Here is a 52370-nt window from a genome sequence, read left to right as displayed (position 1 = left end):
GATCTTGTCTGTTACGGTCGGCGCCGTCGCCAGCCTTGGGGCGTCTTATTAGTCCTCGTTGTGGCGGTCGGTGGTGCCCGCCGCCACCCCTCCACTCACGAGGCTCGAGCAGGACGAACGGCGCCCTCGTTCACAAGGGGTGAGCGAGGGCGCCGTTCGTGCGCGGGTCAGCCGACGAGGCGGCGGGTGAGCAGGTCGAGGTCGTCCGGGTCGGTGCCGTGGGCCAGCAGGTGCCCGCGCAGGCCGGACGGGTGCGCCTCCATCTCGTCGAGCACCGCCTCGAGGGCCGCGCGGTCGACGCCCAGCAGGCCCCGGACGTCGGCCGGCAGGGGAGCGCCGGCCGCCTCGAGCCGCGCCCACAGGCGGTCGAGGTTCTCGTTGGTGCGCAGGTAGTCCGCCACGACGTGCTCGCGCGGCACCCCGACCACGCCGAGCACCACGGCCGTGACGATCCCGGTGCGGTCCTTGCCCGCGGCGCAGTGCACCAGCACCGGCCCGCGGGAGCGCGCGACGATCCGCACGATCCGCGCTATCTCGGCCGCCGCCTCCGTGACGAGCAGCCGGTAGGCCCAGGCGAGGTCGCGCTCGTCGGCGGGGGTTGCGGCCACGACGCCCGGCGCGAGCGAGGCCCCGAGCGGCACGGCGTGCACGTCCGCGACCCCGGTCAGCGGGTGCGCGAGGCCGCGCGTCTCGGCGGTCGAGCGCAGGTCGACGACGGTGCCGGGGACGACGGTCGTGAGGTCGCCGGGCTGCGGGGCGTCGCTGCGCAGGTACTCGCCGGCGCGCACGCGGCGCCCGTCGGCGGTCGGCAGGCCGCCGACGTCGCGGAGGTTGGCCGGGACGCGCAGGTCGGTGGTCGGGGCGGGCGTCGAGAGGCTCACCCGTCCGAGGTTCCCTACGGCGGGTGAACGCCGGGTGGAATGGTGACCGGATCCACGTCCGCTCCGCACGGGATCACACTCGACACGCGATCACGGCGTTGAACAGGGCGGGAACGGACGGGAACAGACCGGCCCCGAGGGCTGTTGATCCCCGTGGAGGCGGGCAGGACCCCGGCCCGCCGCGATCTCCCGCGACCCACGTGTGACAATGGGTGCCGTCGGCTGTCAGCGATGACGTCAGCCGAGAGCCCCATGGTCCTTCTCAGGCGGTACCGAGCCGCTCCGGGCCCGCGGGCTTCCCCGCGGGTGCGTCGTCCGTCCGGATGTCGGTCGCCCACCCCGCTGCGACGAGGACTTGAGTGAGCACTCTGCTGGACCTGCCCGAGAACGACTTCGACGACTTCGAGAACGACCTCGCCTCCGAGCGTGAGGACGGGGACGACACCGACACCGAGACCGGCAGCGGTTTCGCCGAGCTGGGCCTCGCGCCCGGCATCCTCGGCGTGCTCGCCGAGCTCGGTTACGAGAGCCCCAGCCCGATCCAGGCCGAGGCGATCCCCTCCCTGATCGACGGCCGCGACCTGCTGGGCCAGGCCGCCACCGGCACCGGCAAGACCGCCGCGTTCGCGCTGCCCATGCTGCAGCGCCTGAGCGAGACCGACCGCGGGGGCGAGCGCCGCCCGTTCGGCCTGGTCCTCGCGCCCACCCGCGAGCTGGCCATGCAGGTCAACGACGCGATCACCCGCTACGGCTCCGAGATCGGCGCGCGCGTGCTCGCCGTGTACGGCGGCGCCCCGATCGGCCCGCAGCTCGGCGCCCTCAAGCGCGGCGTCGACGTCGTCGTGGCCACCCCGGGCCGCGCGATCGACCTGATGAACCGCGGCGCGCTGTCCCTCGACGCGCTCGAGACCGTCGTCCTCGACGAGGCCGACGAGATGCTCGACATGGGCTTCGCCGAGGACATCGAGACGATCCTGCAGGCCACCCCCGACGAGCGGCAGGCGGTGCTGTTCTCCGCCACCATGCCGCGGCGCATCGAGTCGCTGGCCCGCGAGTACCTGCGCAACCCGGTCACCGTGCGGATCGCGCGCGAGGAGGTGCCGGCCGGCGAGGCGCCGCGCGTGCGGCAGACCGCCTACATGGTGCCGCGCACCCACACCACCACTGCGCTCGGCCGGATCCTGGAGCTCGAGCGGCCCACCGCCGCGATCGTGTTCTGCCGGACCCGCGCGGACGTCGACGCCGTCACCGAGACCCTCACCGCCCGCGGCCTGCGGGCCGAGGCGCTGCACGGCGGCATGGACCAGGAGCACCGCACCCGCGTCGTCGAGCGGCTGCGCAACGGCCGCACCGACCTGCTGGTCGCCACGGACGTCGCGGCCCGCGGGCTCGACATCGAGCAGCTCTCGCACGTCGTGAACCACGACGTGCCGAAGTCGCCCGAGGCCTACGTGCACCGCATCGGTCGGGTCGGCCGCGCGGGGCGCGAGGGCGTCGCGATCACGCTCGTCCCGAACGGCGCGATCCGGCACCTGCGCAACATCGAGCGGCTGATCGGCAAGAGCGTGCCGGTCGCCCCGGTGCCCACGGTCGCGGACCTCAAGCAGGCCCGGCTGGACCGCACCCGCGCGCAGCTGCAGGAGCAGATCGTCGCCGACCTGCGGCAGGACGCGGACTCGGACCCCGACGGCGTCCTCGCCATGATCGAGTCCCTGGCCGACGAGTTCGACCCGGCGGACGTGGCGGCCGCGGCCGTGCGGCTGGTCCGGGCGGGCACGACCACCCCGGACGACGAGATCGACATCCCGACCATGTCCGCGCCCCGCGAGGGCCGGGGTCCCCGCGACCGCGGTGACCGTGGCGGCCCGCGCGAGGGCGGCCGCTTCGGCAGCCGTGGCCAGGGCGCCCGTCCGCCGAAGGAGGGCGCGACGCGCCTGTTCGTCTCCGCCGGCCGGGCCGCGGGCATCCGCCCGCAGGACATCGTGGGCGCGCTGGCCAACGAGTCGCGGCTGTCCGGCCGGGACATCGGGGCCATCCAGATCCACGAGCGGCACACGCTGGTCGAGATCCCCGAGCACGCGGCGGACGACGTGCTGCGCTCCCTGCGCGGCGTCACCACCCTGAAGGGTCGGCGGGCCAACGTCCGCCGGGACCGCGCCACGAGCTGACCCGCGCACGGCCGAAGGGCCCCGCACCTCCTCCGAGGTGCGGGGCCCTTCGTCGTGTCCGCTAGTGGATCTCCACCTCGTCGCCGACCTCCAGGTCGTCGTACCAGGCGACGGCGTCGTCGTGGCCCAGGTGCACGCAGCCCGCGGACGGGTTCTGCGGGTTGCCCTCGTGGAAGGCGATGCCGCCGTCGGCGAAGAACACCGAGTAGGGCATCGGGGCGTCGTCGAACTCCGCGGACCTGTGGTCCTTGTCCTTCCACTGGACCTCGAAGTCCCCGGTCGGGGTCTCCTTGCCCTGCCCGCCGTGCGAGATGCCGACCGGGCCGCGGGTGATCTTCCCGTCGTGGATCAGCCACGCCTGGTTGCCGGCGAGGTCGACGCACGCCCGGGCCTGCTTCGAGCAGGGCGTGCCGTCGGTGTGGTTCCAGTGCCCGTCGTCGGCGAACGCCGCGCCGGTGAGGGCCGCGCCGCCGAGCAGCGCGGTGAGCGCGCCGGCCGCGGCGAGCCCCGTGATACGTCGCCGGCCGCCCTCGGCGCGCCAGGCGTGTCGTGCCATCTTCTCGTCGTCCCTTCGCCCGTTCCCGAAGCCGCAACGACGGCGCGCGATACAGGTGACGGGCCGTGACCGCAAGTCGACCGGACGTGCCCGGAGTCCGGATCGTCCCTCGTCGATCTTGTGGCTCCGAGGGGCTGCCGAGGCGGCCGTGAGGGAGCACGATGGCCCTGAGCCCACCACGCAGCTGCGATCGACGAGGAGCGCCTCCCATGCCCGATCTGAAGCCCCGGTCCCGCCAGGTCACCGACGGCATCGAGCGCACGGCCGCCCGCGGCATGCTCCGGGCCGTCGGGATGCGCGACGCGGACTTCGCCAAACCGCAGATCGGCATCGCGTCGAGCTGGAACGAGATCACGCCGTGCAACCTCTCGCTGCAGCGCCTGGCGCAGGCGGCGAAGGAGGGCGTGCACCGCGCCGGCGGCTACCCGATGGAGTTCGGCACGATCTCGGTGTCCGACGGCATCTCCATGGGCCACGTCGGGATGCACTACTCGCTGGTCAGCCGCGAGATCATCGCAGACTCGGTGGAGACGGTCGTGGAGGCCGAGCGGCTCGACGGCACCGTCCTGCTCGCCGGCTGCGACAAGTCCCTGCCCGGGATGCTGATGGCCGCGGCCCGGCTCGACCTGGCCGGGGTGTTCGTCTACGCCGGGTCGATCCTGCCCGGCCACGTCGACGGCCGCGAGGTCAACATCGCCGACGCGTTCGAGGCCGTCGGGGCGTGCGTGCGCGGGCTGATCAGCCGCGAGGAGCTGGTCGAGATCGAGCGGGCGATCTGCCCCGGCGAGGGCGCGTGCGGCGGGATGTACACGGCGAACACGATGGCCAGCGCGGCCGAGGCGCTGGGCATGGCGCTGCCGGGCTCGGCCAGCCCGCCCGCGGTCGACCGGCGGCGCGACGGCATCGCCCGCGAGTCCGGCGAGGCCGTGGTCGGGCTGCTGGAGAAGGGGATCACCGCCCGGCAGATCATGACCCGGGAGGCGTTCGAGAACGCGATCGCGGTCGTCCTGGCGTTCGGCGGGTCGACCAACGCCGTGCTCCACCTGCTCGCGATCGCCGCCGAGGCAGGGGTCCCGCTGGAGCTCGACGACTTCAACCGGATCGGCGACCGCGTCCCGCACCTGGCCGACGTCAAGCCCTTCGGCGCCCACGTGATGAGCACGGTCGACCAGGTCGGCGGCGTGCCCGTGGTGATGAAGGCCCTGCTCGAGGCCGGCCTCCTGCACGGCGACGCCCTCACCGTCACCGGGCGCACCGTCGCCGAGAACCTCGCCGAGATCGACCCGCCGGGCCTCGACGGCACGGTGATCCGCACGCTGACCGACCCCATCCACCCCACGGGCGGGATCACCATCCTGCGCGGCTCGCTCGCGCCCGACGGCGCCGTCGTGAAGAGCGCCGGGTTCGACGCCGCCGAGTTCCGCGGGCGCGCGCGGGTGTTCGACGGCGAGCAGGGCGCCCTCGACGCCGTCTCCGACGGCACGGTCGTCCCCGGCGACGTCGTGGTGATCCGGTACGAGGGCCCGCGCGGCGGCCCGGGGATGCGGGAGATGCTCGCCGTCACCGGGATGATCAAGGGCGCCGGGCTGGGCAAGGAGGTCCTGCTGGTCACCGACGGCCGGTTCTCCGGGGCGACCACGGGCCTGTGCATCGGGCACGTCGCGCCCGAGGCGACCGACGGCGGCCCGGTCGCGCTGGTGCAGGACGGCGACCCGATCGTGCTGAACATGGCCACCCGGACCCTCGACCTCGACATCCCCGAGGAGGAGCTGGAGAAGCGGCGGGCGGACTGGACGCCGCGCGACCCGGGGCGGCGTCGGGGCGTGCTGGCGAAGTACGCGAGACTCGTGGGGTCGGCGGCGCAGGGGGCGGTCTGCTCCCAGGACTGAGCGCCGGAACGCGCACGAGGAGCGGTGTGGGGAAGAAGCAGCAGTCGCGGGGCCAGAAGCGGGCGGCGAAGGTCGCGGCGCGGCGGAAGAAGGTCGGGCGGCCGCACGAGCCGCTGCGTCCGGTCACGACCCTGCCCGGCCTCGACACCTGGGACGACGGGCTCGACCCGGCCCAGGTCGAGGAGCTGCAGCCCGTCGACGAGATGCGCTACGCCGTCGCGGAGATCCGCACGGCGCGCGCGGTCGGCCCGTACGACGGCAACCCGGAGTGGCTGGAGGTGCTCGAGGCCAGCGTCGCGGCGCTCGCCGAGGCCGGGGAGGACGACCTGGTCGTCGAGATCATCGACGACCGGGTGCGGCGGGCCGTCGCGGACACCCTCGCCTCGTCGTCGCCCGAGCCGGCCCGGGAGGAGGTCCGGTGCCTGGTGGCGTCGGACGGCGAGACCGCGCCGGCCGACCTGGCGCCGGACGAGCCCGGCGGCGCGCCCGCGCAGGCCCTCGCCTTCGCCGTCCTGCTCGGGTGGCTCGCCAACAACGGCCCGCGCCCGATCCCGGCGACCGCCCGCACGCGCGTCCCGGAGTGGGTCCGCTCGACCCTCGGCGACGGGCCGGCCGCAGCCGTCGACCGCGTGATCGGGATCCTCGGCTCGGACGCCGACCGTGCTGAGGCGATCGGCCCGGTCGCCGAGGAGCTGGGCGACGACTACCTCGCCGCCCTCATGTGGATCTCCGCCGGCCTCGTCGCCCTCTACGGCGACGGCGCCGTCGACGACTTCCTGCCCCTGCCCGCCTGAGGGTACGCACATCCGCGTATGGCCCGACCCGCCGCGCCGGCGGGACCATCCCGGCATGGCGACGGAGCCGATCGGGGTCGCGGTGATCCCCGGCGCGGGCTGGCGGGCGGCGGACGTGCGGGAGGTCGCGCGTGCCGCCGAGGACGCGGGTTTCGCGGCGGTGCTGAGCGCCGAGGTGAACAGCGACACGCTCACCACGGCCCAGGTCATGGGCGGCGCGACGAGCCGGATCCGGGTCGGGACCTGGGTGGCCGACATCTACCTGCGCCACTCGTACGTGCTCGCGAAGGGCGCCGAGCTGATCGCCGACGACACGGGCGGCCGGTTCGTGCTCGGGCTCGGCGTGAGCCACCAGCCGGTCAACACCGCGCTCGGCATCGCGATGGACGATCCGGGCGGTGACCTGCTGCGCTACACCGCGGAGCTGCGCGACTGGTTCGCCGGCAAGGGCCCGACCACTCACCTGCCGCAGCAGCCCGCGCCGGTCGCCGTGCCGATCCACCACGCGACGCTCGGGATGCGCGCCGTCGAGCGGGCCGCCGAGGTCGCCGACGGGATCATGCCGACGATGTGGTCGCCGGAGCGGGTGGAGCGCAGCCGCGAGGTGATCGCCCGGGGCCGGCAGCGGGCGCCGCAGCTCGGCCCGCTCGAGGTGACGCTCGGGCTCCCGACCTTCGTCGGCGACGACTCGCCCGCCCTGCGCGACCTCGCACGGCAGAACCTCGCGCTCTACACGACCTTCCCGTTCTTCCGCCGGATGTGGCGGTCGGAAGGGTTCGTCGAGGAGACCGACCGGATGGCGCGGGGCGAGGGCGGGGCCGCCCTGAGCGACCGCCTCCTCGACTCCTTCTGCCTGCTGGGCCCGGAGTCGCGCTGCCGGGAGCGGCTGGCGCGCTACCGCGAGGCCGGGGTGGAGCTGCCGATCCTGGTGCCGCCGATCGGCCCGGGCGCCGCACTGGCGGTCCTGGCCGCCCTCGTCCCTGCCTGAGAACCGCTGTTCGACACGCACGGAACAGGTGATCTCGCGAAGGAGGACGTATGACCACACCAGAGACCGTGACCGAGGGCGCCGCCGTCCGGGCGGTGCGCACGATGTACGAGGCCTTCGCCCGCGGCGACCTGCCCGCGGTGCTGGCCCTGCTCGACCCGGAGATCACCTGGATCGAACCCGACGGCCTCGCGGTGGCCGGGACGTACACCGGCCGGGACGCCGTCGTCGAGGAGGTGTTCTCGTACAGCGCGCAGAACTGGGACCCGTTCCGGGTGGTGCCGGACGAGTTCCTGGCGGTCGGCGACGACGTCGTCGTGGCGCTCGGGTGGTACGACGCGACGCACCGGAGCACGGGGAAGTCGTTCTCCGCACGGTTCGCGCACGTCATCCGCCTGCGCGACGGCGTGGTCACGTCCATGGAGGCGATCGCCGACACGCACCCCTGGCGCGAGGCGGAGACCTGACCGCTCACGCAGAGCGGGTCCGACCCTCCTCCCGCGCCTTCTCCAGCAGCTGGAGGAGGGCGTCGGCGGGTTGCGCGCCGGAGGCGCCGTAGGTCGCGTCGACCACGAAGAACGGGACGCCGGTGATGCCGTAGCGGCGGGCCTTCCCCTCGTCGGCGCGGACGGCGTCGAGGTACTCGTCGGAAGCCAGGACGCGGTCGACGGCCGCCCCCGGCAGCCCCGCGTCGAGCGCGAGGTGGCGGAGGGCGTCGGGCTCGCCGATCGGCTCGCCCTCGGCGAAGTAGCCGTGCTGCAGGCGCTCCTTCAGCGTCTCCTGCAGCGCCGCGCCGCCCTCGTCCCAGGCCAGGTGCAGGAGCCGGTGGGCGTCGACCGTCGACCCGTCCTGCGCCTTCTCGAACCGGAACGCGACGCCCTCCGCGGCACCCAGGTCCGTCATCCGGTCGTGCATCGCGCGGACCTGGGCGCGGTCGCTGCCGAACTTCGCGGCGAGCCGCTCCTCGCGGTCGCCCTCGTGCCGCCGCGGCGCCCCCGGATCGAGCTCGAAGCTGCGGTAGCGCACCTCGACCTCGTCGGCGTGCGGGAAGCGGGCCAGCGCCGCGGCGAACCGGCGCCGGCCCAGCGCGCACCACGGGCAGACGACGTCGGACCAGATCTCGACCTTCACCCCTCGCCCAACCCCGGACCCGTCAACCCGATTCCGCCGTCCGGCTCACAGGCTCCTCTCAGCCCCGTCCTACCGCTCGGAGAGCGCTTCGGGCCATGGTCGGGGGGTGCTGAGGGGGAGACGGGAGACAGGGGAGCGCGCGAGACGGCCGGAGGGACCGGACCGGGAGACGGTGGCGCGGGCGTCGGCGGGGGATCCGACGGCCGTCGCGGAGGTCCTGCGGATCGTGCGGCCGTTCGCGTTGCGCTACTGCCGCGCGCGGATGGGGACCGTCCTGCCGGGCCTGACGGCCGAGGACCTGGCCCAGCAGGTATGCATCGGCGTGCTCGGGGCGCTGCCCCGCTACGAGGACCGCGGCCGGCCGTTCCTGGCGCTGGTGCACCGGATCGCCGTGCACGAGGTGGGCGACGCCTACCGCGCCGCCGCGCGCAGCCCGGAGCTGGCCGACCTGGTCCCGGACCGCCCGGACCGCTCGGCCGGACCCGAGGAGCGGGCGCTGGTGCACGACGACGTTGCGCGGCTGCGGCCGGCCCTCGACCGGCTGAGCGCGGCCGCCCGCGAGGTCCTCGTGCTGCGGGTGGCGCTGGGCCTGTCCGCCGACGAGACGGCGGCGGTCGTCGGCAGCACGCCGGGCGCGGTCCGGGCGATGCAGCACCGTGCGCTGACCACCCTGCGCCGGCACGCGGAGGCCGAGGGGATCTCGCCGCCGGCGACCGCGGGGATCACATCCCGCTGAGCTGCGGCTCGCCGGGATGTCCGGCCCCCTTACCTCCCGGCAACACGCCGGATCCGGTGCCGACACACGGGAGATCCACCGTGGCGGTATGCAGGAGAGCGTCGGGGGCCCCGTGGGTGGCCGTGAGCACGGCGTGGAGGCACTGGCCGCGCCCGGCCCATCGCCGACCTCCGGGGTCGGCGTGATCGTGCCGTTCGACTTCGCGCTGGACCGTGAGCTCTGGCGCTGGGTGCCCGACGACGCCGCTCTGCACGTCACGCGCACGCCGTTCGTGCCGTCGCCGGTCACCGCCGAGATGGCACGGGCGATCTCCGACCCGGATCCGGTGCGCCGCGCCACCCGGGACGTGCTCGTCCCCGAGCCCGGGGTCGTCGCCTACGCCTGCACGTCCGGCAGCTTCGTCGACGGCGCGGCGGGCGAGATCGCGCTGACCGGGGTGATCCGCGAGGCGGGCGCGCCGCACGCGCTCACCACGGCCGGGGCGCTCGTCGAGGGCCTGCGTTCCCTCGACGTCCACCGGGTCGCCGTCGTCACGCCGTACGTGGACGACCTGACCCGCCGGCTCGAGGAGTTCCTCGCCGCGCACGGGATCGACACGGTCGCGAGCGTCGGGCTGGGGCTGCTCGGCCAGATCTGGCGGGTGTCCTACGACGAGGTCGTGCGCGCGGTCCGCGGCGCCGACCGGCCCGAGGCCGAGGCCGTGTTCATCAGCTGCACCAACCTGTCCACCTACGACGTGATCGCCCCGCTGGAGCGCCTGCTCGGCAAGCCGGTGATCACGGCGAACCAGGTGACGATGTGGGCCGCGCTGCGGGCGATCGGGCACCGCGCCGTGGGGCCCGGCCAGTCGCTGATCCACGGCACCGCCGGGTCACCGCCGCCACCGCACCTGCGTGTGGTGCCGGACCAGCCGGCCCACCACGACGAGGAGCCCGGCGGCCGGGGTGGGGGCCCCGGCGACCCGCAGGTGCTGCACAAGGTCCGCGTCCGGCTGCCGGACGAGTCCGGCGCGCTCGCCCGGCTCACCGAGGCGGTCGCGCGCGCCGAGGGCAACATCCTCGGGCTCGCGGTGCACGGGCAGGACTCGCGCTCGGTCGTCGACGAGATGTTCGTCGGGTCCTCGCGGGGCGCCGACGAGCTGGCCCGCGCCATCCGCGAGGGGCTCGGCACCCAGGACCCCGGCGCCGTCCTCGTCACCCCCGCCGACCCGCACGACCTGGTCGACGCGCCCACCCGGGCCCTCGACCTCGCGGTGCAGGCGGTCGGCGGCGCGGCCGCGGGGGACGACTCCGCGCTGGCCCGCGGCCTGGGTGCGCTCGTCCACGCCGACGACGTCCGGCTCCGGCCCACCGAGCCCCCGCACCACCCGCACGTCCTGTCCGTGCCGGCGCCCAACGGCGGCTGGCTGGTCGCGCTGCGCGACTGGGCGCCGTTCACGGTCACCGAACGGGCCCGCGCGGTGGCGTTCCTGCGCGCGGCGGACCTCGAGCCGGTCCGGTCGCGGTGGGAGATCGTGCTGCTCTCCGGCGACGAGCTGGTCGCCGAGCCCGCCACCGGCGACGAGGTGGGCGCCGTCGAGGACCTGCTCTGCGCCTGCCTCGCCGCCCTGGGGCCGGCGGAGAGCTACACCGCCAGCTGGACCGACCGCGAGCTGCGCGACCTGCTCGTCACGCCCCGGGGGCCTGCCCTCGTGGTGCGCGACGAGGCGGGCGCGCTCGTCGGGCTCGGTGCCGTGCTGGAGGGGTCGGCACCGGGTGCGGACGGGGAGCTGGTCCTGCTCGTGCACCCGGACTACCGCGGGATGCGGCTCGGGCGGTGGCTGCGCAAACGCCTCGCCGCGCGCGCCGTCGTGTGAGCGCGTCCTAGGCTGGGGGTGTGCCGCTCCCCGAGAACTGGTCGCAGTGGAAGGACACGGTCGAGGTCGGCCGTTACGACGCGCGCTGGGACGCCCTCGCCGCCGCCGGGAGGAACATCCACGGCGAGGCCGACCTCGTCGCCGCGTACTCCCCGGCCTCGGTGCTCGACGGCGGCTGCGGCACCGGGCGCGTCGGCATCGAGCTGGCCCGCCGCGGGATCGCCGTGGTCGGCGTCGACCCCGACCCGGACATGATCGCCGCCGCGACGGCCAAGGCGCCGCAGCTGCGCTGGATCCGCAGCGGCCTGGAGGACCTGGACATCACCGACAGGTTCGACGTCGTGGTGCTGGCCGGGAACGTGATCCCCTACGCGCGGGAGCGGGCCGGGGTCGTCGCCGGCAGCGCCCGGCACCTCGCGCCGGGCGGCCGGCTGATCGCCGGGTTCAGCCTGCAGGTGGGCTGGCCCGGCCTCGACGAGTACGACGCCTGGTGCACCGCCGCCGGGCTCGCCGCCGAGGACCGCTTCGCGACCTGGGACCGCGAGCCCTACACCGGCGGCGGCTACGCGGTCTCGGTCAGCCGGAAGCCCTCGTAACCCCTGGCGGCGACGTCGTCGCAGATCTGCCGGTAGGGGCCCACCCCGCCGACGTACGGCAGCAGGACCCTGGGCTTGCCCGGCACGTTCGCGCCCAGGTACCACGAGTTCGCGTGGTGCATCAGGGTCTGCGCGCCGGCCTCGGCGACGTGGGCGGTCCACCGTTCCTGCGCCTGCTCGTCCGCCTCGATGGTGCGGCCGGCCAGCGTGGCGAGGCAGTCGGTGATCCAGTCGACGTGCTGCTCGATCGACACGAGCATGTTGGACAACACCGACGGGCTCCCCGGCCCGGTGATGGTGAACAGGTTCGGGAACCCGGCGATGCCCAGGCCCAGGTAGGTGCTCGGGCCCTCGGCCCACGCGTCGCGCAGCCGCACGCCGTCCCGGCCGCGGACGTCGACGGCCAGCAGCGCGCCCGTCATCGCGTCGAACCCGGTGGCGAGGACCAGGTCGTCGACCTCGACGAACTCGTCGGTGGTCCGCACGCCGGTCGGCTCGACCGCGACGATCGGCGTCTTCCGCAGGTCGACGAGCCGGACGTGCGGGAGGTTGTAGGTCTCGAAGTAGCCGGTGTCGAGGCAGGGGCGCTTGGTGCCGAAGGGGTGGTCCTTCGGGCCGAGCGCGTCGGCCGTCTCCGGGTCCGCGACGATCCCGCGGATCCGGCCGCGGATGTACTCGGCGACGGTGTCGTTGGCCTCCAGGGTGAGGCCGAGGTCGCCGAAGGACTGCCGGAACGACCCGAGCCCGCCCCGCTCCCAGGCCTCGTCGAACGCCGCGGTGCGCTCCTCGGGCGTCACGGACAGGGCCGAGACCTCGGACGGCGTGCCGAGCAGGCCGGCGAGCGACTCGCGGGCCAGCTTCCGGTAGGTGGGGTACTCCGCCTTGCGGGCGTCCTGGGCGGCGGTGTCGAGCGGGGCGTTGCGCGCGGGGACGACGTAGTTCGCGGTGCGCTGGTAGACGGTCAGCTCGGCGGCCTGCGCGGCGATGACGGGGATGGACTGCACGCCGGAGGACCCGGTGCCGATCACCGCGACCCGCCGGCCGGTGAAGTCGACGTCCTCGTGCGGCCAGCGCGAGGTGAAGTACGTCGGGCCGGCGAAGCTCTCGACGCCGGGCAGGTCGGGCTCCTTGGGCACGGACAGGCAGCCCGTGGCGAAGACGCAGTAGGTGGCGGTCAGCTCCTCGCCGCCGTCCGTCCGGATCTCCCAACGGTCGTCGCGCCAGGTGGCGTGCGTGACCCGGGTGTCGAAGGTGATGTCGCGGCGCAGGTCGAAGCGGTCGGCGACGTGCTCGGCGTACCGCAGGATCTCCGGCTGGGCGGGGTAGCGCTCGGTCCACTCCCATTCCTGCTCCAGATCGGAGGAGAAGGAGAACGAGTACTCGAGGCTCTCGACGTCGCAGCGCGCGCCGGGATACCGGTTCCAGTACCAGGTGCCGCCGACGCCGCTGCCGGCCTCGAACACCCGCGCGCGCAGGCCCAGCCCGCGCACCCGGTGCAGCTGGTACAGACCGGCGAACCCGGCCCCCACGACGACGACGTCGATGTCGGCCATCAGCACTCCCTCGTGTCGGCGGTCACCCCAGCATGCAGGATTCCGCCGCGAAAGGCTGAGCGTTCGTTCAGGAGGAATCGCCGAACGGTCGTTCAGGCGCGCGCCAGGATCTCGCCGTGGGGGACGAGGAACCAGCCGTCCGCGCTCGCGGCCCAGGCCCGCCAGCCCGTGGCCATGTCCTCCAGGTCGGTGCGGGTGGCGAGGCCGCGCTCGACCGCCTGGGTGGCGATCGACGACGACACGATCCGCTCCGCCCACAGCCCGCCCCACCAGGCGCGGGTCTCCGGCGTGGCGTAGCACCACACCGAGGCGGACGGGGTGATGTCGGTGAACCCGGCGGCGCGGGCCCAGGCGAGGAGGCGGCGGCCGGCGTCGGGCTCGGCGCCGTTGCCGTGCGCGACGGCGCGGTAGAGGGCGAGCCAGGCCGCGAGCCGCTCGTCGTGCGGGAACCACGTGAAGGCCGCGTAGTCCGCGTCCCGGGCGGCGACGACCCCGCCGGGCCGGGCGACCCGGCGCATCTCGCGCAGCGCGGCGACCGGGTCGGAGAGGTGCTGCAGGACCTGGTGGGCGTGGACGACGTCGTAGGAGTCGTCGGGATCGGCGAGGCCGTAGACGTCGTCGACGGCGAACTCGACGGTGTCGCCGAGCGCGCGGGCCTCGACCAGCGGCTCCTCGACGACGTCGATCCCACGGACCCGGCCCGGCGCGACGCGCGCCGCCAGGTCGTGGGTGATGGTGCCGGGCCCGCAGCCGACGTCGAGCACGTCCAGACCGGGCCGGAGCAGCGGCGCGAGGTACGCGGCCGAGTTCTCGACGGTCCGGTTGCGGTGCGAGCGCAGGACCGAGTCATGGTGGCCGTGGGTGTAGGTGTCGCTCACTCAGTGGACCCTACGGATCCGGATCGGTCCGCGGGCCGTGTCCGGGTCGACGACCTCGCCCTTCTGCGTGATCTCCACCTGCCCGGCCGCGACGAGGCGGCGGGCCGCGGCGCGGGCCGGTTCCATCAGGTCGCGCCAGTCCGTGGGGGAGACCCGGCGGGCGGCGTCGGACGGGCAGATGGTGCCGGACCGGGCGGCGAGCAGCTCCTCGATCGCCGCCTCGAGCTCGCTGTCGACGCTCATCGACCCACCTCCCGGGGCGCGTCATGGATCCATACTGCGCTCAGGAGCGGGCCAACACCGCCTCGTCGAGCGCGGTCCGCATCGCCTCCACCGGGCCCGGGCGGCCGGTCATCAGCTCGACCTGCGCGACCGCCTGGTGCAGCAGCATGTCCAGCCCGCTCGCGACCCGACAGCCCGCGGCCGCCGCACCGGCGCCGAGGGCCGTCGGCCAGGGGGCGTAGATCACGTCGAGCACCACGGTGGCGGGATTCCAGCGCAGTCCGCCGAACTCGTCGGCGGCCCCGGCGGGCAGGGTCGAGACGACGACGTCCGCCTCGGTCAGCAGCCCCGACGCGGCGGCGAGGTCGGCGGTCGACCCGCTCAGCAGGGCCCGGATCTCGGGCTGGACCTCGAGGCGTTCGGCGGCGGCGGTCAGCTCGCCGGCGCGGCCGGCCTCCCGGACCAGGACGACCGGGTCCTTCGTGCCCAGTTCGCGCAGCGCTGCGAGCGCGGCCTGGGCCGTGCCGCCCGCGCCCAGCACGACGGCCCGCTCGACCACGCCGACGCCCGCCGCCTGCAGCGCGCGGACGATCCCGGCCACGTCCGTGTTGTCCGCCAGCCGTCCCTCGGGGCGCAGGACCAGGGTGTTCGCGGCGCCGGTGGCGGCGGCCAGCGGGCTGACCCGGTTCGCGACCTCCAGGGCGACACGCTTGAGCGGCATCGTCAGGGAGAGCCCGGCCCAGGTGTCGTCGAGCCCGTCGACGAACGCCGGGAGCCCGGCCTCGTCGACCTCGTGCGCGGTGTAGGACCAGCCGGCGAGGCCGAGCGCGTCGTAGGCCGCGCGGTGCAGCACCGGGGACAGCGAGTGGCGGATGGGGGAGCCGAGCACCGCGGCCCGTCGTTCGCCGGTCACCGGGTCAGTATGGTCCAGCGCCCGCCTGGCGCCGGAACGCCTCCAGCGTGACGTGCTCGTCGGCGGCGAACCGGGCCGCGGCCTGCTCGATGCCCGCCATGGTCGCGACGGACTGGGCGCAGCCGAAGCCGTACTTCTGCCGGACGCGCTGGTCGGCGATCCGCATGCAGGTCCGGCTGGTGTCGACGAAGTCGCCCACCGGATACGTGTGACCTGCGCGGAAGTACTCCTCGACGATCAGCGACGGGGAGTAGAAGGACTGCGTGGAGCCGTCCGGCCAGCGGACGTCGAAGAGCACCTCGGGCACGGCCCGACGGTAGGTGGGCCGTGTTTCGCAGGTGTTGCGCCGCGCTGTGTACCTCATCGTGATGAAACGGCTGCGTTGGTGCTCATGGCCCAACCGCGGGCGCGATGGGCAGGGTGTTCCGGCACTGCTCCCGAAGGGACCCCGATGACCACCACCCAGCCCGAGCGCCAGGCCTGCGGGGCCGGCGTCCTGCCCGACGAGGTCGTGCGCGGCGAGGTGGCCGAGGACCCGACGATCGCGATCCCCGTGGTGCCGCGGCAGTACGTGCCGGTCCCGCCGCCGCATCCGCGGCCGATCGCCGACCCGTACGGCCCGCCCGCCGGCCTCGACGACGGCTACTACGGCTACGGCGGCTTCAGCTCCGGCTCGGTCTGCAGCGGCGACGGCGGCTACTCCGACATCCACGCCGGCACCGGCGTGACCATCGCGAACGCCGCGGGCGCCGTGATCGCCACCGGCTCGCTGTCGTCCGGCCGCGCGAGCAGCTCGACCACCTGCGACTTCACCTTCACCGTGCCCGACGTCCCGGCCGGCGAGGACTTCTACCAGGTCGAGGTCTCGCACCGCGGCACGCTGACCTACACCGCCGACGAGCTGCGCGCGGGACTCGGCCTCTCCCTCGGCGACTGACCGCCCCTGCGAGACTCCCGCCCATGACCGGGACGCTGCTGGTGCTGGGTGGGCGGAGCGAGATCGGGGTCGCGGTGGCGCGGCGGCTGGCGGGGCGCGAGGCGTCGACCGTGGTCCTCGCCGCCCGCCGCAGCGACGATCTCGACGCCGAGGAGAAGGCGGTCCGGGAGCACGGGGCGGAGGTCGAGCGCGTCGAGTTCGACGCCGACGACCTCGCCACCCACCGCCCCCTGCTCGACGACGTGGCCGCGCGGCACGGGGGGATCGACCTCGCCGTCGTCGCCTTCGGGCTGCTCGGCGACCAGGCGCGCGCCGAGGCCGACCCGGCGCACGCGGTGCAGGTCGTGCACACCGACTACGTGGCGCACGTGCAGGTCCTCACCGAGCTCGCGCAGGTCATGCGAGCGCGGGGGCGCGGCACGATCGTCGTGTTCTCGTCCGTCGCGGGGGCGCGCGTCCGCCGCGCGAACTACGTCTACGGCAGCGCGAAGGCCGGGCTCGACGGGTTCGCCTCCGGCCTCGCCGACGCGTTGCACGGGTCGGGGGTCCGCCTCGTCCTGGTGCGGCCGGGGTTCGTGATCGGCCGGATGACCGAGGGCATGCGGCCGGCGCCGTTCTCCAGCACACCGGACCAGGTCGCCGAGGCCACGGTCGCCGCGCTCCGGGCCGGGCGGGACGAGGTGTGGGTGCCCCGGGTGCTGCAGCCGATCTTCGCCCTGCTCCGGCACGCGCCGCGCGCACTCTGGCGCCGCATGCCCCGCTGAGGGCGGGCCCGGGCAGCTCCGTTTCGCCCCCGACCTCGGCGGCAGGGCGTGGTGATCGCCCGGCCGCAACCAGAAGGGCATCCAGGAGGGCGACCACGTCGTCTTCTCGTTCCTGCCCTCGTGCGGGCACTGCCGTTACTTCGCCAACGGCATGCAGAACCTCTGCGACCTCGGTGCCGGCAACCTCGCCGGGCCGCGCTGGACGGATACCTCCAGTTACGTCCTGCAGATGCCCGACGGCACGCCGGTCGGGCAGATGGCGGGCATCTCGACCTTCGTCGAGCTGACCACGGTGTCCGTCGACTCCGCGGTCAAGATCGACGACGACATCCCGCTGGACAAGGCCTGCCTCACGGGGTGCGGGGTGGGCACGGGCTGGGGCTCGGCCGTCAACGCCGCGAACGTTCCTCACTCGCGTGACGCCGGACCACCCGGCCCTTCCCCTTTGGTGACCCCGGTCATAGGGTCGGGTGCGCATCTCCCCATGTGACGACGGTGTCCCAGGAGGAACACGAAGTGCAGACCCGCGGAGCAGTGATTCGGCAGGCGCCGGGCAAGTACGAGGTCGTGGACCTCGAGCTCGACGACCCCCAGAACGGCGAGATCCAGGTCCAGATGGTGGCGTCCGGCATGTGCCACTCCGACGACCACGTGGCCACCGGCGACATCCCGGTCGGCGTGTACCCGTTCGCCGGCGGGCACGAGGGCGCCGGCATCGTGACCAAGGTCGGCCCGGGCACGCGGGGCTACAAGGAGGGCGACCACGTCGTCTTCTCGTTCCTGCCCGGCTGCGGCCGCTGCCGCTGGTGCGCGACCGGCCAGCAGAACCTGTGCGACCTCGGGTCGACCCTGCTGCAGGGGTCGCGCTGGGACGACCCGGAGAGCTTCCGGCTCCACCTCGAAGGCCAGCCCGTCGGCCAGATGTGCGGCATCTCGACCTTCTGCGAGACCACCACGGTCGCGATCGACTCGGCCGTCGTGGTGCCGGACGACATCCCGCTCGACAAGGCCTGCCTCGTCGGCTGCGGCGTCGGCACCGGGTGGGGTTCGGCGGTCAACTCGGCCGAGGTCAAGCCGGGCGACACCGTGATCGTGATGGGCATCGGCGGCATCGGCATCAACGCCGTGCAGGGCGCCCGGCACGCCGGCGCGTCGAACATCATCGCGGTGGACCCGGTGGCCTTCAAGCGCGAGAAGGCGCAGGAGCTGGGCGCCACGCACGCGGTCGACTCGATGGAGGAGGCCAGCGAGCTCGCCAAGCAGTTCACCAACGGCCAGGGCGCCGACTCGGCGATCGTGACCGTCGGCGTGACCAAGCCCGAGCACGTCGCGCAGGCCTTCGCCTCGATCCGCAAGGCCGGCACCGCGGTCGTGACCGGCCTCGGCGACATCTCGGAGGTCGGGCTGCCGATCGCGATCTCCGAGCTGACCCTGTTCCAGAAGCGCCTGCAGGGCGCGCTGTTCGGTGCCTCGGCGCCGAGCTTCGGCATCCTGCGCCAGCTGGAGATGTACCAGCAGGGGCACCTCAAGCTCGACGAGCTGATCACGAAGACCTACTCGCTCGACCAGATCCAGCAGGGCTACCAGGACATGCACGACGGCAAGAACATCCGCGGCGTCATCGTCTACTAGGACGGCCTAGCCGCTGCGGGCCTCCAGCCGTTCCCGCACCTCCCCGGGCAGCAGCTCGCGCAGCTGCTCGGGGAGGAGAGGGAGGTCCAGCAGGCTCAGCTTGACCCGGCTGCGCTGGGCGTGGACGTCCGGATCCAGCCGGACGACCCGCCCGGCCGCGGCCTGCACGGCGATCTCCACCCGGTCCCCGGGCCCGAGCTCGCCGTGCCCGATCCCGTCCGCCTCCAGGGCGAGCGCCCCGCACCGCGGGTTGAGCTCGAGCCGCAAGGTGTCCGCCTCGGACAGCACCAGCGGCCGGGAGATCCCCGACATCGGCGCCGAGGGCGTGACCACGATCCCGCCCACCGACGGCGACACCAGCGGCCCGCCGGCCGCGTAGCTGTACGCCGAGGAGCCGGCCGCCGTGGCGACGACCAGGGCGTCGCAGCGGTAGTAGCCGTACCGCAGGCCGCTCACGGCGAGGGTGGCGTCGACCGTGCCGCGCCCGGGGTACCGGGCGAGGGCCAGGTCGTTGAACGCCACCGCCCGCCGCTCGCCCGCGGTGATCCGCAGGGCGCTGTGCGGCTCCTCCACGAAGTCCCCGTCGAGCAGCCGGGTGAGCGCCGGGTCGAGCTCCGAGGGGTGCACCTCGACGAGGAAGCCCAGGTTGCCGAGGTGCACGCCGAGCACCGGGACCGGCTTGTCGGCGACCAGACGCAGGGCGCCGAGCATGGTGCCGTCGCCGCCGAGGCTCACCACGCCGTCGGCCTCCGCGGCCAGCTCGTCCGAGCCGACCGGGATCGCTCCGGGGACCCTGCCGGCGTCGAGTGCACGCACCAGCACCTCGACGCCCTGGGCGTTCGCGAGCCCGACGACGCGTTCGGCGACCTCCGTGACGTCGTTGCGCGGGTGCAGGACCAGGGCCACGCGGGCCACGCGGGGGGAGCCGTCCACGTGGCCCAGTCTGCCGGTCCGCGATCACCGGTGCACACTGCTCCGCTGTGCACGCCACCGACCTGCTCTCCGGTACCCCGCTGATCGACGGCCACAACGACCTGCCCTGGGCGCTGCGCACGCTCGGCGAGCCGGAGCCCGACCTGGCCCGCGGCGAGCCGCGGCTGCACACCGACCTGCCGCGGTTGCGCGCGGGGAAGGTGGGCGGGCAGTTCTGGTCGGTCTACGTGCCGTGCTCCTTCACCGGCGACACCGCCGTCCGCGCGGTCGTCGAGCAGGTGCACCGGCTCGCCGACACCTACCCGGCCGACCTGCGCGTGGTCACGACGGCCGACGAGGTCGAGGCCGCCTTCGCCGACGGCTGGATCGCCTCGCTGCTCGGCGCCGAGGGCGGGCACAGCATCGGCGGGTCGCTGCAGGTCCTGCGGGCGTTGCGCCGCTCCGGGGTCCGCTACCTGACCCTGACGCACAACCTGAACACCGAGTGGGCGGACGCCGCGACGGACGAGCCGGTGCACGGCGGGCTGTCGGCCTTCGGCCGCACCGTCGTCGCCGAGATGAACCGGATCGGGATGATCGTGGACCTCTCACACGTCGCCGCGACGACCATGCGCGCGGCCCTCGCGACCACCACCGCGCCCGTGCTGTTCACGCACTCGTCGGCCCGCGCGGTCACCGACCACCCCCGCAACGTGCCCGACGACGTACTGGAGTCGTTGCCGGACAACGGCGGCGTCTGCATGGTGACCTTCGTCCCGCGGTTCGTCTCGCGCGCCGTCGCGGACTGGGACGCCCGGCTCGCCGACGCGATGGCCGCGGCCGGGCAGGACCACCGCGACCTGCGGGCGCGGGAGGCGTTCGCCGCGGCGTGGGACGGGCCGCCGCCGCCCGGGGCCACGCTCGACGACGTCGTGGCCCACCTCGAGCACGTGCGCGAGGTCGCCGGGATCGACCACATCGGGATCGGCGGCGACTACGACGGCGTCGCCGAGCTGCCCGCCGGGCTGGAGGACGTGAGCGCCTACCCGCGACTGTTCGACGCACTGCTCGATCGCGGCTGGAGCGCCGCGGACTGCGGGAAGCTGGCCGGCCGCAACGCGTTGCGGGTGCTCCGGGCGGTCGACGAGGTGGCCGACTGACCAGCCCCGGATCAACCACGCAGCGGGGGACGCAGGTCCTCGGGGGTCAGGTCGTCCGTGCTGCCCGCCCGCTCGATCCGGGCGGCGAGAGCGAAGCCGTGGTCCTGCAGGCCACGCAGGTCGAGGCCCGCGGGCGGGTCGCCGACCCACCGGGCGATCCCGTCCGACGCCCGCTCGAGCAGCGAGACGGCTCCGCGGGCGTTGCCGCGCTGGGCGTGCGTGAGGCCGGCGCCGTACTGGGCGAGCGCCCGCCACAGGTCGCGGGTCTCGGGCCCGGACGACTTCCACGCCGCCTCCAGGACCTCGTGCGCCTGGAAGGGCAGCCCCTCGTCGAGCAGCCGCTGGGCCTCGGTGACCGTCTCCTCGGGGGTCAGGTCGAGATCGTCGGGCACCTGCGGGACGCCCGGGGTGCCGTAGGGGAGGGGCCGCCCGGCGGCGTCCCGGGGGCGGGCGTTGCGGGCGCGGCCCCCCTCGTCTCGATCACGGACCCGACGCACGCTCACGCGTCCGACCCTGCCACACCGGCCGCGCGCCCTCACGTCCCGGAGTTGCTGCCTCGGCGTTCATGTCTCGAGGGTGCGCAGCTCCTGGTCGAACGCGTCGAGGAAGCCCTGCCACGAGGCGACCGGCGTGGCCGGGCGCACGACGAACTTGGTCAGCCCGGCGTCGACGTACTCGCGGATCCGGTCACGCGCCTCGGCCCAGCCGTGCGCCACGATCTTCTGCGGGTCCACGTCCGGACGCCGGTCCAGCGACGCCGCGAGCGCCGCGTCGACCTGGGCGGCAGTCGCCTCGGGCGGGACGACGGCCAGGTTGGTCCCGTAGTGGTCCTCCTCGATCTCCCGGCCCGCGGCCGCGGCGGCGCGCTCGATCGTCTCCCGGCACTCGGCGGCCTCGGCGGGGGTGACGAAGCTCCCCAGCCAGCCGTCGGCGAGCCGGCCGATCCGTTCGAGCCCGACCGGCGCGCGCCCGCCGAGCCAGAGGTCGAGGCGACCGGGCGGGCGGGGGCCGATCGTCGCGTCGTCCAGGTCGAAGAACTCGCCGTGGTGCGTGACGCGCTCCTCGGCCAGCAGCCGCCGGACCACGACGAGCGCCTCCTCGAACACCGCGGCGCGCTTCCCGTCGGGCACCGGGTAGAGCTGCCGCTCCCGCGGCCGGGCGGGGCGCACGCCGAACGCGGGCAGGATCCGCTTGGGGGCCAACGCCGCCAGGGACGCGAGCTGCGCCGCGACGAGCGCGGGGTTGCGGCCGGGCAGCACCAGCACGCCCGTGCCGACCTTGAGCGAGCGCGTGCGGCCGACCGCGAAGGCCATGCCCGTCAGGGCGTCGACGGAGTCGGTGCCGACCAGGTCGGGCAGCCAGAGCGAGTCGATCCCGCGGGCCTCCAGCTCGTCGACCAGCTCCGCGAAGCCACCGTCCCCGGTTGCGGGCGTGGGCAGCGACCCGATCCCGATCCTGACCTTCACCCGGACGACGCTAGGTCGCGCCCGGGGCGGTGTCGACCGACCGTTGGGCGGGTTCTTCTCACGTCACGGTCGGGCGGGTCGCCTCCGGGGCGGGGGTTTCCCGGGTCTCCGCGACGGGCTCGGCCGGCGCGGGCGCCGGGTCCTCCGCGCGCAGCTCGGCCTTGAGGATGCGGGCCGACCGGCCCAGGCTGCGCGCGGCGTCGGGCAGCTTGCGGGCCCCGAACAGCAGCACGAACACCCCGATGACGACCAGCCAGTGCCAGACGCTCAGTTCACCCATCGCCGTCCCTCCGCCTCGTGCGACCCCCCCAGTGTGCGCCTTCGGGGAATCGCACTCCACAGCCGGGTGCGCAATTCCTCCGGCGTTCGCGGGAATTGCGTACGAATTGCCGATGATCGTCCGGAAGGGGCGTTTCGGGATGATCGTGGGCTCACCGGCGGTTCACGGTCCCTGCTGGTAGACAGTGCACCCGTGGGTCTCGCGTGGGGTGTGCGGCGGCTGGCGGTGCTGGTCGTCGTGGCCGGTGTCCTGGTCGCCGGAATGCTGTTCCCGATCGCCGGCGGAATCGGGCTCCTGGCGGGCGCGGTGAGCGATTCCGCGGTGGGCACGAACGCGGATCTGAAGGCGGGCGTGCTGCCCGCGGTGACCACGGTCGAGGACGCCACGGGCCGGCCCGTCGCGTCGCTCTACGACCAGTACCGCGTCCCGGTCGAGAGCGACCGCATCTCGCAGGCGATGAAGGCGTCGATCGTCGCGATCGAGGACCGCCGCTTCTACGAGCACGGCGGGTTCGACCCGATCGGCGCAGCCCGCGCGTTGGTCAACAACTCGAACGGCGGTGCCACCCAGGGCGCGTCGACGCTCACCGAGCAGTACGTGAAGAACTACGACCTCTACGTCGCCGCGCAGACGGACGCCGAGCGGCGGGCCGCGGTCGCGCCGAGCTACGCGCGCAAGCTCAAGGAGGCCGAGCTCGCGGTCAGCCTCGACCACGAGCTGTCGAAGGACGAGATCCTCACCCGCTACCTCAACCTCGTGTACTTCGGGCACGGCGCGTACGGGGTGCAGGCCGCGGCGCAGGCGTACTTCGGGGTCGACGCCTCGGCGCTCACCGTCCCGCAGGCCGCGCTGCTGGCGGGCATGGTGCAGAGCCCGGCCGAGTACGACCCCGTCGCGCACCCGGACGGCGCCACCGGCCGGCGCAACGTCGTAATCGAGGCGCTGCGCCAGCAGGGGTCGATCAGCCAGGAGCAGGCCTCGGAGGCCGCGACCGCGCCGCTCGGGGTGGTGCCGGAACCGTCGATCCCGGCCGAGGGCTGCATCGGCGCGGGCGACGCCGGCTACTTCTGCGACTACGTGCTCGCCTACCTCAAGCAGTCCGGCTTCCCCACGGACGACCTCTCGGGCGGCGGGTACACCATCCGGACCAGCCTCGATCCGGACGCGCTGGCCAAGACCAAGGCGGCGGTCGACGGGCAGGTGCCGCCCACCCAGCCGCACGTCGCCGACGTCATGGCCGTGGTCCGGCCCGGTGCCGACGCGCACCAGGTCGTCGCGATGGCGGCCAACCGCACCTTCGGCAACAGGCAGGGCGAGTCGAGCTACGGGCTGCCCTACGAGCCGGAGAACATGGGCGCCGGGTCGGTCTACAAGATCTTCACGGCGGCGACGGCCATGGAGCAGCACCTGATCGGCATCGACACCGTGATCCCGGTGCCGCCCAGCGGGTACACGTCGCCGATCTACAGGAACGGGGCCGGGCGGCCGATCCCGGTGGGCAACGCCGGCAACTACCGCACGGCGCTGACCCTGCAGGACGCGCTCGCCGAGTCGCCCAACACGGCGTTCGTGAAGCTGGAGGAGAGCACCGGGATCCCGCCGGTGGTGGACATGGCGGTCCGGCTGGGGCTCACGTCGCTGGCCGAGACGCCGTACAGCGGGAAGCCGGGGACGGCCTCGATCGCCGACGTCATGAAGCAGCAGAACCAGGCGTCGTTCACCCTGGGCGTCACCCCGACCAGCGCGCTGGAGCTGGCCAACGTGCAGGCCACGCTGGCCAGCCACGGCACCTGGTGCCCGCCCTCGCCGCTGCAGTCGATCACGGACCGCACCGGTGCGTCCGTCTCGGTCACGCAGGCGGCCTGCCGCCAGGCGCTCGACCCGGCGATCGCCGACACCCTGATGACGGGGCTGTCGAAGGACGACGCCGCAGGCGGCACCTCGGCCGCCGCCGCCGGGCAGATGGGGTGGAACCGGCCGCTCGCGGCGAAGACCGGGACCACGCAGGAGTACAAGTCGGCGGCGTTCGTGGGCGCGACACCGCAGCTCGCGGGCGCGGCGATCGTGTTCGACGACTCCAACTCGCCCAAGCCGATCTGCGACGGCAGCCCGCCGCGCACCTGCTCGGGCGGCAACATCTACGGCGGCAAGGCCCCCGCGCGCACCTTCTACCGCGCCTTCGGCGACATCCTCGCCGGTCAGCCGGTGGTCCCGCTCCCGCCCGCCGACCCCCGCTACCTCACCGGCACCATCCCGTCGGTCCAGGTCGCCGCCCCGCCGGCCCCCGACCAGAGCCAGGGCGAGAACGCCCCCACCGACCGCCCCGCCGACAACCGCAACCGCGGCGGCGACAACGGCGGGGACAGAGGCGGCGACAACGGCGGAAGAGGGAACGGGGGCGACAACGGCGGCGACAACGGGGGCGACAACGGCGACTGACCCGCGAGGGTGTCAGCGGGGGCCGAGGGTCTCGGTCAGGGCCCGGTCGAGGTCGGCCACCAGGTCCCGCGGGTCCTCGAGCCCCACCGAGAAGCGCAGGTGGCCCCAGCGCCGGAACTCCTCGGGGTAGGCGCCGGCGCGCTCGTCGTCGCCCGAGACGTGCACGATCAGCGACTCGTCGTGCCCGAGCGACACCGCCGACGTGATCACCCGCAGGTTCGCGACGAACCGGTTCTGCGCGTCCGCGTCGCCGCGCACCGCGAAGGCGAGCATCCCGCCGAAGCCGGTCATCGTGCGGGCGGCGAGGTCGTGCTGCGGGTGGTCGGGCAGCCCGGGGTAGGCGACGTAGGCCACCCGCGGGTCCGCGTGCAGGAACTCCGCGACGGCCTGCGCGCTCCGGCAGTGCTGGCGCATCCGCAACGGCAGGGTCACCGATCCGCGCATGATCAGCCAGGCGTTGAACGGGCTGATCGCGCCGCCGACGTTGACCATCGCGTCGGCGCGGATCCGGTCGGTGAGCGCACGGTCGCCGATCACCGCGCCGCCCATCGCGTCGCCGTGGCCGTTGAGGTACTTGGTCAGCGAGTGGACGACGAGATCGGCGCCGAGCGCCAGCGGGCGCTGCAGGACGGGGGTGGCGAAGGTCGCGTCGACGCTGAGCAGGGCGCCCGCCTCGTGCGCGATCCGCGCGACGGCCTCGACGTCCGTGATCCGCGTCGTCGGGTTGGCCGGGGTCTCGACGTGCACGAGCCGGGTCTCGGGGCGGATCGCGGCCCGCACGGCCTCCGGGTCGGACGAGTCGACGAGCGTGGCGGTGATCCCGTACTTCTCCGGCAGCAGCTCGGTGAGCAGCCGGTACACGGCCACGTACGTGACGTCCGACGACACCACGTGGTCCCCGCTGCGCAGGAACGTGAAGAACACCGCGTGCAGGGCCGCGACCCCGCTGGCCAGGGCGACGGCGTCGACGGCACCGCGCTCGCCGGCGGTCTCGAGCAGGGCGAGCTTCTCCTCGAGCCAGCCCTGGTTGGCCCCGCCGTTGCGGGTGTAGAGGGGCGTGCCGAAGTCCGACCAGCTCAGCGCGGAGGGGTCGTCCGGCAGCGCGTACGAGTTCGCCATGACGACCGGGCGGCGGATCGCGCCGGTGCCGGGGTCCACGTCGTTGCCCGCGTGGACGCTGAGGGTCTGCAGATGGGGCCGTTCCACGGCGGCATTCTCGCCGCCGCGCACGCCGCTACCCGTTGGGGGACCAGCGCGGGTCGCGGCCGGCGTAGCCCAGCACCCGGTGGAAGACCGGGGCGCCCTCGCCGACGGCCACGGCCGGGCCGAACAGGCCCTCGACAGCCTCACCCTGGGCGAACGACGAGCAGAACTCCAGGCAGGCGGCCGCGCTCGCGGCGTCGACCGAGAAGCGCTGGCGCGTGGCGCGGGCAAGGTCCCAGCCGTGCACCACGATCTCGTTGAGCGCCACCACGCCGTGCACCTGCGCCGGCAGCACGACGCCGCCCGCCTCGGTCTCGCCCTCCCACGCGGCGGGCTCGCGCCAGGCCGTGACCAGCGCGGCCAGCCGGTCCGGGAGCTCGGTGCGCCAGTCGGGATCGAGGTGCGCGGCCGACGGGACGGGCGCCCCGCCGCCCGCCGGGGTCTTGTGCGCGGCGTCGGTGAAGGCCGTCGTGAGCCCCATGAGGTGGTCGAGCAGGGTGGCCACGGTGAAGTCCGGGCACGGCGTCGGGTCGGCGAGCTGCTCGGCCCGGATCGCCGGGAGCAGCGCGGCGAGCCGGCGCGCGGCGGGGTCCAGGTCGAGCGTCGGGACGGAGCTGGCGGTCGCGGCGGTCACGGGTCCTCCTCGGTGGTCGGTCTGCTCCTACGACCGCGGTCGCGCCCGGAACTCATCGCCGGACGTGGAGTTCGACACCCGGTAGAAGTTGCCGGCGTTCCATGGGGCACCATGGACGGTGAAGCGTCGATCCGGACGAACCAGACTGGGAGTGCGATGAGCACGAGCACCGACACCGCCGCCACGGGCACCGCCGTCACCGGTATCGGCCGGCTCTTCCGCGCGGTCGCCATCGCCGAGGCCTGCTCCTGGGTGGGCCTGCTGATCGGCATGTTCTTCAAGTACGTGGTGGTGCAGGACGAGATCGGCGTGCAGATCTTCGGTCCGATCCACGGTGCCCTGTTCGTGCTCTACGTGGTCGTGACGCTGCTCGCCGCACGCCGCCTCCGCTGGAGCGCCGGCACCCTGGTGCTCGCCCTGATCTCCAGCATCCCGCCGCTCATGACGGTGTGGTTCGAGCGCCGCGCCGCCCGCCAGGGCAAGCTCCAGGCCTCCTGACCGCCGGATGTGGAGCGGATTCCGCGCTCACCGCGGGTTCCGTTCCACACCCGGTGATCATGCCGCCCGCCGGAGGGCGGCACGGAGCAGTGCGACGACGGCGTCGGGTCGGTTCACGAGGTCGTGCCAGGTGAACCGGAGCGGGGCCCACCCGTCGAGCACCAGTGCGTTCTGCTTCCGCCGGTCGGCGCGGAAACGGTCGACGTCGACGTGCCAGGCCCAGCCGTCCACCTCGACGGCGACGCGGACCAGGGGGAATGTGACGTCGACCTCGCCGGCGGGGGTCGCCAGGCCGAGCACCCACCCGGGGAAACCGCCCCCGCGGAGGAGGGCGAGGAACCGCCGCTCGGCCTCCGACTCCGCCCGGTCCGCCGCGGCGGGCTTCCACGATCTCGGCGTCGGCGGCGTCGAGATCGCGGCGTCGCAGCGAGATGCCCGGCGTCGGCCGGCGTCGGAGCCGTGCGGGCACCGTGACCTCCGCCGTCGCGGGCACCGGGCGAGCATCCCGTGCAGGTGCGCGGCGGCGGCCCCGGAGAGCGCGCCCGCCGGACCGGCCCACAAGGAAGCCTCCCGGATGCGCGCCTCGTCGCCGCGGCGATGTCCGGCGACGAGGAAGACACGTGGGCGCGGACTTCGCTCCGGGCGCGACGATCATGCGCCTCACCCCGCCCCCTCGATGACGGGGGAGAGGGGGCCGTGTACCCTGCGGAATGCGACCACCCCGTCGCGCGTTGCACCGCGCGTCAGGGCGATCAAGTGGAGCCCCGCTCCCACCCGCTCACCGCATGCAAGGTGTCCGGGTCCCGGTCGGCGGTCCGCGTCAGCGCGGGCTGCTCTGATCGACGGGTCTTTGCTTGTCGTCGCGAGACATGACGGCACAACGAGGAGACCCCATCAGCACAGAGACACGCATCAACGACCGCATCCGCGTTCCCGAGGTCCGACTCGTCGGCCCGAACGGCGAGCAGGTCGGCATCGTGCGTATCGAGGACGCCCTGCGGCTGGCGCAGGAGGCCGAGCTCGACCTCGTCGAGGTCGCGGCCCAGGCCCGCCCGCCCGTCTGCAAGCTCATGGACTACGGCAAGTTCAAGTACGAGAGCGCGCAGAAGGCCCGGGAGTCCCGGCGGAACCAGCAGCTCACGGTGATCAAGGAGCAGAAGCTCCGGCCGAAGATCGACACCCACGACTACGAGACCAAGAAGCGCAACGTCGTGCGCTTCCTCGAGGGTGGGAACAAGGTCAAGGTCACCATCATGTTCCGCGGTCGTGAGCAGAGCCGGCCCGAGCTGGGCTACCGGCTGCTGCAGCGGCTCGCCGAGGACGTGCAGGAGCTCGGGACCGTCGAGGCCGCCCCGAAGCAGGACGGCCGCAACATGACGATGGTGCTCGCTCCGACCAAGAAGCCGGCCAAGCGCCCGGCGGCCCAGCAGGCCCCGGCCGAGGCCGAGCCCCAGGCCTGAGTCTGAAGCAAGCGGCACGAACCTCCCGGCCCCGTGCGGGAGGTCCCCCACGGTGCGCCCCGCGAGGGGCGCACCGCGACACCGAACGGATCAGTCATGCCCAAGAACAAGACGCACAAGGGAACGGCCAAGCGGGTCAAGGTGACCGGCAGCGGCAAGCTCCTGCGCCAGCAGACCGGCCTGCGCCACCGCCTCGAGGTCAAGTCGAGCAAGGAGACCCGGGACCTCTCCGGCGTCGTCCCGGTGAACAAGGCCGACGTCAAGCGCGTCAAGAAGCTGCTCGGCCGCTGAGCGGAGCTCGCGTGGCGAACACCTGCGCGAGCCTCGCCGCACCCACCCGCTGAACCGGCCTGCCCAGCCCCCCCGGGCCGGCCACCCGAGAGACAGGACAGACCCATGGCACGCGTGAAGCGCGCGGTGAACGCCCAGAAGAAGCGCCGGACGATCCTCGAGGCGTCCGCCGGCTACCGCGGTCAGCGGTCGCGGCTCTACCGCAAGGCCAAGGAGCAGCAGCTCCACTCGCTGACCTACGCCTACCGGGACCGTCGCGCCAAGAAGGGCGACTTCCGGCAGCTGTGGATCACCCGCATCAACGCCGCGGCCCGCGCCAACGGCATGACCTACAACCGCTTCGTCCAGGGCCTCAAGGCCGCGGGCGTCGAGGTCGACCGCAAGAACCTGTCGGAGCTCGCGATCAGCGACCCGACCGCGTTCGCCGCCCTGGTCGAGGTCGCCAAGGCCAACGTCCCGGCCCAGGCGCCGCAGAACGAGAGCGCCGCCTGACCGAGCACATGCTCGGGACGGAACGCACGCCGCGCGTCGTGGCAGCCCGCAAGCTGCTGCGGCGCGCGGGCCGTGAGAAGGCCGGGCGCTTCCTCGTCGAGGGTGCCCAGGCCGTGCGTGAGGCCGTCACCGGCGAGGTCCGGGTGCACGAGCTGTTCGCGACCCCGCTCGCCGTGGAGCGCAACGCCGACATCGTCGGCATCGCCGAGGGCCAGGGCATCCCGGTGACCGTGGTGAGCGACCGGGTCGCCGAGGTCCTCTCCGAGACGGTCACCCCGCAGGGCCTCGTGGCCGTCTGCGACCTGATCGACGTCCCCGTCGCTACGGCGCTCGACGGCTCCCCGCACCTCGTCGCGGTCCTCGCCGGTGTGTCCGAGCCCGGCAACGCCGGCACCGTCCTGCGCGCCGCCGACGCGGCGGGCGCCGACGCGGTGCTGCTGGCCGGGGACAGCGTGGACCCGCACAACGGCAAGGCCGTGCGCGCGTCCACCGGCAGCGTCTTCCACCTGCCCGTCGCCCGGGACCGGGACACCCCCCGCGTGCTCGACGCGTGCCGCGCCGCCGGGCTGACCCTGCTCGCGGCCGACGGGCACGGCGAGCTGGATCTGCACGCCCCGGAGGCCGGGGAGGTCCTCGGCGGCCGGGTGGCATGGATATTCGGTGGCGAGGCACACGGCGTCCCGGAGACCGTGCTGGCGGCGGCCGACCACCGCGTCCGGGTCCCGCTCTACGGCCGCGCCGAGAGCCTCAACCTGGCCGCCGCCGCAGCGGTCTGCCTGTACGCGAGCGCCGCGCACCGGCGTTCTAGGATCACCGACCGTGCATGAGGGAACCCGATGACCGAGAACCTGCTCGACGCCGCGTCGCTCGACGCCGCCGTCAAGGCCGCGGTCGAGGCGTTCGACGCCGCCGGTGACCTCGACGCCCTGGCCGCGGCCAAGCCCGCGCACCTCGGCGACAGGGCCCCGGTGCTGCTGGCCCGGCGCTCCCTCGGCAGCCTGCCCGGCCCCGAGCGGGCCGACGCCGGCAAGCGCGTCAACGCCGCCCGCCAGGAGGTCCAGGCCGCGTTCGACGCCCGCCGCAAGGTCCTCCTCGCCGAGCGGGACGCCCGCGTGCTGGCCGAGGAGTCCGTCGACGTCACCCTGCCCTGGGACCGGCGGCCCCGCGGCGCCCGGCACCCGATCACGCAGATCGCCGAACGGATCGCGGACGTGTTCGTCGCGATGGGCTACGAGGTCGCGGAGGGTCCCGAGGTGGAGTCCTCCTGGCTGAACTTCGACGCGCTGAACTTCGGCAAGGACCACCCGGCGCGCACCATGCAGGACACGTTCTACCTCGGCGAGGGACAGGACTCCGGCACGGTGCTGCGCACGCACACGTCGCCGGTGCAGGTCCGGGCCCTGCTGGAGCGCGAGCTGCCGGTGTACGTGGTCTGTCCCGGGCGGACCTTCCGCACGGACGAGCTCGACGCCACCCACACGCCCGTCTTCCACCAGGTCGAGGGCCTGGCGGTGGACAAGGGCATCACGATGGCGCACCTCAAGGGCACGCTCGACGCCTTTGCCCGCGCCATGTTCGGGGCGGAGTCGACCACTCGCCTGCGGCCGAGCTTCTTCCCCTTCACCGAGCCGTCGGCCGAGGTCGACGTCTGGTTCCCGGAGAAGAAGGGCGGCGCCGGCTGGGTCGAGTGGGGCGGCTGCGGCATGGTCAATCCCAACGTGCTGCGCGCCTGCGGCGTCGACCCGGAGGTCTACTCCGGCTTCGCCTTCGGCATGGGCCTGGAGCGCACCCTGCAGTTCCGCAACGGCCTGCCCGACATGCGGGACATGGTCGAGGGCGACGTCCGGTTCAGCCGCGCGTTCGGTATCTGAGGAGTATTCGGTGCGAGTCCCCCTGTCCTGGCTGCGCGACCACGTCGCCGAGGTCCCCGCGGACGCGGAGGCGGTGGGCGAGGCCTTGGTGCGCGTCGGCCTGGAGCTCGAGGAGATCCACGGGACGCCGGAGCTCACCGGCCCGCTGACCGTCGGCCGGGTCGCGGAGATCGAGGAGCTCACCGAGTTCAAGAAGCCGATCCGGTTCTGCCGGGTCGACTTCGGCGACACCACGCGCGAGATCGTCTGCGGCGCGCGGAACTTCGTGGTCGGCGACCTGATCGTCGCCGCGCTGCCCGGCGCGGTCCTGCCCGGTCCGTTCCCGATCTCGGCGCGGAAGACCTACGGCCGCACCTCGGACGGCATGATCTGCTCCGCCAGGGAGCTGGGCCTCGGCGCGGACCACTCGGGTATCCTCGTGCTGCCGCCGGGCACCGCCGAGCCCGGCACGGACGCGCTCCCGCTCCTCGGTGTCGACGACCCTGTCGTCGAGCTGGCCATCACCCCGGACCGGGGCTACTGCTTCGCCGTGCGCGGGATCGCGCGCGAGCTGGCCGCGTCGCTCGGCGAGGACTACACCGACCCCGCGCGACGCGTGCGGGTCCCCGAGGCAGAGGGCCCGGCCTGGCCGGTCCGCATCGCCGACGAGGCCGGCTGCCCGCGGTTCGTCACCCGCCGCGTGACGGGCGTCGACGCCAGCGCGCCCACCCCGTGGTGGATGCAGCGCCGGCTGCTCGCCGCCGGCATGCGCCCGATCTCGCTGACCGTCGACGTCACCAACTTCGTGATGCTCGACCTCGGCCAGCCGATCCACGCCTACGACGCGACCCGGCTGCAGGGCGAGATCGTGGTGCGCCGGGCCGAGGCGGGGGAGAAGCTCCGCACGCTCGACGACGTCGAGCGCACCCTCGACCCGGACGACCTGGTCATCACCGACGACTCCGGCCCGATCGGCCTCGCCGGCGTGATGGGTGGCGCGTCCACCGAGATCCCGCTCGACAAGACCGGGTCGGTCGACGTCGTGATCGAGGCCGCGCACTTCGCGCCGACCGTGATCGCGCGCGCCGCCCGCCGGCACAAGCTGCCCAGCGAGGCGTCCAAGCGCTTCGAGCGGGCCGTCGACCCGCAGCTCCCGCCGATCGCGGCCGAGGCGGTCGCGAACCTGCTGGTGGAGCACGGCGGCGGCCGGATCGAGCCGGGCCGCACGGACGTCGGCGCCGCGCCGGTGCTGCCCCCGGTCCGGATGCCGCTGGACCTGCCGGACCGCACCGCGGGCGTGACCTACGAGCGCGGGGCAACGGTCGCGCGGCTCACCCAGGTCGGCTGCGCGGTGGAGCTGGAGACCGGCGGGGACGGCCGGGCCGGCTCGACCACCCTGGTGGTCGCCACGCCGCCGTCGTGGCGGCCGGACCTGGACCTGCCCGCCGCGCTGGTCGAGGAGGTGCTGCGGCTCGAGGGCTACGAGACCATCCCGTCGACCCTGCCGCCGGCGCCGGCCGGGCGCGGGCTCACCCCCGCCCAGCTGCGCAAGCGGGCCGTGTCCCGCGCGCTGGCCGAGGCCGGACACGTCGAGGTGGAGCCGTTCCCGTTCGTCGGCGACGCGGCGTGGGACGCCCTGGGCCTGCCCGAGGACGACGTCCGGCGGCGGACCGTCACCGTGGCCAACCCGCTCGACGCCGATCGCGACCGGCTCGCGACGACGCTCCTCCCGGGCCTGCTCGAGACGCTGGTGCGCAACAAGGCCCGCGGGTTCGACGACCTCGCGCTGTACACGCTCGGCCAGGTCGTGCTGCCGCACCGCAATCCCGTGCCGATGCCGGACCCGGGCGTCGACCGGCGGCCGACCGACGCCGAGATCGCGATGATCCGGGCGGCCCTGCCGGCGCAGCCCGTGCACGTCGGTGTCGTGCTGTCCGGGGACCGCGAGCCGCGCGGCTGGTGGGGTCGCGGGCGCCCGGCCGGCTGGCAGGACGCCATCGAGGCGGGCCGGCTCGTCGGTGCCGCCGCGGGCGTCGAGCTGCGGGTGACCAAGGCCGAGCTGGCGCCGTGGCACCCCGGGCGGTGCGCCGCGCTGCGGGTCGGGGAGTGGGTCGTCGGGCACGCCGGCGAGCTGCACCCCAAGGTTGTCGAGGCGCTGGGCCTGCCGCCGCGCACCTGTGCGATGGAGCTCGACCTCGACGCGATCCCGATGCAGGACGCGCGGCCGGCGCCGCGGATCTCGCCGTACCCGCCGGTCTCGGTCGACGTCGCCCTGGTCGCGGCCGAGACGGTCCCGGCTGCCGAGGTGGCCGCGGCCCTCACCGAGGGCGGCGGCGAGCTGCTCGAGGAGGTCCGGCTGTTCGACGTCTACACCGGTGCGCAGGTCGGCGAGGGGAACCGCTCGCTCGCCTACGCCCTCCGGTTCCGGGCGGCGGACCGCACGCTGACCAACGAGGAGGCGAACGCGGCCCGGGACGCCGCCGTTGCCCTCGCGGCGGAGCGCGTCGGGGCCGTCCTGCGCTGAGGCCCCGCCGGCTCAGACGTCGTCCCGGCCCGTGATGCCCAGCCTGTTCGTGATGCGGTCCCCGATGAACGGCACCACCGCCCAGACCGCGAACGCCCACAGGTCGAGCACCAGGAACAGCGGGATGGACACCAGGAAGGCGAAGCCGGTGATCGCCGACGGCACCCAGCCGTACCGGACCATCCGCCAGGGCGTACCGGGCACGAACGACCGGGTGCGGGCGAGAACCACGAGGATGACGGCGAACGTGCCGATCTGCACCGTCTCGGCGAGGGCGTACACGGAGAACCGGGCGAAGTCGACCTGGTCCTCGGCGATGAACCGCGTGAAGAACGGCGTGAGCACGATGATCAGCAGCCACAGCATGTTCAGCCAGGTCAGCGGCAGGGTGGCCCGCGCCACGTAGCGGAACACCCGGTGGTGGGTGATCCAGTGCCGGGCGATCACGGCGAAGCTGATGAGGAAGGCCAGGTACTCGCCCCGGTGGGCAGCGAACCCGGCCGCGAGCTCCGCGGCGGTGTCGCCCTGGGGGACCTGCAGGTCGATCGCCAGCAGCGTGATCGCGATCGCCACGACGGCGTCGGAGAAGAAGGTGAGGCGTTCGGCCGCACCGCGCTCGGTCGGCGCGAACTCGTCCTCGGTCCCGTGCGCGGACGCGTCGGCCATGGGCGGACTCTAGCGATCTCCGCCCGGTGCGCACAGACGTCGAGCTACAGCCCCTGAACGCCCAGCGGGCCGTCCGCGGCGGACGCGGCAGGGTCCTGCCCGACGGCGTCGAACGCCCGCATGATCTCCAGGGCGATCATCAACATCCAGCCGGAGCCCTCCACCGTGCCCCCGAGCAGGTCCTCGGCCTGCTTGACGCGGTAGGCCACGGTCCCGGGAGAGACGTGCAGCTGGTCCGCGGCGGCCGCCCGGCTGCGGCCCACGGCGAGGTACGTGGCCAGGGTCTCCCGCAGCCGTCGCGCCTTGGCCGACGCGGCGCACAGCTCGGCGCCCAGGGTGTCGAGCGCGAACCGGCGGGCGTGCTCGGCGTTGGCGGTGAGCAGGCCGGCCACGGAGGACTCGTGGTGGCCGACGACGCCCCCGTGCCCCAGCCCGGACAGCCGCGCGGCCTCCTGCGCGGCGACATGACTCCAGCGGAACCCGCCGACACCCTCGGCGACCGGTCCCACGGCGGCCCGCACCCCGACGGCGAGCGGCCCGCCGGCGCGGACCCGCGCGGCCGGGTCCTCCGCGGGTCGCGCGGGCCAGTGCAACCAGCCCCACAGCGTGGTCGCGGACCGGTGCAGGCCGACCGTCCCGTCGGCGCCGAGGACCCCGGCCAGCCGGCTGAGCTCGCCGTCGAGCCGGACCGCCGGCCGGTCCGCTGTGAGCAGCACGGCGACGTGCCACCCGCCGAGGGAGTGCCCGAGCGCCGTCTCGGCCGCGCCCCGGTCGACCGGCCCGCCGGCCAGGATCTCCTCGACCGCCTCCATCCGCGCCGCCGCGGCCGAGCCCGTCCAGTCGGAGAGATCCGCGGCGTACCGGCGCTCGACGGCGTCACTGAAGGCCTCGACGTAGGCGAACGACTCGGCGGTGAGCGCGCGGGCCTCCGCGGCGGCCTCCGCGGGCGGCACGACGGCCTCGGTCGCGGCCACCAGCGCGTCGAGCGCGGCGAGGTGCGCGGTCCACATCATGCGCAGCAGCCGCGGCAGCGGCACGCCGCCCCGGACGGCGCCACGGACCGAGGCCAGCAGCTCGTCGGGGACGGCGAGGCCGGCCGGCGCCGTCTCCGTGCGCAGCCCGCGCAGCACGGCGAGGAAGCAGCCCTGGCAGGCGCTGAGCAGCTGGCGCACGGTCTCGGCGGTGCGCGGCCCGCCCTCCATGGCCGCCTCGGGCCCGCGCTGGGCGGCCTCCAGGCCCCAGCGCGCGGCGGGCAGGCCCAGGACGGCGACCGTCTCCTCGAAGGTCCGCGGCGCGCACCGGACCTCGACGACCGTCCCGCCGGGTTCGAGCGCGTCCATCCACGTCCGCCCGGCGAGCGGGCGCGGTGCGCCGTGCGCAGGGATCGGGTCCACCTCCGGGTCGGCGTTGCGCCGGGGCGACAAGAGGTCCGAGGGACGTTGGCGTGCGAGGCGAAGAATAACCGCACCGCGATGGTGTCGGATGGTCACGACGGTCCCGGAGGGGACCAGGGCCGTCGACGCGGCCGGGGGCCTCTCGCCGGTGGCCCCGCGGGGCAGGGCACGGCTCCGCGGGGCCTCGCGGCGTCGTCACGCCTACGCCCGGGCGAGCCGCAGGAGCTCGCGGGCCGAGGTGTCCGGCAGGTAGGCGCGGGTCAGCGCCACGCCGACCCGCGGCAGGTCCGCCTCGTCGCGGAACACCAGGTGCATCGGCTCGTACCGCGGCTGGAACTTGGCCTTGAAGGCGTGCAGCGAGCGGAAGCCGTACAGCGGTTCGAGCCGGGCGCCGAGCGTGTCGAGGAGCCGGTCGAGCACCGCGGTGTCGCCGGAGGTGTCGGTACGGGCCAGCGGCGCCCCCGAGAGCGAGACGACCGCCGCCCCCTCCTCGCGGAAGGCCAGGCAGGCCGACGCGATGAGGAACTCGACGACGGGCCGGAACCCGCCGTCGCGCCGCCGCATGACGTCGAGCGTCCAGCCAGTCACGGTGCCACCCGGCGCGTACACCGGCAGCCACGACGTCACGCCGTGCACCAGGCCGTCGGCGTCGACGGCGAGGCCGACCCGGACGTGCGGGTCGAGCGCCTCGTCGACGCCGCCGAGGGTGAAGCCCATCTCCGGCAGGCCCTTGCCGCCGACCCACTGCTCCGAGAGCTCCCGGACCTGGTCGACGATGGCGTGCCGCTCGTCGGCGAGCCGGACCAGCCGGTGCGTGATCCCCTGCTTGCCCGCCTTGTTCAGCGCGGAGCGCACGTCCTGCCAGGCCTTGCCGCGGAACTCCAGCTCCGGCAGGTCGACGAGGGTGTCCTCGGCGACCTGCGCGGTGAACCAGCCGGCCTCCCGCGCCGCGCGGGCGGTCCGGTCCGAGGCGGAGAAGAGGCACGGGATGAGTCCGGCGGTCTCGCTGCGCACCCCGAACTCCTCCAGGGCCGCGGCCTTGTCCGGCCCGATCGGGTCGCCGAGGCCGACCGCCACGCCGGCGTGCCGCTGGAACGCCACGCAGGAGTCGCCGTCGGCGGTCACGAACCACTCGTTGTCCGGCCAGGTGGCCATCCAGGAGACGGTGCCGCCGCCGTGCTTCTCCAGCAGCGTCACCGCGGTGCCGCGGTCCGCCACGCCGCCGACCGCCCGCCGCGCCCGGCGCGAGGGCACCCGCCACGCCCGCCGCCCGACCAGCAGCAGCACGAGCAGCGCCGCCCACGCGAGCCGGTCGGCCACGAACATCCCCGGCTGGTCGAGGACGGCCTCGGCGTCCTCCAGGACCGCCGCCAGCACGAACACCACACCGGCCAGCAGCCCGACGGCCACGTTGAGCCCCGCGAGCCCCACGGCCCACCGCCACGCCACGCGCCGGCCCTTGCGCAGCCCGTTGACGAGCAGGGCCGCACCGACGACCGTGATCGCCAGGTCGAGCCAGCTCGCCTCCGGGTCGCCGGTCGGGCCGAGCGGACCGTCGTTGGGCAGCAGGAAGCTCAGCACGGAGCCCGCCGCCATGAGCACCAGCAGGAACACCGCGAGCAGCCGCCACTCCCGGCGGCTCGGCCGGGTGGCCGGCACCGCCCGGGCGCGGACCAGCCGCGGCCCCACGACCAGTGCGATCAGCACGGCCACGAGGTGCTCGAGGTCCGCCAGCGAGCCGAGGTAGACCGCCGACGCGAGCACGTAGAGGGCCAGCGCGAGCCGCAGCCGCAGGCGCCACGGCGGGCGCAGGGTCGCGCTCGTCACCGCGAGCGCGGCGAGCGCCCCGGCCGAGAACCCGACGTCGAGCAGCCGGCTGGTGGCCTCCGCCCACGGCCAGCCGGTGCCGCGCACCACGAGCAGGAAGCCGAGCGCGGTGAGGATGCCCACCAGCTGCCCGGCGACGGCGGTCAGCGCGGCGAGCCCGGTCCCCAGCCGCCACTCCGCCCAGCCCACGAAAAGCGCGAAGCTGCCGGTCATCGCGAGGTAGAAGGGCGGCACTACGGCGAGGAACGGGCCGGTCACCAGCGTCCACCACCGGCCGTTCTCCAGCGCCGGCACGCCGTAGGCGACCCAGGGGTACCAGGCCTGGTCGGCCGCGGCCCGCCAGAAGGCGCCGGTGGCGAACCCGGCCACGATCATCACGACCACGACGGTGCTGGTGAAGGGGGTGCGGCGGACCAGCGTCGCGACCCTGGACGCCAGCGGGGCGAGGGCCGGGACGCCCCGGGCCGGGCGGGCCGTGGTGCCGTCGGTCATCGTCGCCTCCCGCGGCGGGTGCCGGGTCCGCCGTCGTCTGCGTGCTGTTCGGGGGATCGGGAGCGGCGTTACGGTGCGGCGATGTGCGACGGACATGCGACCCGGGCCGAGGTCGCGCAGGGCGTCCCCCGTCCCGCCGAGGGCCCCGCGGTCGACCCGATCCACCTCCGGCCCGTCGACTCGGTGCGGATCACCACGCTGGTGGAGAACGTGTTCGACGCCCTGCTCACCGGCGACGAGCGGGTCTCGCGCGTGGGCCTCGGGGCGGGCCGGGCCACCGCGGCGCAGTTCGTGGGCGGCGCGGCGGACGTCGGGCTGATGGCCGAGCACGGGTTCGCCGCGCTCGTCACGGTGCGGCGCGGCACGGCGACCACCTCGCTGCTGTTCGACGCCGGCCTCTCGCCGGACGCGCTGGTGGTCAACGCCGGGCGGGTCGGCGCCCACCTCGACGCCGTCCAGGGGATCGTGCTCAGCCACGGCCACCCGGACCACGCCGGCGGGCTGGCCGGGCTCGCCGGCCGAAAGGGGACCCGCACGCTGCCGATGGTGCTGCACCCGGCCGCATGGACCCGGCGCCGGTTCGCGGTTCCGGGCGGTGAGACCCGCGAGCTGCCGACGCTCAGCCCGCGGGCGCTCGCGGGCGAGGGGTTCGAGCTGGTCGAACGGCGGGTCCCGTCGGTGCTGCTCGACGGCGCCGTGCTGATCACCGGCGAGGTGGACCGGACCACGGAGTACGAGCGCGGGATGCCGCCGGCGCACCAGGCGTGGACCGGGTCGGCCTGGGAACACGACGCCGCCGTGGTCGACGACCAGGCGCTGGTGGTGCACGTGAAGGACAAGGGGCTGGTGGTGCTCACCGGGTGCGGGCACGCAGGAGCGGTCAACATCGTCCGGCACGCGCAGCGGCTCACCGGCGTCCCGGAGCTGTACGCGCTGCTCGGCGGGCTGCACCTCGGCGGCCCGTACTTCGAGCCCGTCATCCCACCCACGGTGGCGGCCCTGCGCGAGCTGGCCCCCGCGGTGCTGGTCCCGGGGCACTGCACCGGCTGGCGGGCCCAGCACGCCCTGGCCGCCGCCCTGCCCGATGCCTGGATCGCCCCCAGCGCCGGCAGCACCTACACCCTCTGAGCGCGAGTCGGCGGTCTCGCGCGACCGGAAGTGCCGACTCGCGGGCTAGAGGTGCTTGAGGGCTTCCTTGCGGGACAGGGGTGAGAGCTCGGGGTGGGTGTCGACGAACTCGCGCACCCACAGCGGGTCCGTGCGGGCGTGCTGGCGCAGCGCCCAGCCGATCCCCTTGCGCAGGAAGAAGCCCTCGTCCTTCAGGCTGGCCTCGATGGCGTCGGCGAGGAGGTCGACGTCCGTGTCCCCCTTGGACTGCAGCTGGCAGAGGATCGCGGTCCGGCGCAGCCACGGGTCGGGGTCGGTGGCCCAGCGCCGCATCACCGGCGTCACGTGCACGGGATCGGCCCGCAGCACCGGCCCGACCAGGCGGGACGCGATCTCGTCGACGTGGTCCCACCAGGCGCCGCTGACCACCCAGTGCCGGTAGCGGGGGAGCCACTCCGCGTCCGGCCAGCGCGCGTAGTCGCGGTACCCCGCGAGCGCGGTGGCCAGGTAGCGCTCCTCACGGAACTCCGCGCCGTCCCACAGCGCGTCGGCCGTGGCGGCCAGTGCCCCGTGCGTGGGCGGCGGCTGGGCCTGGACGCCCTCGCGGAGGATCCGGGCCCGGACCGGCTGCGGCACGCCGCGGAAGGGCATGTCCGACTTCATGTACGCCTGCATGACGGGCGCCGCCTCCGGGTCCGCGGCCGCCTCGAGCCCGGCGCGCAGCGCGTCGGCCAGGGTGGTCATGAGATCAGCCTAAGCCCGCGCGCCACTCTTCCGGGGAGGTGAAGGGGAACGCCTTTGCATGAGATTTCACGGCAGTGCATAATCTTGCGCGTGGTACGGATCGCGGTGGCGGGAGCCAGTGGGTACGCCGGGGGAGAGCTGTTGCGGCTCCTCCTGCCGCACCCCGAGGTCGAGATCGGTGCGCTGACGGCGGGCGGCAACGCGGGGCGACGACTGGGCGAGTTCCAGCCGCACCTGCTGCCGCTGGCCGACCGCGTCCTCGAGGAGAGTACGGCGGAGGTGCTCGGCGGGCACGACGTCGTCTTCCTCGCGCTGCCGCACGGGAGGTCCGCGGAGATCGCGGCGCAGCTCGGGGACTCCACCCTGGTGATCGACTGCGGCGCGGACCACCGGCTGCAGGACGCCGACGCGTGGGACCGCTGGTACGGCGGCGAGCACGCCGGCCACTGGCCGTACGGCCTGCCCGAGCTGCCCGGCGCGCGGGACGCGCTGCGGGGCACCACCCGGGTCGCCGTGCCGGGCTGCTTCCCGACGGTCTCCTCGCTCGCCCTCGCGCCGGCCCTCGCGGCCGGGCTCGTGGGCCCCGAGGTCGTGATCACGGCCGTCACGGGGACGTCGGGCGCGGGCAGGTCGCTCAAGCCGCACCTGCTCGGTGCCGAGGTGATGGGCTCGCTCTCCGCCTACGGGGTGGGGGGCGTGCACCGGCACACGCCGGAGATCGCGCAGAACCTGTCGGGGGTGTCCGGTAGGCCCGTCTCCGTGAGCTTCACCCCCGTCCTCGCGCCCCTTCCCCGGGGCATCCTCGCGACCTGCACCGCGCCCCTGACCGGCGACGGCGCGCAGGCGCGGGAGGTCTACGACAAGGCCTACGCGGCCGAGCCCTTCGTGCACCTGCTGCCCGAGGGCCAGTGGCCCACGACCAAGGCCACGCTGGGGTCGAACACGGTTCACCTGCAGGTGGCGGTCGACGCCGACGCGGGCCGGCTCGTGGTCGTCGCCGCGATCGACAACCTGGCCAAGGGCACCGCCGGCGGGGCCGTCCAGTGCATGAACATCGCCCTGGGCCTGCCCGAGATCACCGGCCTGCCGACCACGGGGGTCGCGCCGTGAGCCTCACCCGACCCCGGGGTTTCCGGGCCGCCGGGGTCACCGCCGGGATCAAGGCCAGCGGCAAGCCGGACCTGGCCCTCGTCGTCAACGACGGGCCCGAGCAGACCGCCGCTGCGGTGTTCACCCGCAACAAGGTGAAGGCCGCCCCGGTGCTGTGGTCCCAGCAGGTCATGACCACCGGCACCCTGAGGGCCGTCGTCCTCAACTCCGGCGGGGCCAACGCCTGCACCGGCCCCGAGGGCTTCCAGACCGCCCACGCCACGGCGGAGAAGGCGGCCGAGGTGCTGGGGGCGGGCGCGATCGACGTCGCGATCTGCTCCACCGGCCTGATCGGCGCCCAGCTCCCGCGGGACGTGGTGCTGGCCGGGGTCGAGAAGGCCGCCGCGGCCCTGGAGGCCACGCCCGACGCGGGCCTGGCCGCCGCCACGGCGATCATGACCACGGACACCGTCGCCAAGCAGGCCCTGTCCGAGCAGGCGGGCTGGTCGGTCGGCGGGATCACCAAGGGCGCCGGGATGATCGCGCCCTCGATGGCCACGATGCTGTCCGTGCTGACCACGGACGCGTCGGCCGACGTCGCGACCCTGGACCGCGCGCTGCGGGCCGCCGTCCGGGTCAGCTTCGACCGGCTCGACGTCGACGGCTCGATGTCCACCAACGACACCGTGGTCGTCCTGGCCTCCGGGGCCTCGGGCGTCACGCCGTCGGAGCAGGACCTGACCGCCGCGCTCACCGAGGTCGCCAAGGACCTCGCGAGGCAGATGCAGGCGGACGCCGAGGGCGTCACCAAGCGGATCCTCGTGCGGGTGACCGGGGCCGCGAGCGAGGACGACGCCGTGGTGATCGCCCGGACCGTCGCCCGGGACTCGCTGGTCAAGACGGCGCTCTTCGGCTCCGACCCCAACTGGGGCCGGATCGCCGCGGCCGCCGGCTACGCCGACGCCGACCTCGACCCCGAGAAGCTCGACGTCTCGGTCAACGGCGTCACCCTCTGCCGGGGCGGCGTGGCGGCGGGGGACCGCGGGCTGGCCGACCTCTCCGGCGAGGACGTCCTCGTCGAGGTGGAGCTGGGCCTGGGGTCCGGCGAGGCCGAGATCCTCACCACCGACCTCTCGCACGCGTACGTGGAGGAGAACAGTGCCTACTCCTCCTGAGACGCCGGGGCGCCTGAAGCGGGCCGGGGAGAAGGCCGGCGTGCTGGCCGAGGCCCTGCCCTGGCTGCAGCGCTTCCACGGGCAGGTCGTCGTGGTCAAGTACGGCGGCAACGCGATGGTCGACGAGGAGCTGAAGCAGGCGTTCGCGCAGGACATGGTGTTCCTGCGGCTCGCCGGCATCCACCCGGTCGTCGTGCACGGCGGCGGCCCGCAGATCAGCGCGATGCTGAAGCGGCTCGGCCTGCCGGGCGAGTTCCGCGGCGGGCTGCGCGTGACCACCCCCGAGACGATCGACGTCGTCCGGATGGTGCTGGTCGGGCAGGTGGGCCGCGAGCTCGTCGGGCTGATCAACCAGCACGGGCCGTACGCCGTCGGGCTCTCGGGCGAGGACGCCGGCCTGTTCACCGCCGAGAGGCGCACCGCGCTCGTCGGCGGCGAGCCGGTGGACATCGGCCTGGTCGGCGACGTGGTCGAGGTCAACCCGGCCGCGGTGCTCGACATCGTGAAGGCCGGCCGGATCCCCGTGGTCGCGGGCGTGGCCCCGGGTGCGGACGGGCAGGTCTACAACATCAACGCCGACAGCGCGGCCGCCGCGCTGGCGGCCGCCCTCGACGCCGCCAAGCTCGTCGTGCTCACGGACGTCGAGGGGCTGTACGCGAACTACCCGGACCCCGAGTCGATCATCTCCGCGCTCACCGCGGCCGAGCTGGAGCCGATGCTCCCGGAGCTGGAGAGCGGGATGGCGCCGAAGATGGAGGCCTGCCTGCGCGCGGTGCGGGGCGGGGTGCCGCAGGCGCACGTGATCGACGGCCGCGTGCCGCACTCCGTGCTGCTCGAAGTGTTCACCAGTGAAGGCGTCGGAACGATGGTGGTGCCGGAATGACCAGCTACGCCGAGCGGTGGCAGCACGCGCTCATGAACAACTACGGCACCCCGCCGCTCGCGCTGGTGCGCGGTGAGGGCGCCGAGGTGTGGGACGCCGAGGGCAACCGCTACCTCGACCTGCTCGGCGGGATCGCGGTGAACTCCCTCGGCCACGCCCACCCCGCCGTCGTCGAGGCCGTGACCCGGCAGATCTCCACGCTGGGCCACACCTCGAACCTCTACATCACCGAGCCGCCGCTGCAGCTCGCCGAGAAGCTCCTGGAGCTGCTCGGGCAGGAGAGCGCGCGGGTGCTGTTCTGCAACTCGGGCGCCGAGGCCAACGAGGCCGCGTTCAAGATCACGCGCCGGACCGGCCGGACGAAGATCGTCGCCTGCGAGAACGCCTTCCACGGCCGGACCATGGGGGCGCTCGCGCTCACCGGCCAGCCGGCCAAGCGCGAGCCGTTCGAGCCGATGCCGCCGGGCGTGGTGCACATCCCCTTCGGCGACGTGGAGGCCCTGGAGGCCGCCGTCGACGACACGACGGCCGCGGTGTTCCTCGAGCCGATCCTCGGCGAGGCCGGCGTGATCGTGCCGCCGGAGGGCTATCTCGCCGCCGCCCGGGAGATCACCTCCCGCCACGGCGCCCTCCTGGTGCTGGACGAGATCCAGACCGGCATCGGCCGCACCGGCGCCTGGTTCGCGCACCAGGCCACCGGGGTGGTGCCGGACGTCGTGACCCTGGCCAAGGGCCTCGGCGGCGGGCTGCCCATCGGCGCCTGCATCGGCATCGGCGCGGCCGCGGGCCTGCTCGAGCCCGGCCAGCACGGCACCACCTTCGGCGGCAACCCGGTGAGCTGCGCCGCGGCGCTGGCCGTGCTCAGCACGATCGACAACGACGGGCTGCTCGAGCACGTCGACCGGTTGGGCAAGGAGATCCGCGCGGGCATCGAGGGGCTCGGCCACCCGCTGGTCACGGACGTGTCCGGCGCCGGCCTGCACATCGGCGTCGGCCTCGACCAGCCGGTGTCCGCCGCGGTGGCGGCGAAGGCCCGGGACCGGGGCTACCTGGTCAACAACGCGGTGCCCACCCGGGTGCGGCTCGCGCCGCCGCTGGTGCTCACCGAGGCGCAGGCCCAGGGCTTCCTGAAGGAGCTGCCCGGGATCCTCGACGAGTCCGGCGGGACCGTCTGATGAGCGTCGTGGGCGGTCCGGCGCGCGGCGGCGGGAAGGGCAGGCCGCGGCACTTCCTGCGGGACGACGACCTGTCGCCCGAGGAGCAGGCCGAGGTGCTCGCCCTGGCCGCGGACATGAAGGCGGACCGGTTCGCGCACCTGCCGCTGATCGGCCCGCGGCCGGTGGCGGTGCTGTTCGACAAGTCGTCGACCCGGACCCGGGTGTCGTTCGAGGTGGGGATCACCCAGCTCGGCGGGCAGCCGGTGATCCTCGACGCCGCGAGCAGCCAGCTCGGCCGCGGCGAGACGATCGAGGACACCGCCCGGGTGCTGTCCCGGTTCGTCGACGCCGTGGTGTGGCGGACCGCGGGTCAGGCCCGGCTCGAGGCCATGGCCTCGGCGTCGCGGGTGCCGGTGGTCAACGCGCTCACGGACGAGTTCCACCCCTGCCAGGTCCTCGCCGATCTGCAGACGATCCGGGAGCGGTTCGGCCGCACGGCCGGGCTCACGCTCGCCTACCTCGGCGACGGCGCCAACAACATGGCCCACTCGCTGCTGCTCGGCGGCACGCTCGCCGGGATGCACGTGCGGATCGGGGCACCCGCGGGCTTCACCCCGGACCCGGACATGCTGCGGGACGCGAAGGCCCACGGCTCGGTGACCGGCGGGTCCGCCGAGGTGGTGGCCGACCCGGTCGCCGCGGTCGAGGGGGCCGACGTGGTCGTCACCGACACGTGGGTCTCGATGGGCCAGGAGGCGGACGGGCTGGACCGGGCGGCGCCGTTCCGGCCGTTCCAGATCAACGCGGAGTTGCTCGCCCACGCGAACGAGCGCGCGATCGTGCTGCACTGCCTGCCCGCGCACCGCGGCGACGAGATCACCGACGAGGTGCTCGACGGGCCCGCCAGCGCGGTCTGGGACGAGGCGGAGAACCGGCTGCACGCCCAGAAGGCCCTGCTGGCGTGGCTGATGGACCCGGCCCGCGGATGACGGCGGTGTGGCGATGACCGCGGCCACCCGAGTGGCCCGCCAGGCCCGGATCGTCGAGATCATCGGCCAGCAGGCGGTGCGCAGCCAGGCCGAGCTGCTCACGCTGCTCGACGCCGAGGGCATCGGCACCACCCAGGCCACGCTCTCCCGGGACCTCGACGAGCTCGGCGCGGTCAAGGTCCGCGGTGCGTACGTGATCCCGGACGACGGGAGCCCGGTCCGCGGCCTGGCCCACACACCCGAGGGCGGCACGGCTCGGCTGTCCCGGTTGCTGGGGGAGGTGCTCGTGTCCGCGGACGCGAGTGGCAACCTTGCCGTCCTGCGCACCCCGCCCGGCGCGGCCCACTACCTGGCGAGCGCGCTTGACCGTGCCGCCCTGAACGACGTCGTCGGCACGATCGCGGGCGACGACACGGTCCTGCTGGTGGCCCGCGAGCCCCTCACCGGGGCCCAGGTCGTCGCGCGACTGCTCGAACTCTGACCCTGCGCGTTTCTGATCAAGGAGAACCATCGAAGTGAGCAAGGTCCTGACCTCCCTCCCGAAGGGCGAGCGCATCGGCATCGCCTTCTCCGGAGGCCTCGACACCTCCGTGGCGGTCGCCTGGATGCGCGACAAGGGCGGGATCCCGTGCACCTACACCGCCGACCTCGGCCAGTACGACGAGGCGGACATCTCCGGCGTCCCCGACCGCGCGAAGCAGTACGGCGCCGAGATCGCCCGCGCGGTCGACATCAAACCCCAGCTGGTCGACGAGGGCCTGGCGGCGCTCGCGTGCGGCGCCTTCCACATCCGCTCCGGGGGCCGGACCTACTTCAACACCACGCCGCTGGGCCGCGCCGTCACCGGGACGCTGCTGGTGCGCGCCATGCAGGCGGACGGCGTGAACATCTGGGGCGACGGCTCGACCTTCAAGGGCAACGACATCGAGCGGTTCTACCGCTACGGCCTGATGGCCAACCCCGAGCTGCGCATCTACAAGCCGTGGCTCGACGCCGACTTCGTCCAGGAGCTGGGCGGGCGGGACGAGATGAGCCGGTGGCTCACCGCCCACGGGCTGCCCTACCGGGACTCGGCCGAGAAGGCGTACTCCACGGACGCGAACATCTGGGGCGCGACCCACGAGGCCAAGACCCTCGAGCACCTCGACGTGTCCCTGGAGACCATCGAGCCGATCATGGGCGTGAAGTTCTGGGACCCGTCGGTCGCGATCGAGGCCGAGGACGTCACCGTCACGTTCGAGGCAGGGCGGCCGGTGGCGATCAACGGGAAGCGATTCGACGACCAGGTCGACCTCGTCCTGGAGGCCAACGCCGTCGGCGGGCGGCACGGCCTGGGCATGTCGGACCAGATCGAGAACCGGATCATCGAGGCCAAGTCGCGCGGCATCTACGAGGCGCCCGGGATGGCGTTGCTGTTCGCCGCCTACGAGCGGCTGCTCAACGCGATCCACAACGAGGACACCCTCGCGAACTACCACTCCGAGGGCCGCAAGCTCGGCCGGCTGCTCTACGAGGGCCGCTGGCTGGACCCGCAGGCGCTGATGATCCGCGAGTCGATCCAGCGCTGGATCGCCTCGCTGGTGACCGGCACCGTCACGCTGCGCCTGCGCCGCGGGGACGACTACACGGTCCTGAACACCGAGGGGACCGGCTTCTCCTACCACCCGGACCGGCTCTCGATGGAGCGCGTGGAGAACGCCGCCTTCGGGCCCACGGACCGGATCGGCCAGCTCACCATGCGCAACCTCGACATCGCCGACTCCCGTGCCAAGCTGGAGGCCTACGCCGACCAGCCGGCCGAGCAGGGGACGGTGCTCGTCGAGCACGGCACGCTGTTCGGCGAGCTGCCCTCGGGCGGCTTCGACCGGATCGCCGCCACCGACCGGGCCGGCGAGCGCGAGTCGGAGAAGTCCCTCGACGCCGCAGCCCTGGAAGCGGGGAACGACTGATGGCGGGCTCCGGGCTGTGGGGCGGGCGGTTCAGCGGCGGCCCGGCGGACGCGCTGGCCGCGCTGAGCAAGTCCACGCACTTCGACTGGCGGCTCGCGCCGTACGACATCCGCGGCTCGAAGGCGCACGCCCGCGTGCTGCACCGGGCCGGGCTGCTCAGCGACGACGAGCTGGACGGGATGCTCGAGGCGCTGGGCAAGCTCGCCGCGGACGTCGAGTCGGGCTCGTTCGGGCCCGCGCCCGGCGACGAGGACGTGCACAGCGCCCTGGAGCGCGGCCTGATCGAGCGGGCGGGGCCCGACCTGGGCGGCAAGCTCCGGGCCGGCCGGTCCCGCAACGACCAGGTCGCCACGCTGTTCCGGATGTGGCTGCGCGACGCCGCGCGCCGGATCGCGTCGGGCGTGCTCGACGTCGTCGACGCGCTCGTCACCCAGGCCACCGCCTACCCGGACGCGCCGATGCCGGGCCGCACCCACCTGCAGCACGCCCAGCCGGTGCTGCTGTCGCACCAGCTCGCCGCGCACGCCCAGGCCCTGGTCCGGGACGTCGACCGGCTGCGGGACTGGGACAAGCGGGCGGCGGTCTCGCCGTACGGGTCGGGGGCGCTCGCCGGCTCCTCGCTGGGGCTCGACCCGGAGGCCGTGGCCGCCGAGCTGGGTTTCGACTCGTCGGCCGAGAACTCGATCGACGGCACGGCCGCGCGGGACTTCGCGGCGGAGGCCGCGTTCGTGCTGGCCATGGTCGCGGTCGACCTGTCGCGGCTGTCCGAGGAGGTCATCCTCTGGGCCACCGCGGAGTTCTCGTACGTCACGCTCGACGACGCCTTCTCCACCGGCAGCTCGATCATGCCGCAGAAGAAGAACCCGGACGTCGCGGAGCTGGCCCGCGGCAAGGCGGGCCGCTTGATCGGCAACCTCGCCGGTCTCCTGGCCACGCTCAAGGGACTCCCGCTCGCCTACAACCGGGACCTGCAGGAGGACAAGGAGCCGCTGTTCGACTCCGCCGAGCAGCTCGAGCTGCTCCTGCCGGCCGTCGCGGGCATGGTCGAGACGCTGGTCTTCCACACCGACCGGCTCGCCGAGCTCGCGCCCGCGGGCTTCACCCTCGCCACGGACGTAGCGGAGTGGCTCGTCCGGCAGGGCGTGCCGTTCCGGGTGGCGCACGAGGCCGCGGGCGGCTGTGTCCGGGCGGCCGAGGCGCGTGGCGCCGGGCTCGAGGACCTCACGGACCGCGAGCTGGCCGCCGTGCACCCCGCGCTCACCCCCGCGGTCCGCGAGGTGCTCACGGTCGAGGGCTCCATCGCCTCCCGCGACGCCCGCGGCGGCACCGCGGGCGAGCGCGTCGAGGAGCAGCTCGACGGCCTGCGCCTCGCCTCCGCGGACGCGCGGGCCTGGGTCGGCGCCCCGGCGGTGAGCGGCTGAGTGGCGGCCCCGACCCGGCCCTTGATCGCGCGCGCGGAGCTCGCCACGGACGTGCTCCCCGCGGCGGCCCGGCTCCTGGGCTGTACCGTCGAGGCGGACACGCCCGAGGGCCCGGTGGCGGTGGAGCTCGTCGAGGTGGAGGCCTACCGCGGAGCGGACGACCCGGCGTCGCACAGCTACCGGGGCCGGACCCCGCGCAACGCCGTGATGTTCGGCCCCGCCGGGCACCTGTACGTCTACTTCGTCTACGGCATGCACTTCTGCGCCAACATCACCTGCCTGCAGGACGGTGAGGCCGGCGCGGTGCTGCTGCGCGCCGGGCGGGTGGTGTCGGACCCGGGGATCGCCCGGGTCCGGCGGCCGACCGCCCGGCGGGACGCCGACCTCGCCCGCGGGCCCGCCCGGCTGGCCTCGCTGCTGGGGCTGGGGCGCGAGCACAACGGCGTCGACGTCACCTCGCCGGACTCGCCGGTGCGGGTGGTGGCGGGGGAGCGCGTGCCGGCCGAGCGGATCCGCACGGGGCCGCGCGTGGGCGTCGCCGCCGCGCACGACACGCCCTGGCGGTTCTGGGTGGACGGGGCCCCCGAGGTGAGCCCGTACCGGCCCGGCCGCGTCCGGACCGTGACGTCACGGGGCCGCACAGAAGTGGACACTCAGGAAAGGGCACCCTAACCTTCCTGCCGTGTTCGTCGATCGTCGGCCAGGCCGACTCCTCCCGCTCGTCGGCCTGCTGCTCGCCGGCGCTCTCGTCCTCGCCGGGTGCGGCGGCTCCGGTGGGGAGCAGTCCGGATCGGGCAGCACGGCACCCTCCGGCACGTCGGGTGCCTTCCCGGCGACCGTCACGCACAAGTTCGGCTCCACGACCGTGCCGGCCGCACCGGAGCGCGTCGTCTCGCTGGGCTACACCGACCAGGACGCGATCCTGGCGCTCGGCGTGGTTCCGGTCGCGATCCGCGAGTTCACCGGCGACAAGCCCTCCGCCACCTGGGACTGGGCGCAGGACAAGCTCCAGGGCAAGCAGCCGCAGGTACTGCCCGTCGGCGAGGTCGGCACCGAGACGATCGCGGCGCTGCGGCCCGACCTGATCGTCGGCATCTCCGCGGGCCTGACCCAGGAGCAGTACGACACCTACTCGAAGATCGCGCCGACGATCGCGCAGCCCGCCGGGTTCGTCGACTACGGCACCCCGTGGCAGGACGCGACCCGCCTCACCGGGCAGGCGCTGGGCAAGCCCGCCGAGGCCGACCAGCTGATCTCCGCCCTGGAGGCGAAGTTCGCGCAGGTCAAGGCGGCGAACCCGGCGTTGCAGGGCAAGTCGGTGGCCGGTGTCCGGCCGAGCACGGCGGACAACGCGTCGTTCTTCGTCTGGGGAAGCCAGGACCTGCGCGCCCGCTTCTTCCAGGCGCTGGGCATGACCATTCCGCAGGAGTTCGACCAGCTGGCCGGGTCCAGCTTCTACGCCTCGATCTCCACCGAGGAGATCTCGAAGCTCGACCCGGTCGACTCGATCGTGCTGATCACCGCGAGCGACGCCGAGACGCAGGCCTTCCAGAACCTGCCCGGCTACTCCGGCCTGACGCCGGTCCAGCAGGGCCACGCCTTCACCCCGACGTCGGAGCAGTCCGCTGCGATGTCGTTCTCCAGCGTGCTGAGCCTGCCGGCGCTGCTCGACACGCTGCCGGGCGACATGAACGCGACGCTCGCCTGACGCTCGCCCGACCTGCGGCCCGTCCCCCGGAACCCGGGGGACGGGCCGTCCGCGTATCGGGGAGGATTGGGGCGTGAGCATCCTCGACGAGCTGGAGTGGCGCGGCCTCATCGCGCAGACCACCGATCTCGACGCCCTGCGCAAGGACCTCGAGGGCCCCGAGCCGCTCACCCTGTATTGCGGGTTCGACCCGACCGCCGCCAGCCTGCACGCCGGGCACCTGATCCCGCTGCTCACCCTCCGCCGCTTCCAGGAGGCCGGGGCCCGGCCGATCGTGCTGGCCGGCGGGGCGACCGGGCAGATCGGCGACCCGCGGGACGTCGGGGAGCGCTCGCTGCACAGCGTCGAGACGGTCACGGAGTGGGCCACCCGGATCCGCGGGCAGCTGGAGCGGTTCGTGACCTTCGACGACTCGCCCACCGGCGCGCTCGTGGCGAACAACCTGGACTGGACCGGCAACCAGGGCGTGCTGACGTTCCTGCGGGACATCGGGAAGCACTTCTCGGTCAACGTCATGCTGTCGCGGGAGACGGTGAAGCGCAGGCTGGCCGGGGACGGGCTCTCCTACACGGAATTCAGCTACCTCCTGCTGCAGTCCCAGGACTACCTCGAGCTGTACCGCCGCCACGGCTGCCGCCTGCAGATCGGTGGGTCGGACCAGTGGGGCAACATCGTCGGCGGGGCGGACCTCATCCGCCGGGTGGACGGCGGCACGGCGCACGCCCTGACCACCCCGCTGGTCACGGACTCCGAGGGGCGCAAGTTCGGCAAGTCGACGGGCGGCGGCAACATCTGGCTCGACCCGGAGCTGACCTCGCCGTACGCCTGGTACCAGTACTTCGTCAACGTCTCCGACGCCGACGCCGGCACGTACCTCCGGCTCTTCACCTTCCTGGCCCGGGAGGAGATCGAGGAGCTGGAGAAGGACACGGCCGAGCGGCCGCACCTGCGGCTGGCGCAACGTCGGCTCGCGGAGGAGCTGACCACCCTGGTGCACGGAGCGGACGCCACGGCCCAGGTGATCGCCGCGTCGTCGGCGTTGTTCGGCCGCGGGGAGCTCGGCGGGCTGGAGGCCGGGACCCTCACCGCCGCGATGTCCGAGGTGCCGACCACCGACACCTCGCTCGGGGCGGGCGCAACGATCGTCGACCTCCTGGTGGGTACCGGACTGGTCGAGAGCAAGGGGGCCGCGCGCCGCGCCGTGAAGGAGGGCGGGGCGTACGTGAACAACACGAAGGTCGACGACGAGGAGTGGACCCCGTCGGAGGGGGACCTGCTCGCGGGCGGCTGGCTGGTGCTGCGCCGCGGCAAGCGGAATCTCGCCGGCGTGCGCGTGGAGCGCTGACGACCCGCGAGGTCGCCGAGATCACACGCACGGAATTCGGGCCCGGCACGCACCCACGCGGGGTGTGCCGGGCCCGCCCGCATCCGGGGCCTTCGGGCCCGGGCCACGGCAACCGCGGGCGTCGGCCGCGGCGCGCCGGTCGAGAGGCCGTCGCGAGACGGTTGCCCACAACCCGCCGTTGACCAGCGCGAACACCGAAAGTGACCCCCCGGTTCTCGGGGCCCCGGAGCGGGTGTGTAACTTTCTCTCTCGTCGCCACGGCGGTCAGCACGACAGACCGGGACGGGTTCTCCGGCCCAGAGTCAGACCGCAGGCGGGCGACGACAATCGGTTCGGCCGGGCCCCCTCGGGGCCCGAACGGGCCGGCGCGGGACTTCGGTGCTTGACCCGGCCGAGGGACATGCGTAAGATAGGGGAGTTGCCTCCGAGCGGATCGCTCTGGTAGCGTGACAATCCGAGAAGGAAGCCCCGGATCGAGATCGCGGACGCGGTCGAGTGATGGTGTGTGGGTGTCTTTTGAGAACTCAACAGTGTGTCGAGCTAAGTGTTCTGGTGGTTTTTGTGCCAGTTCATGTTTGGTCTGCTGCCGGGCCCCGTCCGGTGGGTGGACCGTTTGTTGGAGCCAGTTTTTGTTGGAGAGTTTGATCCTGGCTCAGGACGAACGCTGGCGGCGTGCTTAACACATGCAAGTCGAGCGGTAAGGCCCTTCGGGGTACACGAGC

The 52370-nt window shown here is 74.1% G+C and carries 50 protein-coding genes, 1 rRNA gene and 2 pseudogenes; 34 read left to right on the top strand and 19 right to left on the bottom strand.

Features of this window, described 5'->3' with window-relative positions:
• Nucleotides 1-167: 167 nt before the first annotated feature.
• Nucleotides 168-881, bottom strand: a complete 714-nt coding sequence (locus AB0B41_RS23205; protein ID WP_358206607.1) for a tyrosine-protein phosphatase — start codon at nucleotides 879-881, stop codon at nucleotides 168-170.
• Between the two features lie 359 nt (nucleotides 882-1240).
• On the opposite strand from AB0B41_RS23205, the gene AB0B41_RS23200 reads away from it, so the two are divergent.
• Nucleotides 1241-3049: a DEAD/DEAH box helicase gene (locus AB0B41_RS23200; RefSeq protein WP_358206605.1), complete on the top strand. Its 1809-nt coding sequence runs from the start codon at nucleotides 1241-1243 to the stop codon at nucleotides 3047-3049.
• A 61-nt stretch (nucleotides 3050-3110) separates the two neighbouring features.
• Here the strand turns inward: AB0B41_RS23200 and AB0B41_RS23195 are convergent, their stop codons facing one another.
• Entirely contained in the window at nucleotides 3111-3605 is a 495-nt protein-coding gene (locus AB0B41_RS23195; RefSeq protein ID WP_358206603.1) for a L,D-transpeptidase, read from the bottom strand.
• Between the two features lie 209 nt (nucleotides 3606-3814).
• Between AB0B41_RS23195 and ilvD the strand changes: the two genes are divergently transcribed.
• Genes ilvD through AB0B41_RS23175 form a run of 4 tightly spaced genes read left to right on the top strand, consistent with a single transcriptional unit; the run spans nucleotide 3815 to nucleotide 7743 of the window.
• Entirely contained in the window at nucleotides 3815-5494 is a 1680-nt protein-coding gene (gene ilvD / locus AB0B41_RS23190) for a dihydroxy-acid dehydratase (protein WP_358206599.1), read from the top strand.
• Nucleotides 5495-5520: 26 nt separating this feature from the next.
• On the top strand, nucleotides 5521-6288 hold the full coding sequence (locus AB0B41_RS23185; RefSeq protein ID WP_358206597.1) for a hypothetical protein: 768 nt from the start codon (nucleotides 5521-5523) through the stop codon (nucleotides 6286-6288).
• Between the two features lie 55 nt (nucleotides 6289-6343).
• Complete coding sequence (locus tag AB0B41_RS23180; protein WP_358206595.1) at nucleotides 6344-7276, top strand: LLM class flavin-dependent oxidoreductase; 933 nt, start codon at nucleotides 6344-6346, stop codon at nucleotides 7274-7276.
• Between the two features lie 50 nt (nucleotides 7277-7326).
• Complete coding sequence (locus AB0B41_RS23175; protein WP_358206593.1) at nucleotides 7327-7743, top strand: nuclear transport factor 2 family protein; 417 nt, start codon at nucleotides 7327-7329, stop codon at nucleotides 7741-7743.
• Between the two features lie 4 nt (nucleotides 7744-7747).
• Here the strand turns inward: AB0B41_RS23175 and AB0B41_RS23170 are convergent, their stop codons facing one another.
• On the bottom strand, nucleotides 7748-8407 hold the full coding sequence (locus AB0B41_RS23170; RefSeq protein WP_358206591.1) for a DsbA family oxidoreductase: 660 nt from the start codon (nucleotides 8405-8407) through the stop codon (nucleotides 7748-7750).
• A 172-nt stretch (nucleotides 8408-8579) separates the two neighbouring features.
• Between AB0B41_RS23170 and shbA the strand changes: the two genes are divergently transcribed.
• The 3 genes and pseudogenes from shbA to AB0B41_RS23155 all read left to right on the top strand — a co-directional run bounded on the left by shbA (nucleotide 8580) and on the right by AB0B41_RS23155 (nucleotide 11594).
• Entirely contained in the window at nucleotides 8580-9143 is a 564-nt protein-coding gene (shbA, locus tag AB0B41_RS23165; protein ID WP_358206588.1) for an RNA polymerase sigma factor ShbA, read from the top strand.
• A 133-nt stretch (nucleotides 9144-9276) separates the two neighbouring features.
• A pseudogene (locus tag AB0B41_RS23160) lies at nucleotides 9277-10008 on the top strand (Asp/Glu racemase); the annotation flags it as partial.
• A 1010-nt stretch (nucleotides 10009-11018) separates the two neighbouring features.
• Nucleotides 11019-11594 (top strand): class I SAM-dependent methyltransferase, encoded by a 576-nt coding sequence (locus AB0B41_RS23155; protein ID WP_358206586.1) that lies wholly within the window; start codon nucleotides 11019-11021, stop codon nucleotides 11592-11594.
• Here AB0B41_RS23155 and AB0B41_RS23150 read toward each other — a convergent pair.
• The 5 genes from AB0B41_RS23150 to AB0B41_RS23130 all read right to left on the bottom strand — a co-directional run bounded on the left by AB0B41_RS23150 (nucleotide 11561) and on the right by AB0B41_RS23130 (nucleotide 15467).
• A complete protein-coding gene (locus AB0B41_RS23150) occupies nucleotides 11561-13147 on the bottom strand; it encodes an NAD(P)/FAD-dependent oxidoreductase (RefSeq protein WP_358206584.1) in 1587 nt (528 codons plus the stop codon). The two genes, AB0B41_RS23155 and AB0B41_RS23150, sit on opposite strands and share 34 nt — an antisense overlap.
• Nucleotides 13148-13239: 92 nt before the next feature.
• Entirely contained in the window at nucleotides 13240-14025 is a 786-nt protein-coding gene (locus tag AB0B41_RS23145; RefSeq protein ID WP_358206582.1) for a methyltransferase domain-containing protein, read from the bottom strand.
• Nucleotides 14026-14268, bottom strand: coding sequence for a DUF3253 domain-containing protein (locus AB0B41_RS23140; RefSeq protein ID WP_358206579.1), 243 nt, complete (start codon nucleotides 14266-14268; stop codon nucleotides 14026-14028).
• A gap of 40 nt (nucleotides 14269-14308) precedes the next feature.
• Complete coding sequence (locus AB0B41_RS23135) at nucleotides 14309-15160, bottom strand: shikimate dehydrogenase (protein WP_358206577.1); 852 nt, start codon at nucleotides 15158-15160, stop codon at nucleotides 14309-14311.
• Nucleotides 15161-15164: 4 nt separating this feature from the next.
• Complete coding sequence (locus AB0B41_RS23130; RefSeq protein WP_358206575.1) at nucleotides 15165-15467, bottom strand: MSMEG_0570 family nitrogen starvation response protein; 303 nt, start codon at nucleotides 15465-15467, stop codon at nucleotides 15165-15167.
• Between the two features lie 144 nt (nucleotides 15468-15611).
• Between AB0B41_RS23130 and AB0B41_RS23125 the strand changes: the two genes are divergently transcribed.
• The 4 genes and pseudogenes from AB0B41_RS23125 (at nucleotide 15612) to AB0B41_RS23110 (ending at nucleotide 18493) form a co-directional block, all read left to right on the top strand.
• Nucleotides 15612-16097: a hypothetical protein gene (locus AB0B41_RS23125; RefSeq protein ID WP_358206572.1), complete on the top strand. Its 486-nt coding sequence runs from the start codon at nucleotides 15612-15614 to the stop codon at nucleotides 16095-16097.
• Between the two features lie 23 nt (nucleotides 16098-16120).
• On the top strand, nucleotides 16121-16861 hold the full coding sequence (locus tag AB0B41_RS23120) for an SDR family NAD(P)-dependent oxidoreductase (protein ID WP_358206570.1): 741 nt from the start codon (nucleotides 16121-16123) through the stop codon (nucleotides 16859-16861).
• A gap of 73 nt (nucleotides 16862-16934) precedes the next feature.
• Nucleotides 16935-17351: pseudogene (locus tag AB0B41_RS23115) on the top strand (alcohol dehydrogenase catalytic domain-containing protein); the annotation flags it as partial.
• 26 nt (nucleotides 17352-17377) lie between these two features.
• On the top strand, nucleotides 17378-18493 hold the full coding sequence (locus AB0B41_RS23110; protein WP_358206568.1) for an NDMA-dependent alcohol dehydrogenase: 1116 nt from the start codon (nucleotides 17378-17380) through the stop codon (nucleotides 18491-18493).
• Nucleotides 18494-18499: 6 nt separating this feature from the next.
• Here the strand turns inward: AB0B41_RS23110 and AB0B41_RS23105 are convergent, their stop codons facing one another.
• Complete coding sequence (locus AB0B41_RS23105; protein ID WP_358206565.1) at nucleotides 18500-19426, bottom strand: NAD(+)/NADH kinase; 927 nt, start codon at nucleotides 19424-19426, stop codon at nucleotides 18500-18502.
• 47 nt (nucleotides 19427-19473) lie between these two features.
• Between AB0B41_RS23105 and AB0B41_RS23100 the strand changes: the two genes are divergently transcribed.
• Nucleotides 19474-20565, top strand: a complete 1092-nt coding sequence (locus tag AB0B41_RS23100) for a dipeptidase (protein ID WP_358206563.1) — start codon at nucleotides 19474-19476, stop codon at nucleotides 20563-20565.
• Nucleotides 20566-20576: 11 nt separating this feature from the next.
• Here AB0B41_RS23100 and AB0B41_RS23095 read toward each other — a convergent pair whose 3' ends face one another.
• From AB0B41_RS23095 to tatA, 3 genes are all read right to left on the bottom strand, one after another.
• Nucleotides 20577-21062 (bottom strand): DUF309 domain-containing protein, encoded by a 486-nt coding sequence (locus AB0B41_RS23095; protein ID WP_358206610.1) that lies wholly within the window; start codon nucleotides 21060-21062, stop codon nucleotides 20577-20579.
• 66 nt (nucleotides 21063-21128) lie between these two features.
• Nucleotides 21129-22031: a TIGR03854 family LLM class F420-dependent oxidoreductase gene (locus AB0B41_RS23090; protein ID WP_358206561.1), complete on the bottom strand. Its 903-nt coding sequence runs from the start codon at nucleotides 22029-22031 to the stop codon at nucleotides 21129-21131.
• A 58-nt stretch (nucleotides 22032-22089) separates the two neighbouring features.
• The gene (tatA, locus tag AB0B41_RS23085; RefSeq protein ID WP_358206559.1) at nucleotides 22090-22311 is read right to left on the bottom strand and encodes a Sec-independent protein translocase subunit TatA; all 222 of its coding nucleotides are present in this window, start codon (nucleotides 22309-22311) and stop codon (nucleotides 22090-22092) included.
• 192 nt (nucleotides 22312-22503) lie between these two features.
• On the opposite strand from tatA, the gene AB0B41_RS23080 reads away from it, so the two are divergent.
• Nucleotides 22504-24750 carry a transglycosylase domain-containing protein gene (locus AB0B41_RS23080; protein ID WP_358206557.1) on the top strand — a complete coding sequence of 749 codons (2247 nt, stop codon included), beginning with the start codon at nucleotides 22504-22506 and terminating at the stop codon, nucleotides 24748-24750.
• A 12-nt stretch (nucleotides 24751-24762) separates the two neighbouring features.
• On the opposite strand, the gene AB0B41_RS23075 is transcribed toward AB0B41_RS23080, so the two are convergent.
• Nucleotides 24763-25956, bottom strand: a complete 1194-nt coding sequence (locus AB0B41_RS23075) for an aminotransferase class I/II-fold pyridoxal phosphate-dependent enzyme (RefSeq protein WP_358206555.1) — start codon at nucleotides 25954-25956, stop codon at nucleotides 24763-24765.
• 28 nt (nucleotides 25957-25984) lie between these two features.
• Entirely contained in the window at nucleotides 25985-26587 is a 603-nt protein-coding gene (locus AB0B41_RS23070; RefSeq protein WP_358206553.1) for a TIGR03086 family metal-binding protein, read from the bottom strand.
• A gap of 156 nt (nucleotides 26588-26743) precedes the next feature.
• Here AB0B41_RS23070 and AB0B41_RS23065 point away from each other — a divergent pair, with 156 nt between their 5' ends.
• The gene (locus tag AB0B41_RS23065; RefSeq protein WP_358206551.1) at nucleotides 26744-27085 is read left to right on the top strand and encodes a DUF3817 domain-containing protein; all 342 of its coding nucleotides are present in this window, start codon (nucleotides 26744-26746) and stop codon (nucleotides 27083-27085) included.
• Nucleotides 27086-27142: 57 nt separating this feature from the next.
• On the opposite strand, the gene AB0B41_RS23060 is transcribed toward AB0B41_RS23065, so the two are convergent.
• Nucleotides 27143-27646, bottom strand: a complete 504-nt coding sequence (locus AB0B41_RS23060) for a hypothetical protein (RefSeq protein WP_358206549.1) — start codon at nucleotides 27644-27646, stop codon at nucleotides 27143-27145.
• Between the two features lie 308 nt (nucleotides 27647-27954).
• Here AB0B41_RS23060 and infC point away from each other — a divergent pair, with 308 nt between their 5' ends.
• From infC to pheT, 6 genes are all read left to right on the top strand, one after another.
• Nucleotides 27955-28545, top strand: a complete 591-nt coding sequence (gene infC / locus AB0B41_RS23055) for a translation initiation factor IF-3 (RefSeq protein WP_037051974.1) — start codon at nucleotides 27955-27957, stop codon at nucleotides 28543-28545.
• A 96-nt stretch (nucleotides 28546-28641) separates the two neighbouring features.
• Nucleotides 28642-28836 carry a 50S ribosomal protein L35 gene (gene rpmI / locus AB0B41_RS23050; protein WP_037051975.1) on the top strand — a complete coding sequence of 65 codons (195 nt, stop codon included), beginning with the start codon at nucleotides 28642-28644 and terminating at the stop codon, nucleotides 28834-28836.
• Nucleotides 28837-28941: 105 nt separating this feature from the next.
• Nucleotides 28942-29328 (top strand): 50S ribosomal protein L20, encoded by a 387-nt coding sequence (gene rplT / locus AB0B41_RS23045; protein ID WP_358206547.1) that lies wholly within the window; start codon nucleotides 28942-28944, stop codon nucleotides 29326-29328.
• An 8-nt stretch (nucleotides 29329-29336) separates the two neighbouring features.
• Entirely contained in the window at nucleotides 29337-30155 is an 819-nt protein-coding gene (locus AB0B41_RS23040; protein WP_358206545.1) for an RNA methyltransferase, read from the top strand.
• Between the two features lie 9 nt (nucleotides 30156-30164).
• Complete coding sequence (gene pheS / locus AB0B41_RS23035; RefSeq protein ID WP_358206543.1) at nucleotides 30165-31199, top strand: phenylalanine--tRNA ligase subunit alpha; 1035 nt, start codon at nucleotides 30165-30167, stop codon at nucleotides 31197-31199.
• Nucleotides 31200-31209: 10 nt separating this feature from the next.
• Nucleotides 31210-33702 carry a phenylalanine--tRNA ligase subunit beta gene (gene pheT / locus AB0B41_RS23030; protein WP_358206541.1) on the top strand — a complete coding sequence of 831 codons (2493 nt, stop codon included), beginning with the start codon at nucleotides 31210-31212 and terminating at the stop codon, nucleotides 33700-33702.
• Between the two features lie 12 nt (nucleotides 33703-33714).
• Here the strand turns inward: pheT and AB0B41_RS23025 are convergent, their stop codons facing one another.
• The 3 genes from AB0B41_RS23025 to AB0B41_RS23015 all read right to left on the bottom strand — a co-directional run bounded on the left by AB0B41_RS23025 (nucleotide 33715) and on the right by AB0B41_RS23015 (nucleotide 38081).
• Nucleotides 33715-34368: a TMEM175 family protein gene (locus AB0B41_RS23025; RefSeq protein ID WP_358206539.1), complete on the bottom strand. Its 654-nt coding sequence runs from the start codon at nucleotides 34366-34368 to the stop codon at nucleotides 33715-33717.
• 44 nt (nucleotides 34369-34412) lie between these two features.
• On the bottom strand, nucleotides 34413-35708 hold the full coding sequence (locus AB0B41_RS23020; RefSeq protein ID WP_358206537.1) for a helix-turn-helix domain-containing protein: 1296 nt from the start codon (nucleotides 35706-35708) through the stop codon (nucleotides 34413-34415).
• A gap of 255 nt (nucleotides 35709-35963) precedes the next feature.
• Nucleotides 35964-38081, bottom strand: coding sequence for a DUF2156 domain-containing protein (locus tag AB0B41_RS23015; protein ID WP_358206535.1), 2118 nt, complete (start codon nucleotides 38079-38081; stop codon nucleotides 35964-35966).
• Between the two features lie 81 nt (nucleotides 38082-38162).
• Between AB0B41_RS23015 and AB0B41_RS23010 the strand changes: the two genes are divergently transcribed.
• Nucleotides 38163-39209, top strand: coding sequence for an MBL fold metallo-hydrolase (locus AB0B41_RS23010; RefSeq protein WP_358206533.1), 1047 nt, complete (start codon nucleotides 38163-38165; stop codon nucleotides 39207-39209).
• Between the two features lie 45 nt (nucleotides 39210-39254).
• Here AB0B41_RS23010 and AB0B41_RS23005 read toward each other — a convergent pair whose 3' ends face one another.
• Nucleotides 39255-39932: a DNA alkylation repair protein gene (locus tag AB0B41_RS23005; RefSeq protein ID WP_358206531.1), complete on the bottom strand. Its 678-nt coding sequence runs from the start codon at nucleotides 39930-39932 to the stop codon at nucleotides 39255-39257.
• 84 nt (nucleotides 39933-40016) lie between these two features.
• On the opposite strand from AB0B41_RS23005, the gene argC reads away from it, so the two are divergent.
• The 12 genes from argC to AB0B41_RS22945 all read left to right on the top strand — a co-directional run.
• Nucleotides 40017-41042 (top strand): N-acetyl-gamma-glutamyl-phosphate reductase, encoded by a 1026-nt coding sequence (gene argC, locus AB0B41_RS23000; protein ID WP_358206529.1) that lies wholly within the window; start codon nucleotides 40017-40019, stop codon nucleotides 41040-41042.
• A complete protein-coding gene (gene argJ / locus AB0B41_RS22995) occupies nucleotides 41039-42196 on the top strand; it encodes a bifunctional glutamate N-acetyltransferase/amino-acid acetyltransferase ArgJ (protein WP_358206527.1) in 1158 nt (385 codons plus the stop codon). The genes argC and argJ overlap by 4 nt, the downstream gene beginning before the upstream one ends.
• The gene (gene argB / locus AB0B41_RS22990; RefSeq protein WP_358206524.1) at nucleotides 42180-43079 is read left to right on the top strand and encodes an acetylglutamate kinase; all 900 of its coding nucleotides are present in this window, start codon (nucleotides 42180-42182) and stop codon (nucleotides 43077-43079) included. Before argJ ends, argB begins: the two co-directional genes overlap by 17 nt.
• Nucleotides 43076-44254: an acetylornithine transaminase gene (locus AB0B41_RS22985; RefSeq protein ID WP_358206522.1), complete on the top strand. Its 1179-nt coding sequence runs from the start codon at nucleotides 43076-43078 to the stop codon at nucleotides 44252-44254. The genes argB and AB0B41_RS22985 overlap by 4 nt, the downstream gene beginning before the upstream one ends.
• Nucleotides 44254-45225, top strand: a complete 972-nt coding sequence (gene argF, locus AB0B41_RS22980) for an ornithine carbamoyltransferase (protein WP_358206520.1) — start codon at nucleotides 44254-44256, stop codon at nucleotides 45223-45225. The genes AB0B41_RS22985 and argF overlap by 1 nt, the downstream gene beginning before the upstream one ends.
• A 13-nt stretch (nucleotides 45226-45238) precedes the next feature.
• Nucleotides 45239-45706, top strand: coding sequence for an arginine repressor (locus AB0B41_RS22975; RefSeq protein ID WP_358206518.1), 468 nt, complete (start codon nucleotides 45239-45241; stop codon nucleotides 45704-45706).
• Between the two features lie 34 nt (nucleotides 45707-45740).
• Entirely contained in the window at nucleotides 45741-47174 is a 1434-nt protein-coding gene (argG, locus tag AB0B41_RS22970; RefSeq protein WP_358206516.1) for an argininosuccinate synthase, read from the top strand.
• The gene (gene argH / locus AB0B41_RS22965) at nucleotides 47174-48595 is read left to right on the top strand and encodes an argininosuccinate lyase (RefSeq protein WP_358206514.1); all 1422 of its coding nucleotides are present in this window, start codon (nucleotides 47174-47176) and stop codon (nucleotides 48593-48595) included. The genes argG and argH overlap by 1 nt, the downstream gene beginning before the upstream one ends.
• On the top strand, nucleotides 48596-49267 hold the full coding sequence (locus AB0B41_RS22960; protein WP_358206512.1) for a DNA-3-methyladenine glycosylase: 672 nt from the start codon (nucleotides 48596-48598) through the stop codon (nucleotides 49265-49267).
• Between the two features lie 10 nt (nucleotides 49268-49277).
• Nucleotides 49278-50303 carry an iron-siderophore ABC transporter substrate-binding protein gene (locus AB0B41_RS22955; RefSeq protein ID WP_358206510.1) on the top strand — a complete coding sequence of 342 codons (1026 nt, stop codon included), beginning with the start codon at nucleotides 49278-49280 and terminating at the stop codon, nucleotides 50301-50303.
• Between the two features lie 73 nt (nucleotides 50304-50376).
• Nucleotides 50377-51648, top strand: a complete 1272-nt coding sequence (tyrS, locus tag AB0B41_RS22950; protein WP_358206508.1) for a tyrosine--tRNA ligase — start codon at nucleotides 50377-50379, stop codon at nucleotides 51646-51648.
• Between the two features lie 629 nt (nucleotides 51649-52277).
• A 16S ribosomal RNA gene (locus AB0B41_RS22945) occupies nucleotides 52278-52370 on the top strand; the annotation flags it as partial.

The sequence above is a fragment of the Pseudonocardia sp. NPDC049154 genome, assembly GCF_040648315.1.
GTDB lineage: Bacteria > Actinomycetota > Actinomycetes > Mycobacteriales > Pseudonocardiaceae > Pseudonocardia.
The sequence above is the reverse complement of the archived record's forward strand: the minus strand, read 5'-3'. Positions and strand labels throughout refer to the sequence as shown.

Excerpts from the sequence above, each read along its gene's own strand:
- AB0B41_RS23195 (WP_358206603.1), bottom strand. The coding sequence starts at position 3,605 with ATGGCACGACACGCCTGGCGCGCCGAGGGCGGCCGGCGACGTATCACG.
- infC (WP_037051974.1), top strand. The coding sequence starts at position 27,955 with ATGACGGCACAACGAGGAGACCCCATCAGCACAGAGACACGCATCAAC.
- AB0B41_RS23140 (WP_358206579.1), bottom strand. The coding sequence starts at position 14,268 with ATGAGCGTCGACAGCGAGCTCGAGGCGGCGATCGAGGAGCTGCTCGCC.
- AB0B41_RS23040 (WP_358206545.1), top strand. The coding sequence starts at position 29,337 with ATGCTCGGGACGGAACGCACGCCGCGCGTCGTGGCAGCCCGCAAGCTG.
- argH (WP_358206514.1), top strand. The coding sequence starts at position 47,174 with ATGGCGGGCTCCGGGCTGTGGGGCGGGCGGTTCAGCGGCGGCCCGGCG.
- AB0B41_RS23025 (WP_358206539.1), bottom strand. The coding sequence starts at position 34,368 with ATGGCCGACGCGTCCGCGCACGGGACCGAGGACGAGTTCGCGCCGACC.
- tatA (WP_358206559.1), bottom strand. The coding sequence starts at position 22,311 with ATGGGTGAACTGAGCGTCTGGCACTGGCTGGTCGTCATCGGGGTGTTC.
- rpmI (WP_037051975.1), top strand. The coding sequence starts at position 28,642 with ATGCCCAAGAACAAGACGCACAAGGGAACGGCCAAGCGGGTCAAGGTG.
- rplT (WP_358206547.1), top strand. The coding sequence starts at position 28,942 with ATGGCACGCGTGAAGCGCGCGGTGAACGCCCAGAAGAAGCGCCGGACG.
- AB0B41_RS23020 (WP_358206537.1), bottom strand. The coding sequence starts at position 35,708 with ATGGACGCGCTCGAACCCGGCGGGACGGTCGTCGAGGTCCGGTGCGCG.
- AB0B41_RS23125 (WP_358206572.1), top strand. The coding sequence starts at position 15,612 with ATGACCACCACCCAGCCCGAGCGCCAGGCCTGCGGGGCCGGCGTCCTG.
- AB0B41_RS23065 (WP_358206551.1), top strand. The coding sequence starts at position 26,744 with ATGAGCACGAGCACCGACACCGCCGCCACGGGCACCGCCGTCACCGGT.
- AB0B41_RS23005 (WP_358206531.1), bottom strand. The coding sequence starts at position 39,932 with ATGACCACCCTGGCCGACGCGCTGCGCGCCGGGCTCGAGGCGGCCGCG.
- AB0B41_RS23150 (WP_358206584.1), bottom strand. The coding sequence starts at position 13,147 with ATGGCCGACATCGACGTCGTCGTCGTGGGGGCCGGGTTCGCCGGTCTG.
- AB0B41_RS23010 (WP_358206533.1), top strand. The coding sequence starts at position 38,163 with ATGTGCGACGGACATGCGACCCGGGCCGAGGTCGCGCAGGGCGTCCCC.
- AB0B41_RS23175 (WP_358206593.1), top strand. The coding sequence starts at position 7,327 with ATGACCACACCAGAGACCGTGACCGAGGGCGCCGCCGTCCGGGCGGTG.
- ilvD (WP_358206599.1), top strand. The coding sequence starts at position 3,815 with ATGCCCGATCTGAAGCCCCGGTCCCGCCAGGTCACCGACGGCATCGAG.
- AB0B41_RS22985 (WP_358206522.1), top strand. The coding sequence starts at position 43,076 with ATGACCAGCTACGCCGAGCGGTGGCAGCACGCGCTCATGAACAACTAC.
- AB0B41_RS22975 (WP_358206518.1), top strand. The coding sequence starts at position 45,239 with ATGACCGCGGCCACCCGAGTGGCCCGCCAGGCCCGGATCGTCGAGATC.
- pheS (WP_358206543.1), top strand. The coding sequence starts at position 30,165 with ATGACCGAGAACCTGCTCGACGCCGCGTCGCTCGACGCCGCCGTCAAG.
- argF (WP_358206520.1), top strand. The coding sequence starts at position 44,254 with ATGAGCGTCGTGGGCGGTCCGGCGCGCGGCGGCGGGAAGGGCAGGCCG.
- AB0B41_RS23120 (WP_358206570.1), top strand. The coding sequence starts at position 16,121 with ATGACCGGGACGCTGCTGGTGCTGGGTGGGCGGAGCGAGATCGGGGTC.
- AB0B41_RS23015 (WP_358206535.1), bottom strand. The coding sequence starts at position 38,081 with ATGACCGACGGCACCACGGCCCGCCCGGCCCGGGGCGTCCCGGCCCTC.
- AB0B41_RS23180 (WP_358206595.1), top strand. The coding sequence starts at position 6,344 with ATGGCGACGGAGCCGATCGGGGTCGCGGTGATCCCCGGCGCGGGCTGG.